We start from the raw sequence: 54,818 nt of genomic DNA on the forward strand, positions 1-54,818 counted from the left end.
GGGCCGCCTTAGAGCGAGTGCTCTGCCTAGATTTGAACGCCGTTAGCACCCGACAACGCGCAAATACCGACTAAAGATTCCGGCATCGTAAACTTAACGGCAACGAGGACAGACCATGACGCCGGCCGAGTTCGTCGGTCATGCTCGGGCGATTTTCGCCCACAGGTTCATCGCCGCTGAACGCAATTCGCGATGATGGCCGGAGGAGATGTCGTGGCGGGGGATGTGGAACAGGTTGGCGATAGGATCGTGGATGGAGACGAAACGCTGAAGATGTCGCCTCGACTTGAAGCGTTTCATAATCCGCTCTCGCCGCCGGATCGGCTGATGGGAATTCTCCGCCCGATTGTTCAAGCCCTTGTGCGAGCGATGCTCGACACCCGGCATGATCTCTCGCTTTGCGGAGTCGTAGGATCGAAGCTTGTCGGTGATCATCACCCGCGGCGATCGTCCCTGGCCCTTCAAGAGCTTGCGCATCAGACGCTTGGCCGCCTTGGCATTGCGGCGGCTTTGCACAAGAACCTCCAGGACGAAACCGTTCTGATCCACAGCGCGCCAGAGCCAGTGCTTCTTGCCACGGATCAAAACGACGGCCTCAACGAGATGCCACTTGTCGCCGAGCCGACCGGATGAGCGGCTGCGGATCTCGTTGGCGAAGGCACGTCCGAATTTCTCCGCCCAAAGCCGGACCGTTTGATGCGAGACAACGACCCCACGGGCAGCCAGCAAGTCCTCGACCATTCGCAGGCTGAGCGGAAACCGAAAATAGAGCCATACGGCGTGGGCGATGATCTCGGCGGGAAAGCGATGGCGGCGATATAGTGGATCAGGGCGTGTCATAGCCTGTCATCGCACATCGAGTTCCACATTCCATTAAGTTGACGATGCCGATCGGCATCTCCGACGAAACAGGGCAGTTTGGTCATGCCGATCCCCTGCCTTGCCGCAGCGATCTGCGCGTCGGCGTCCGGCGTCCTGAACGGAACCCCTGTGGCGCGAAACTCCCCTTTGTCGACCCAGTCCGGAACAGCCTGACCGCCGATGACGATGGGCCGGATTGGATCCGGCGCACCCGCACGCCACGCGGCCAGTCTATCGCGGGACATATAAACACCCGCGAGCAGATCCGGACCTTTCAGGCCATGAAGATTGAGCGGCAGGGTCTTGCGATCGGAGACCATCCGGATCACCACATCCGCCTCCCGGTTGGTCAGATTCACGACCTCGCCGGTCGATACGATCTCCATCTCGATGTCCGGATGCAGACGCGCAAAATCTGCGAGATCCGGCATGAGCAGGTGTGTCGCAAGGAACGGTGGCAGCGTCACCCGCAGAAGCCCGCGTACGCTCTGATCGCGCCCGAAGACGCGCGTCTCCAGTTGGTGCGACGAGGCTTCCATCTGGTTCGCGAACTCGAGAACCTCCTCGCCCGCAGCCGTCAGGCGGTAGCCCGAAGGCAGCTTTTCGAACATCTGCGCTGCGAGCCGCTCCTCGAGTTGAGCGACACGTCGCAGCACGGTCGAGTGGTTCACTCCGAGACGCTGCGCGGCAGCTCGTACTGAGCCGCCGCGCGCGACGGCGAGAAAATAGCGAACGTCATCCCAGTCGATCATGGTGCAATCCGGCACCACGGGGTGCGCCTCCAAAGCCCTAACTCATCGTACAGCAGTTCGGGCGGTCATGGTAACACAGGTCGACGGGCGCGTCCCAATTCCGAACGGCGGAACCTTATCGTCTCGCTTGGCGTTGCAGCCCTACTGGATCGATTTCGCACCACCGATGTGCGCACCTCCTCACTCAACGCCTGACCTCGGCGGACCCATATTGTGGGTCTCGGGGGCGTCCCCTCAATACCAAGGCGAAAGCCTGGAAGGATCCATGACATGACCAGACTGAATGGAAAGACCGCCGTCATCACGGGCGGCGCCACCGGCATCGGCCGCGCCGCAGCAAAGCGCTTCATCGAGGAGGGCGCCTTCGTCTTTATCTATGGCCGCCGGCAGCAGGCGCTCGACGCCGCTGTGGTCGAACTAGGACCCAACGCGCGCGCGGTGAAGGGCTCGGTCTCGGATGAGGCTGACCTTGATCGCCTCTATGCGGCGGTGAAGGCCGAGCGCGGAACGCTCGACATCGTCTTCGCCAATGCTGGGGCAGGAAGCCCGCTTCCTCTCGGCCAGATCACCGCCAAGCACATCGACGACACTTTCGACACCAACGTGAAGGGCACGATCTTCACGGTCCAGAAGGCGCTATCACTGATGGGCCCGGGCGGTTCGATCATCCTGACGGGATCGAGCGCCGGGACCACCGGCGCCCCGGCATTCACTGCCTACAGCGCCAGCAAGGCAGCCGTGCGCAATTTCGCACGGACCTGGGCGGAGGATCTGAAGGGTACCGGTATCCGGGTCAACGTGCTGTCGCCCGGCGCGACGGCGACCGAACTTGCGAAGGAAGCACTCGGTGAGGAGGGCCAGAAGGCCTACGGCGCAATGACGCCGCTCCAGCGCATGGCCGATCCGGCGGAGATCGCGGCCGCGGCCGCTTTTCTAGCGTCTGACGACAGCAGCTTCATGACCGCCAGCGAGGTCGCCGTCGACGGCGGGCTAGCCCAACTCTGACCCGGCGCGATCCCGCGCCTGGGCAACACAACGAAGGATAGAAAATCATGAAAAAACTTGAAGGCAAAGTCGCAGTCATCACGGGCGGAAGCAGCGGGATCGGCTTAGCCACAGCCAAGCGTTTCGTGGAGGAGGGTGCGCACGTCGTGATCATCGGGCGACGCGAGAAAGTCTTACAAGAGGCCGCGGCCCTTATCGGGAGAAACGTGACAACAGTCGTGGGCGACGTCTCGCGCCTGGAAGATCTGGACCGGCTCTATGACGTGGTGAAAGAAAAACACGGTCACATCGACATTCTCTTCGCAAACGCGGGCGCAGGGACAATCGCGCCGCTCGCGGCAGCGACTGAGGCCCATTTTGACCAGACCTTCGATGTGAACGTGAAGGGGTTGTTTTTTACGGTGCAGAAGGCTCTTCCCCTCTTCAAAGACGGCGGTTCTATCATTTTGAACTCTTCGGTCTCGAATGTGATGGGGCTGCCAGCGTTCAGCGCCTACGCAGCAAGCAAGGCGGCTGTTCGCAGCTTCTCACGGTCCTGGACCCAGGAGCTGAAGGATCGCAATATCCGCGTCAATACGATGAGCCCCGGCGCGATCGAGACTCCCGCCCTCGCGACAACGACCGGCCTCACCGCTGAGCAAGCCGAGGAGGCGGTCGCCCAGTTTGCGTCACAGATCCCAATGGGTCGCAGGGGCAAGCCAGAGGAAATCGCGGCTGCGCTCACGTTCCTCGCCTCCGATGAAAGCTCCTACATCACCGGTATAGACCTCGCCGTCGATGGCGGTTGGGCGCAGGTCTGAACCGGCATAAACACAGGATCGGAGAAGCATTATGAGCTACGCAATTATTGGCTTCGGCAAGATCGGCCACGCTCTTGCCAAGGCGTTTGCCCGCAAGGGCATTGAAGTGACCGTTGCTACCACGCGTGACCCGGAAAGTTTTGCAGCCGACGCGGCCGCGATCGGGCCCAAGGTCATTGCCAAAACGCTGGCGGAAGCTGTCAAGGCGGACGTCATCTTCTTGGCAGTCCGGTTCGAGGCACACGCCGATGTCGCAAAGGCGCTTCCCACCTGGCAGGGGAAGACGATCGTCGATGTCACCAACGCCTACGGCGTTCCCCGGAGGAGCTGGGAGGACAGCCGTCTTCCAAATTCGTCGCGCAAGCCTTCCGTCGTGCAAGGCTGGTCAAGGGTTTCAACCACTTGGGCGCTGCCGTTCTTGCCCAAGATCCAGCCCTGCATGGTGGCAGACGAGTCGTGTTCCTGGCGAGCGACGATGACGACGCCGCAGCGCAAATTGGTACACTCGCAGAAAATCTCGGTTTCGCGCCGATCAAGCTTGGCGGGCTGTCGGAAGGAGGGTTGCTGGTCCAGGCGCGCGGAAAGAGCTGGGGTCATCTGATCTTCAAGGATCTGGTCAAGTTCGACGGATAAAACGACAGCCCCACCGACAGGACCACGATGTACGGACCGGATCGAGCGCGATCCGATCCCAGCGAAATGGAGACATTCCCATGAGTATTGAAAAAAACATCCAGATCGTGAAGGACTTCTTCGCCGCGATAGGCCGCGGCGACAGACAGGCTCTGTTGGCGCTGGTTGCCGAAGACATCAAGTGGATCGTTCCGGGCGAGGACTGGCCGCTGGCCGGCACCTACCGGGGGCACGCGGGACTGGCAGATTTGCTGGACACGGCATCCAGGTCGATGGAAACCTCCACGGAACCCCAGGAGTTTGTCGCACAAGGAGACCGGGTTCTCGTCGTCGGCTTCGCCAGGGGGAAGGTCAAAGCAACGAACAAGCCGTTCGAGGACGACTGGATCTTCGCCATCACGGTCCGGGACGGCAGACTGACCAGAATCCAGGAATACATCGACACGCAAGCGTTGGCACGCGCCGCGCAGATGGACGCGTCCGGGGCCGTATAGCGCAGGCCTTCTGCAACCATCGGCTTTCGCCGAAGGTGAATGAGCCGCGGATCGCCGTCTCGCGTGCCGCGCGCTCGTCGAATACCCAACCGTAAAGGAGATTTCGATGTACGACCAATCCAAACTATCCGAGTTGATCCGGTTCGCACGCATTGATGCGGGTACCACCGTCATCGACGTTTATCCAGGCGACGGCGACTGGACGCGCTTGTTCTCCGACGTCGTTGGACCCGAAGGTCGAGTCACCAGCTTCGTGCCGGCCGAAGTCGCGCACTTCAAGAACGATCCGGTCGGCCTCATGCGAACGCTCGCGCAAGAGCCAGGCCGGGAAAACGTCGAAGCCGTCTCAGCGGACCTCGTGGCAATGCCGGAGATCACGCGGCCAGCGGATGTCCTGTGGCTGCACCTGTTCTACCACGATCTCCACACCGCGCTGATGCAGGCCAGGGGCGCGACGGCGGGCGACTTCAATCGAGCTGTCTACGAGCGGCTGAAGCCCGGTGGGTTCTACGTCATCGTCGATCACGCCGCCGCCGCCGGAGCCGGCACAGGTGATGCCCAGTCATTGCATCGCATCGACCCTGCCTCCGTGCGCGAGGAGGTGGAGGCTGCCGGCTTCGTACTGGATGCGGAAAGCACCCTGCTCGCGAACAGGAACGATCCACACGCGATCAAGGTCTTCGATCCCTTGATCAAGGGTGAGACCGATCGCTTCGCATACTGCTAGTTCACAGGGGACATCGGACATGTACACATTGAAGCCTGGTATAAAGAAAGACCCTGTTCGGCGTTGGGCTTTGCCTGACCGCATCTTCTTCGGAAATGGCGCGTGTGCCATTCTCGCCGGAGTGTTTTTGAAGGAGGCACCCCTTCCCGGATTTTATGCCGAGCGTATTATCCCTGGTGAAGGCTTTGCAGGAAACCATATCTTCGTAACTGACGGCGTCGTCGCCTTTGACTACCACGGCTACACACTGCGGAACCGACTGCTGACCTACCACACAAATGGTTGGGCGAACCGATCTGCAGAGGGATGGAATTGTTGTCTCGAAAGGGTCGGCTTTGATCTGCTCGACAGGCGCGATCTCAATGACAACAAGATGATTGGGCCAGATCAATATCTTCATGACCCGATAGCCCGTGCCAGGACGTATCTTCACCGGGTGAACCATGCTGATGCGAGCGCCCGCGCACGCGCCAAATTCGGCTCAGCGATTTAAGCAACAAAGCTGGATTTTTGGGCCGCGCTACATGGCGCTGAGTGTTGCGAAATCTGCAAAGCAACAATGCAACAAACCTGGTCAAATGACGGTTGCAACACCTCGTCCGCAACGAACTCCGCTGAGAGCCCTGACGATGGGGGAGTTTTATCCACTCACTCACCCAGCTTCATGGCCGAAACCGCACTCTTTGGAACTCAGAGACCACATTAAGGTTCGATCATGAATAACTCAATTGGACTACCAAACCCAAGCGCTTCGTATTGAGTTTGCATTAAGATGTAACCCGGATAATCTGCGGACAGACCAAGGATCCGGCCCCACGCTTATTTACAGCCCGTCTTATGTCACAGCGTCGAATTCGCTGGCTTCAAGCTCCATTCGAGAAAGATTATATGACTGTGCTGATCGCTCCGCGAGCAGCCAATCCCGGAAAATACTGATTTTGGGCTCCTGCACCACACCCAGGGGTGTGACCAAGTAGTAAGCTCCGAAACCGTGAAGAGCATAAGAAGACGGGCATATCAAACGTCCTCCAGCAATTGCATCATCCACAAGAGGTTCGCTGACAAGTGCTACTCCATCGCCACCTATGGCGGCCTGCACCGCCAGATAAGCGTGATCGAAATAAAGACCCTGTGTTGGACAGCCTGATTGAAGTGCGTTCTGAGCAATAAACCACTCAGGCCAACCTGGCTTCGAACCATCGTGGATCAGCGTTTGTTTCTCCAACTTGAAATCGGCTCTGCTTCTACCATTCAATAATTTTGGACTGCATACCATGAGTCGACGATCGTCGAAGAGTAGTTCAGCGGTTGTGCCCGGCCAATGACCTGTTCCGTAACGAATGGCCAGGTCGAAATCTTCTTTTTGAAATCTACAAACCGCGGGGCTGTCGATACCTTGACATCGAGCCACTCATGCATCTCCCGAAATCGCGGCAGCCTCGGTACCAACCAATTGGTTGCGAAGGAATGCATGGTCGAGAGAGACAGCGTTTCCCTGGCCGTCCCAGTCGTGAGTTGACGGGTTGTCGCCGAAACGCGATCGAATGCGTTCGTGACGCTGTTGAAATAGGCCGCACCAGCCTCTGTCAGTTTGAGCGGCCGGCTACTACGAACGAACAGCGGTATCTTCAGCCACTCCTCCAGCAAACGGATTTGGTGGCTGATCGCAGAGGTGGTGACGTTCAATTCTTCCGCGGCATTGCTGAAATTGCGGTATCGAGCAGCTGCCTCGAAGGCCCTCAGTGCGCTCAAAGATGGAAGAATTCGCTTGTGCGTCGCCTCAACCAATATTGAATCCAATTCAATGTCTCATTGAGCGTTATTACCTTTTGTATACCGCACTTTTGAACGAAAATGACATCGAATTAATGACAGCACAGGGCCGGCTCAGACCACAAGCACGCGGGTGGATGCAAATAATGAAATATCCATCCAAGCGTAACATCACTATTTGACGGAATTACCTCAAAGGCACCCCGATGAAAATTCATGTCTACGGAAAGCCGCAAACCATAGGACCGGAGCTGGATGATTACTTCCGGCCCGATCGCAGTGTTGTAATCTCCATTGATATGCACCTTAGCCATCTGGGCGATTCCGATGACTGCCCCTCACCTGCTCCAAGGGCTGCAGAAATCATAGAGCCCATTAATCAGTTTCATGCGCACGCGCGGGCATTAAACATTCCAATCATCCACGTTCGAACCGTCCTTAGACGAAAGGGTGTCGATGATGTAAACGGCATCAGCGCTTCGTGGCGTCGGACATGGCCTTTTTATGCTGGCGAAAATCCACACAGCGCCAATCATGCCGTCGAAGGTTCGAAATGGGTCGAATTCGTCACGAATGTGGACCCCGATGACCTTATCATCAACACAAAAAAGCGCCTGTCGATCTTCTATCCCACTGATCTGGATTTCCTTTTGCGGAACTTGCGAAAGGAAATCGTCGTTCTGAATGGCGGCTTCACGGATTGCTGCGTTTTGAACGCCGCATTTGATGCCAGCAACCACAACTATCGCGTCTTAGTTGCGAAGGATTTGGTGAAGGGTACGAACGACGAACTGGAAGGTGCGGCACTTACAATGATCTCGCTCAATCTCGGTCTCGTTGTCGATTCTTCCGATCTGCTGGAAAAATGGCACGGCGAAGGTGTTGATAGTTCTGCTAACCTCGAGAAGAGCGGTCTATGAAAAGCGCAATGACCTTCCCTGTCGAATGTCGCTACAACGTCGTCGGCGGGCAGCAGAATCCTGAGCAAGAGTATCGTGGCACTGTCGCGTTTTCACCTGATGGTGAAGCATGGCGGATAAGATGGGAACTGGAGACCAGTACCCAGAGACCAAAAATATTCCACGGAACTGGGTTTCCGGTGGGTGACGATTTCTATGCCAGTCGATACGAATTTGCGTCGGTTCCGGATGACGACGATTACCCCGGTGTTGTCGTCTACGACGTTCAAAATTTTGGCCGGTTGCCTGCGCAGTGGTATCATCCCACACTAAATGGAAAGAAAGGCGTTGGCCTATCAACGGACGGGCCCAGCGACACCCTGCCGGGCATTTACCGTGCGGAGTATCGATCCACATTGGAAGAGTTCGATCCTCTCCTGAAAGAAATTTTCGCGAGAAACGCACATCTTGAATTCGATTGGCGTAACTCTGAGGGCAGCATCTATATAGGCGTCGGCGAGAGGATTGGTGACCGTCTGGCTGCGGCATGGTCCAAGCCGAGGCAGAGTTTGGAAATGCTTCGCTACCCTCTTCTTCGTGAAGGGACGGCTGCAACGGCGGGCGCCTGGATGAAGTATGGCGCGCCTGTTCGCGGCCACGAGAGACTGACGGTGGCAGACTAGCAGGGTCGTCTCATCGCTCTCCACCTTGACGTGATGTCTTACGCTTGGGTTCGCGCTTAACACTCCTTCATCTCAGTTTTGCTGGCTCGCAGAAAGCTGAAATCAAGCTTTTGTGGAATACGGGTCTATGAACAAGTGGTACTTCTCCTATCCAATCATGGCGATCATAATTTGGACTGGGAGCCCAATCGCCGCAAAACTTTCAGTCAATACCGTTGATCCGGTTCATATTGCCTTCCTGCGGTGGCTCATTGCGTTCCTAATACTGACACCGTTCGTCTTGCCCTCGTTCTTGGCCGAACGGAGAAAAATCTATCCCAACCTCCCGCGCCTGGCCGTGCTGGGACTTCTCGGCATGGTCATCTATCAGTCCCTGGCGTACTTTGCCGCACCTTTCACCACAGCGACAAATATCGGTCTTTTGAACGCAACTATTCCGATATTTTCGATTATCGTCGAGACGGCAATTTTCCGGCGGTCGCCTTCACTGAAGGCTATCCTCGGATGCGTGATCGCTTTCTGCGGTGTTATCGTCTTGGTGTCGCGCGGGAACCTTTCCGGTTTGTATGGTCTTCATATCAATTTCGGCGATTTTCTAATCTTGCTGTCATGTCTTTCCTACGCAACATATAGTGTTCTGATAGGCAAGACCGCTCGCGATATCTCACCTTGGCACTCTCTGTATGCTCAGATCGGATTTGCAGTTGGCTTCCTGCTCCCCGGCTTCATGATGTCTGATGCGCTTCATCTCAATTTGAAAGGCGCATACATCATCCTTTATGTCGGTATACCTGCATCAATTCTGGCGCCATACTTCTGGATGCAGGGGGTCCGTCATCTCGGTTCATCCAGAACGAGCGCGTTCCTCAACGTTGTCCCGATAACGACCCTTCTGGCTGCAGTCGTCCTTCTTGGAGAGCCCTTGGCAGCGTTTCAGATCATTGGCGGTCTTCTCGCTCTCGCGGGTGTGATCCTTTCTCAATTGTAAGAGCGGACGGTACCATCGATTCCGTCTTCACTGTCGGAATGGTTCAAAAGCAGCGATGTGGTTGCTTGTATGAATTTAATTCAATTCATTGTTGAAAATTGCTGCCACGACTTCCCGTTTGAAACGGCTATCCTCCTCTCAATTGACTGGCAGGAGGACGAGTTTACTCGGTCCGAGATTGATCTCTGCAAACGACAGGAGCCGCAGCGATGACTTCACGTGAGCGCCAGTATGCATACGAAAAGGAAAACCAAATCAAAGCCGATTTCGACGACGTATACAACCGTGCGATGCCGGCAGCCTATTATCGGCGAATGAGAGACGTTTCCTATTCTATTCCAGAGCATGCCGTACCGTTTTTTGTCTCTCTCTTGGATAGGCGTAAACACTTGGGTCGCAACCGAGGCCCTTCCCGGGTCCTTGATATCGGCTGCTCATATGGGGTTCTTGCAGCCCTCTTGAAATATCAATTGTCGTTGGATTCTCTATACAGCCACTACGGCTCATATGACCATCAGTTGCTGTCGCGAGACCAGGCCCTCGATGTCGATCGGCGGTTCTTCCGAAACCAATTGCCACGACGAAACGTTCAGATGATCGGACTTGATAAAGCGGCCCAGGCTATTGAATATGCCACGCAGGCAGGTCTTCTGGATCAGGGCATTAGCTGTGACTACGAGGTGGTGAACGATCCCACGATGATGCCATCGATCGCTCCCGTCGACCTGATCATATCAACGGGTTGCGTGGGATATGTCGGACAAAAGACCTTCTCGAACCTTCTGTCGTCAGTCGGCGGCCCTCTCCCATGGGTGGCTTGCTTCGTTTTAAGAATGTTCGACTACACCCCGATATCGAAAACCCTGGAGGGATTCGGCTACCGGACAACACGTCTCGACGGCGTTAGCGTCAAGCAACGCCGCTTCGCCTCAGACGAGGAGAAGAATAACACGATTCGTCGCGTTCAGGCCTTGGGACAGAACCCCGCGGGCTGGGAAGACACCGGCTTTTTATACGCCGATCTCTTTGTTTCAATTCCCTCCGCCGAGGTTCTCGATGTTTCAGTGCCTCAGATTGCTGGGCTTGCTGCATCTGCTGCTTGATAGCGTCAATTGGGAGACGAGAAGATGCTTGATGATTCATCCGTAATCTTAAAAATGGACCGAGATGAAATAATAGGTTCACCCAGTTTCCATCAGATATCGAATCTTGGCGTTGTCCAATTCGAACACAGATATGATGCAGGCTTACTGAACTTCATCCTGCAGCGCGCGCTCAACCTCAAGGAAGAGTATGCCGAAAAAAAGCAGTTAAATCTGAAATATATTCGAGCAGCGCATCTGCTTATTCCGGAAATCCTTGAACTTGTCCATTTGCCAAGCCGGCTTGCGCGACTGAGCAGCCTTGCGGGTACGAGGATCGAACCTTACCCTCTGTCTGTCATTTCGACCATTGTCACCTTCTCTGGTCCAGAGAAATCGGATGGAGCGATAAGATGGCACGCTGATGGTGTGCCGGCAACGGAGCTCGTGCCATTGGCAATGGATCAGCTCGAAGGCGGCGAACTGGAATTGTACAAAGGTCCTTCGGAAGTCGGACTGGCCATGCAATCTCAAGGTTTGTCGATTCCATCGAGTAACATTGCCAAAGTCTCACATCGTTTAGGATACAGCGTTCTTGGCCAACTGATGCGGCTCATGCATCGCGTGAGCCCAATATCCAAAGGCTCGCGGATAACGCTAAACATGAACATTCGTTCTGCAGATCGTCCGTATGTCGATGACAACAGCATGTGTTATCTTGCTGCAGATAATCCCGACTTCGCGTGGACAGAAGCCTATATCGCAGATGTGCGTGGAAGACAGTTACCGGCGTACCTCGAACGTCAGTCACGGTAGGGACTGATGCTCCAACCCTCCGAAAATGAAACCGACTTTATGTTCTTGCCGACAGTGCCGGCAGACTTTGCAAAGAGCTCGGCACATATCGGCTTCGTTATTCTCGCCACCGACAGGGGCATCGAAAATGAGCTCCGTCACATCGTGCCGGATGGCGTTTCATTCCACACTTCGCGTGCCCCGCCCTATTCGGAGGTCAGTTCGTCAGAATCGTTGGCTGACATTCGCCGCGCGGCGTCTTTGATGCTTTCCAAGGAACCACTAGAGGCCATTGCGTATGCCTGTTCGTCAGGGAGCTTCATTCTGGATGAGAGGTTGCTAATTGGCGCGTTGAATTTCGAGCGGCCTGATGTGCTGGCGGTGACCGTGAAACAAGCCGTCATAGCCGCGATTGGGAATAATCATGTCAGCAAGATCTCTTTGCTGACGCCCTACGACAGAGGTCTTACCGCTTTGATTATCGCAAGTTTGAGAGCGTCAGGTATCACGACCGTGAAAGCTGGATTTCTGGAGCTGAAATCGGATGATGAGATCGCGTCTCTTTCACCACGGCGTATTTTGGAAAGCGCTTTGGCTCTGGACTGTCCTCAGAGTGAAGCCATCGTCATATTGTGTAATGCACTCCAGACATGGAGCGTCGTTCCTGAAATTGCGCACAAGGTTGGAAAACCAGTCATCGGGGGCACACAGTCGTTGGTCGAAATGTGCATCAGGTTTGTGCGGCGTAAAGAGAGCCTGTTGATTTCCACGCGGAGCTGAGCCGGGTGGAAATCAACAGGCAACACCAAGAGCGCTTGATGAAGGAAGTTTTTTCCTGATAGGCTTAGGCGCTACATGCGCTGGGCCTTTCACAATGCCGAAACTACAAAATCTTGCAGACGCACTCGGCTCGGCCGTAGCAGCCACATCAGAAGGGAAGAGTGTCCCCGACGGCGATGTCACCTTAACTTGAACTCGGATGCACGGGAGACGTTCTGCCTTGTGGATTGATCTCAGGCCATGGCTCCGGCCGCAGTTTTCCACTCTGCGATCGCCTGGATGCGATGAACGCAGATTTGGAATGCGGAGCGTTTTGAGCGGGGTGGGACGAAGAGGTTACGGACAGCGGAGAAGACAGAGACGAAGCGCTGAAGGCCTCCCAGTGATCGGAAGCCTTGCATCATCCGCTCCCGTTTTCGTAGCGGCACAAGAGAATTCTCAGCCCGGTTGTTCAGACCCTTGTGGGATCGGTGTTCTACGTGCGGCATGACCTGTCGCCGGGCTGCTCCATAGGAGCGCAACTTGTCAGTGATCATCCGCTTCGGTGCGATACCCTGCTTCTTCAGAAGGCGGGTCAACAATCGCCTGGCAGCCTTGGTGTTGCGGCGGTTCTGGACGATTTCGTCAAGCACATACCCGTCCTGATCGACGGCCCGCCATAGCCAGTGTTTCCTGCCGGCAATGGTGATGACGACCTCGTCCAGATGCCACACATCGTTCCTGCTGGGCTTCTTGCGGCAAAGGCGCCGCGCATAATCCGGGCCGAACTTCTTTCCCCAGCGGCGGATCGTTTCGTATGAGACAGCAATGCCGCGCTCCAGCAGCAATTCCTCGACAAGGCGCAGGCTCAGCGGAAACCGAAAGTAGAGCCAGACCGCGTGGGCGATGATCTGGGGTGGGAAGCGATGGCGCTTGTAGCTGACCGGCGAAGTGTTCATGAAGGTGCGTCTATCGCAGCCGCTCCTCACAAGGCGTTACCGTGACATGGCCCTCCAAAGACGTAGATTTTCCCGTCCAGCGCGACCGTGGCCGTATGGTGTGCAGGCTCCGGCATGTCCTTCACACGCGACCAGCTGTCGGATTTTTCGTCGTAGACAATGACGGAGCCGTTTCACAGTCATCATCGGCCTCGATTTCAGCTAAGGATTTCACTTTCGGCTTAGAATTGCAAAAGCCGTCAGGAGCCTTGGATAATCGCGAACGGCGTTGTCACGTTGTTTGAAATGTGGCCGCGTGAGGCCGACACTGCGGTTTTCAGGCAGGCCGTGCACTCACGGCTGTCGATATAACCATCCCGGAGGGCGATCACTTCGATCTCACCCAGTCCACATCGAACATAGTTCGTACCGGAAGCCAGTCTCTTCATTTTGTCCTCGTTGATCCACGATTGGTGCCTGTCACGTGTTGAATTCCATACGAAACTCACCCGGGGTCAAAAGGACATGAAACTTAACACCGCACCTATTCTCAAGGGCCTGCGGTAGGCGCTAGATCGGAACGCATCGATGGGAGTGCAGCCTTTCGCCCCGAAGTGGCTTTTGGGTAGCCAGCAACGCTCGATTGAGACTGACGAAGGGGTTGGGATTGTCCAAGCCCACGAAGACCATGTTAAGCGACCAGCCGATCGGCTCGTTGACCCGTCGCCCGCTGGCTACAACTGCCAACAGGCTATCCGGAATCTCCCGATTAAATTCCGCAAGAATGTCTCTTGGACGCACCACGCTGTACGATAGTGGCATATCGACGGCGTAAATGTGTGGCAGTGACAACATTCTGGTCATTGCACCGAAGACAAGCGCGAACGGAGCACTCCGAGACCGCCCGTGGCTCATGTCGACCGGGCCGCCGGAGATTGCACTGGAATCGGCAACGCGCCGCCTATCCCCGGTCGAGATCATCCAATGGAATGATCGAAAGCTGTCCGGGCTCGTTTGCGTTTGCGATATGAAGTCGTGAACGGCTCGCGCTTCATCTCTGAAGTCGGGTGGCATAGAGTTCATACCCAAGTGGCCAGTATTCGCAGCTTTTGCGATTTTCGATAGGAGCATCGCCTCACCCTCACAACAATCTATAATTTCCTTCAAGCATCAAAGGACCGCCATCCAACCGACTTTGCTTTCCATCATGCCATGCGAGCCTCGTCATTATAAGTTATAAGTTGTTTTGAAGCGGAATAGGAGAGAGGAGACAAGTCAAACGAAGACAAGTTTCAGAGCCCTTGGTCGATCGGCCAACGCGGGGCCTATCGGAAAGGCCGATGTTCGACCTCGTGGGTGACAAATGTTCGAAGGTATGTAGCAAACGCATCGCGCTGACGTCGCTGACCGACCGTGATCTTGGTAATCGCAACATTTGAAGTGCTCTATGGGCTCGCATCAAGGTCGTATGGACGACCGAGGGATTGCCGACGATCACGACGAAGATGACGTCCAGGCGGCGGCACCTTTCTTGAGCCTTCTCGGCATTCGATTGTCCGAGGCGAACGCCAAAACCTTCGAGCGGTGCCGAGAGTAACCTTCACATCGACTGACGAGAGCGAGGTCGCCGGCCAGTTTGCGCCTCAGGCTTATAGTTAGCGTTTTAGACGGCAGGGACAAATTCCCCTGCCGTGATAACAGCGATATCTCATCCACGGCGGTAGTATTACCTAGCCAACGAGAATGGAGGCTTGGTTCGCCACTTCAGTGATTTTTATTCGGTCCTTTTCCAGTGACGAAGCTGCAGGTTTTTACCTTGCAGCTCTGATTGTCGCTGGTCGGGACGCTGGAGCTGGTGATCGCTCCCTGTCCGAGGCAAGACATCGAATTCGATACGTAACGATTATACGTCAGAGCGGCTGGATTGCTTGACGGATACTTCAGGACAATCGAACCTTCGCTGGCGATTTTTTCGTGAATGGACGAACAAGTCAGCGACTTGGAATCATACATCGGTCCGGCCATCGCGTTTGTGGACATCATTGCAATTGCCGCGAGCATAATGATCTTCTTCATGGGCTTTCCTTTAATCAGTTCCGACACTTAGCTGTCACTTGCCGAGCGAGATTAAACGTCCGTTTGTCTCGCGCCGGCTTCCGCATCGCTCTTGCCAGTAGGTGCGGCCTAAACAAAATCTTGATTCGACCTCCGGCCGGAGAACAAAGCCCCGATATTCCCTCGGGGCTTTTATTCTCTGATTGAAGGTCAAGCCAAATCAGATAATATTAGAACGTGCGCTCAAAGCGAAGAATACCGGAAACGGTATCGTCCTTGGCATACTCATAGTGAACGTAGGTCAATTCCGGCTCCACCAGTAGGTTCTTGACCGGGTTGAACTTGACGTTCGTGGTTGCCTCGAAGATCTTCGAATCCGTGTAGGCGAGCTGTGCGTTCCACTTCAGCTTCGAGTTGATCGGAACGCCGACGCCGCCCCAGATCGCCCAATCGCCCCAGCCGCATTTCGAGCCATTCACAACGCCGGCAGGCGAGGTGCAGGCCGAGACCTTCTGGTTCGAACCGGCATATTGGTTGAGCTTGCTGCCGTCGGTGTTGTAGCCGCCCATCAGGAAGGCCGTCAGGACACCGAAGTCCGCGTCGATACGAGCCTTGACGGCGCCTTCTTCGACGATGGAGTCGTAACCGCCAACGACCTTGAAGCCGAACATGCCAGCTTTGTAGCCAAGACCGGCAACAACGTTCGGAGCGTAGTGGTCAGACTCCGATAGCTGCCAAGCGCCGCCGTAAGCGCTGGTGGTGGTTCCAGAGTTGCTGTCTTCCACCGAGACAACGCCAGTTAAACCGGTGCCGCTATCGTAGTTGTAGGTCAGCTGGTTGAGTTCGTACGGGCCGTCATAGACAACGTCGTCGTTGATGACGTCGCCGGCATATCCAACGAACTGGTTGTACTGCGAGTCCGTCTTACCGACAGTGAAGCCGGCAAGGTTGATGTAGGACCACAAGAGGTTGGTGCTGGTGGAACCGCCGTCGTTCCAGTCCCAGCGGACGATGGTTTCCGTCTTCAAGGGACCGTATTCGGTATCGGTCGCCGTGTTGACGCTCAGCTCGGCGCGGGTGTGCCACTTTGTGCCGAGGGTGCTGGTACGGTTATAGGGGTCGTACCACTGACCTTCGGTACGAACCTTGCCGCCGACCCTGAGACAGGTTTCCGTGCCGGGAAGGAAGAAATAGCCCGCGCCGTAAGCGTCGCAGATGCGAACGTATTCAAGCGGCTCTGGTTCCGCAGCAACAATAGCGTCAGCCGCGTGAGCACCGGAAACTGCCGCAAGCGCAGCAGCGGAGCCGAGGAGGAGGCTCTTGATGTTCATTGTAACTCCGTTCTTGATATAAAAGTGAGCAATGATCGAACTGAAAAGGCTCGTTCGACATTCAAGATTCTGTTTGTAAACCCCAGGCGCACCACTCTCTCAACGCAACCAGAATTGCATCTGCGGCCTTTCTTTTACAAGGACGCTTCGATATGTGACAACGCGTTACGGGCTTGTGTTGCGTAAACATCGCACCACTACAGAAGCCAGATGCTGTAGATGGGTCGGCGCTTTGGAGATCGGAACCAGAAGGGTGGCCGCAGCGGGGCATATGCTCGAGACGAAGGCATGGGCGCATCGGTCGTATCGACGCTCGCAGGAGCCAGATCATTGCGGCAACGAGATAGATGAAGCCTTTGAAGTGAATGGTTCTGCGGTCATAGCGTGTGGCGAAGTGGCGGAAGGGCACCACAATGTCGAGCACGCGGGCTCACATTCAATGCCAGATTCGATGATAAATAATTATAATTCCAAACCTTAGGACATACAGATGTCCATCGACCAGATGATATTTTTCGAGTTTTCATCGGCCACATCTGACGAGCCAAGAACCGAGGCATTTTCCCGTCCTATCAATGTTTTGCACTATTTTCTAAGACAGATTGTGGAATAAGGCCCAGCGACCTTCGGCATCGTTGTGACGACCTCTTTCTTTACGAAAGGCGAGAAGAAGGAAGGCCAGTCCATCTCGCGCCGCATCGCTCTGCACAACTATGATGCCCTGATAGCCATCAGACGTGCCCCTTGGGCTGCCCCTTCGTCGGGTATGCCTCATGGTCTAAGCAAGCCCGACACGTCGCTCCCCAATTTGCGCGAGAATCCCGGCGCAAGCGACATAAGCTGTCTTTGCGAGACAGCGAAGCTATCACCAATGCATTCTTGAGGCCGTAATCCGTTAAATGATAATATTCCGGCTCAATGCTCCACAGAGTCACTGAAGGATGTGCATCCGACGGATCATTCGTGCCCGGCAATTGGACCGGATGACAACTCAATCCAGCGCGGCACTTACGGCACAATCAGGCAACGATGGCCTCCATCGCTTCCTGGGCTCGCCGGTGGAGCTCTTACATCATTTCCCGGAAAATCTCGCTAAGCCCACTATGTGCAACCTCTCGGCTCGCGACTGTGATCGGCACCCATTTTATCTTGCGCATGCCTTTCTCGGGAAAACTCTCTGCTAATTCTTTGACGTGCAGAATATGGACAGCGACTCGATACTGAAATGGGGTTCCATCCTTGCGGTAAGTGAATGACCCTACGACCTTCCTTAGAGCCTTACCTTTAACGCCCGCCTCTTCAAACGCTTCCCGCTCCGCTGTGTCCCTGGACGTTTCGCCGGGCTCGACATGCCCTTTCGGGATGCCCCAGCGTCCGTTACGGTTGCTGCCGACTAGAAGAACCTCGGCCATGTCCTGGCCCTTCCGCTTGCGCAGGCAGATCGCGCCGGCCTGTTCAATCCGTTTGTTTTGTATTGTGATCTTGTCACGCTCGACGGAGGTGGCCACCCTGGAAACTTCGAGTTTCATCGTCATGTCCATGATCACTCAACTCACTCTGCTTTAGAAGAATGAACTTAGATGCCGAGACTTTCACGCCAAGATGGCGTTTTGGTCTTGTTTATGACAGTTTGATGACGAATGCTAACCGCCAACGCAAGGAAACATCTCATGAGCGAAAAACGCAAGAAAATCTACCATGCTCTCGTCGATGGCGCGACCGAAGGCCTATCAAACAAAGCGCTTTACGAATTTGTCGTCAAGAGGTGCCCGAAGACCTCGAGCAAGAAGATCGTCCGCGCGGCACTTCTTGCACTCACTGATCCCGACGTCACGGATCGAACCGTGCTGGACACCATATACGCGCTTGCCATTAAGCATCGGATGGACGAAATCGGTCAAGGCGACGTAAGCGATGAACAAGACGATACACCAGAGGTCGCCCCGTCGGTGAAGTCTTCAAGGAAGCGTGCTGCGTCGTCCGCGTCGCCAAGCGTTTCGCCGTAAGACCCATACGACCAACGCCTTGCTTTTGCCACCCTGAGGACATCCGACCTTTACATTGCCGTAGCGTTGGTGCACGGATCCTTCATCGGCGGTGACGTAGTTGGCTCGGGTGGAAACAACGCGGCTGACTGAACATGCCTTTCAAACACAACGCCTGCCGCCGTCATCGTATCGGCAAGATGAAATTCAAGGTCACGAACTGGCGGGAGTACGACACAGGCCTTCGTCGGCGCGGAAGTCTGACGCTGTGGGTGACGCCGGAGGCACTCTCGTCCTGGCAGGCGCCGAAGCGCACGACCCGCGGTGGCCAGCCGCGCTACTCCGATCTGGCGATCGAGACTGCCCTGACGCTGGGGCTGGTGTTCGACCTTCGGCTGCGTCAGACGGAAGGTTTCGTTACCTCGGTGCTGAAGTTGATTGGGCTGGATCTCGTCGTTCCCGATCACACGACCCTGAGCCGTCGTGCAAATAAACCGAGAGCGCCGAACAAGCGGCACTCTGATCGCTTCCCTCAGAAAGGGCCCGTCCACGTCCTGATCGATAGCACAGGGCTGCAGGTCTACGGCGCTGGCCAATGGCTGGAGGAAAAGCATGGTGTCAAATCCCGCAGGGGTTGGCGCAAACTGCACCTGGTGCTGGATGCCGACAGCGGCGACATCATTGCACATGTCATGACGGAACAAGGGGCCGGCGACGCCTCGCAGGTGGAGCCGCTGCTCGACCAGATTGACATGCCGATTGGTCAGTTCACGGCAGATGGCGCCTATGATGGCGATCCGACCTATGACACCATTACCAATCACAGTCCTGACGCGGCGGTGATCATTCCGCCACGCGCCAATGCGGTGGAACGGAAGGACGCCGATCTCCCCAGTCAACGAGCCCATCATATAGCCGCGATTAACGCCGACGGCCGGATGAAGTGGCAGGCCGCGACCAGCTACGGGAAACGATCTCTGGTCGAGACGGCGATCGGTCGCTACAAATCGATCATCGGACGGCGGCTGCGGGCACGTGCATTCGCAGCCCAGCAGACGGAAGTCGCCCTCGGCTGCTCTGTCCTCAATCGCATGCTGGCCTGCGCACGCCCGAAATCCGTCCGCTGTAAGATCGTCGCCGTCTAGCCACCGCATCAAAGACGGAATTCTGCTCTTTCAATGACCCGTGCACCAACGCCCTCCAGCAGGGCACTCTTCGCGAAAGAACCATAAGCTTTCTTCGGCAATTTTTGCATCCTCTGCCATTCTATCGAAATCTTCGATCTGTCTCGCCGTAGATGAACTAGCCGCAGCCCTTCCGAGCACCATTTCGCGGCGGTCAGCAGGCAAGGCTTGCCCCAAAAGTGAAATCTGCTCAATCGCTGAGCTTTCGAACAACACGCCGTCCCTCGAAAGTTTTATTTTACTACGTGCAAGAAGCTCTTCAACTATCCCCAAAAAAACCTCACGAGCTTCAGAAAAGCTTTTATAGTCATCACGAACAAACAGCCACAGGCCGTTAAAAGCCCAGAATTCTGATAGTTCGACAATTTCTTCCCATTGCTTCTTCATCGTTCGACAGAACCCATCCAGAGCATAGTGAATCGGCGTGATTGGGCGGGCATAGTCGCCTTGTAGGGCTCTAAGTTTTATCGCAAGTGCTTATGAAACATTGACGCGAAAAGTAGAAGAGCGGAGAAAGCAGCCACAGCCGAGGCCACCCGGATAACTGCTTGGAAATCGTAGGCTTGCGCTATAATGCCGGTCGCGGGGCCTGCAAGAATACCGCTGACACTCAGAACATTCCAGTAAAGCGCCGTGGCCTGCGCCGGGCGATCGCCGGAGAAAGATTGCAGGAAACTGATACCGATGCTGGCATAGAGACCATAATACAGCCCCTCCAAGGCAGCGCCCGCCAGCATCTGTGGATAGGTCTGCACATAGGACAGCAGCAGGATCGTCACGGTTGCCAACAGCGCCACCACGACAAGTGGCCCTTTCAGACCGAAGCGGGAGATGATCATTGGCGTGGTGAAGATCGCGAAGACCTCCACGAAGGTCTTCATGCTGAAGGCCGTGCCTGGCGCATAGCCCGGCAGCCCAACTTCCCGTACGTAGAACAGTGGCAGTGCGCTGAATGTTAGCGAGTGCGCCGAGGACAGACAGAAAACGAACGCGGCCGCCAACCACAGGCCGATGGGCTTTTGGGCAGAAGATGTGTGCACTGATCCGGTCTTGGGGCGAAGCGTCATATCGCTCGGGATAATCATCCACCACATCAACGCCCAACAGAGTGCCAGTGCCAAGGCGAGCTTGAAGACGGCAGCTTCACCGAAGCGCTCCGAGAACAGGAACGCCACCGCCGGGCCTATCATCCAGGCGGTTGAGGTAGTGGCACGCAGGTAGGCGTTAGACCGGCCACGCGTGATCTGGCCGCGCTCTGCCACGACCGCCCCGAGACTGAACATGGTGGATACGGCACTACTGCTCAGGCCGAATCCGAGCACGCCAAAGCTCAAAACGATCCAGAAGGACGGTGAAATCGACAAGGCAGTCGCGGCAAGAAGATAACCCGCCAGCGCTACCCCAATCAGCGGAAAAGGCGCAATTCCCGCATCCAGCCAGCGACCAAAAGTGCGGGTGCAGATTATGCCGAGAACGGTAACGCCACCCGCATAGAGGCTAATTGTCCACGGCGCGCGCCCCAGACCCTCCACAATGTAGTAAGCCATGAACGGCACGATCATTGAACTGCAGGTCGTGCCCATGAACAACACAAGCAAGAAGGGGTAAAGTGAGAGGGACCGGCTGCTCATTGTCGCAGTCATAGAGATGCCTTTCGAGATGCTGTCGTGGATCTTTCCGCAACGTGCAAATTCAGGTCGATAAGCACGAACTATGACAGCCGTGTAACGGGCTCGTGGTGAAACGATGAAGTAGATACTTGGGGTCAGGACAAGATTAGTGCGAAATCGTACGTTTAGCCGAGAAAGCGATGCTTGGGATCGATATTCGATCCCAAAACTGGATCCTAAATAGCATTTCGCCCTAAAACTTCATATGCAGCACAGGCGGCAAACTACGGAAAATATGCACAAATTCGGTTAGCGTGCGATTTCGCACTAATCTTGTTCCGCCTCCAAAAACAGCCGCTTAGCGAGCGACCGATGCGCGGGCAACGCTGTGAATGTCGGCGCGATCGATACCGAGGTCCTGCAGTTCGCGCGAGCTCATGCGGCCGAGTTCGGTAACGATCTGACGATACTTGCGCCAAGTGTTGAAAGAGCGTGCTACGTTCATGCTGATCCCCTTTCGTGAGGTCTCTTGACGCCAGCGGAGCGATAACGCGGGTCGTTGCCTGTTCTTGATCATCACCAACTCACCTACGCTATCAATCGCTCCATAGCGCCGTGAACTCATTCGCCTGAGCGGGATATCCCCTCTGTCGTGGATCAAGAGGAAGGGTTTGATCCGCGACGCAAGGGTCGTCTATTCGGGTGACGTGGAGGGGTTGTGCGAACAAGAACCAGCCTTGGTATTCGGCGAATGGCTTTCGAAGCCATCGCCCCCTGGTGATCTTATACAAGCGGTCAAGACAACGATACATGGTCGGCCCGGCCGCCGCCCATCTATATGAATGTCTTGAAGACGGGGCTACGTCACCCTAATCGTCTAACTCAACCGGAACCAATTGCCGCCCCCGCGATTGTAGTTTTACGGGTCTTGTCAAGAAGATCCGATAACATGAGGAAACACAATGGGAACGATTTTAATAATTGTGATTTTGGTTGTGCTGCTCGGCGGCGGTGGCGGCTACTATGCACACGGCCGGTACGGCGGCCGGGGTCTCGGCGGAGTACTTGGCCTTGTGCTGATCGTTCTTGTTGTTTTGTGGCTGCTCGGCGGTCTCCACGGCTTTGCCACTGGTCCCGTTTGACAAAGGATGTCGAGTTTCGCGTGATTTTCACCCTGATTTTCATTCGGAAAAATGGGTCGAAAGGATGCGGAACTTAATACCGAGGAGTCTTGTGACATGAGCACTTTGACAGGATCGTGCCTATGCGGACGAGTACGAATTGCGGTTCGAGGACAACCCAAACGCATCGGCATCTGCCACTGCACCGATTGCAGGCGCGAAAGCGGATCTGCCTTCACCTTCTTCGCTGTTTGGCCATCTGACCACTTCGAGCACAAGGGCGAAACCGGAGAATTTTCCGGACGTCGGTTCTGTCCCGAGTGCGGATCAAGACTGTTCTCGACAAACGAAACTGAAACCGAGATCAAGCTTGGGATTCTGACCGAGGCGCCAACCTCTCTTGTTCCCACCTACGAGCTCTGGATCAAGCGCCGCGAGCCCTGGCTACTCCCGATCAAAGGCGCGGAGCAACATGAGGAGGATCGGCCATGAGCGACCGTCCGACATGGGGTGTCGCCCGGTCCGCGCTACTCAAGAAGTGCGCGCACACTAATTCCGATCCCGTCTACGGGCAACGGGTCGCCTGGGAGCCATTGCCGCGTTACCGGACAACATCATCCTCACGGGTGACTTCGGATCATGGGCAAATTGGTGCCGCCTTGCCAGGGAAGACCGGTTGACCACGGGGACCGAGAAGCCGGGCCTGCAGATCAAATTGGCCCGCACCGAGCGATTGCAGTTCATCGCCTTCTCAGCTGCTTTTCTGCTCAGCATGTTCTTCAGAAGTTATTATGGGGTCCTCGGGCCGCAAATCGCGGCAGACCTTCGGTTATCCCCTCAGGCCTATGGCGTCGCCGCCGCCGCGTTCTTCATCTCGTTTGGTATTTTGCAAGTGCCGGTCGGTCTTGCATTCGACCGGTTCGGCGTAAGAGAGGTGATGACCGCACTGAGCGCCGCCGCCGCGGTCGGGATCCTGATTATCGCGACTTGTACATCCCCCGCGCAGCTTTTCGTCGGGCAAGCCGTTCTTGGGGCCGGATGCGCGCCGATCTTCATGGGAATAGTCTACCACTACGGCAGCGTGTACGACGGCAAGAAGTCTGCAGCGAGGATCGCGACTGTCAGTGCCGTCGGTTCGCTGGGCGCACTGATATCCGCATCGCCCCTGCTGTGGGTGGCGCAATGTGCCGGGTGGCGCGGCGCCTCGGTAGGCGCCGCTGCCGCGACGGCAGTGATCACACTTGCATTATGGCGCACAGTGCCGCACCGAATCGGGGTTTCAGTGAAACCACACGCCGGTGACGAGGACGGCTTCCCAAAGCTCCTCTATCTTCTTCCGATATTGCTCACGATTTCACTAGGTGGCACTTTCCGTAACGCATGGGCCGCACCCTATCTCTCCGACGTCTTCAAGCTGGACGCCGGATCCATGGGTCTGTGGCTAACCGTTATCAGTTTTGTCGGAATTGGTTCTTCGTTCGGCCTTCCGTTGCTTATCAAGCGCGTGAACAACCGCTTGATCGTCATCGTTTCAATTGCGCTTGGTTCGCTGGCATCATTCGGGATGGCGGTCTTTCCCGCGGCGAGCGTGATAGGTGCCGTCTCCTTGATGGCACTGCTCTACTCACTAGGGAACCTCCATCCTCTGCTCATGTCGGAGGCGCAGAGGGTCATTTCACCGGGCCGACAGGGCTTATATCTTGGCATGCTGAACATGGTCGTCTTTCTCGGGGTAGCGGCGTCGTCTTCGATATTTGGCTGGATTGCCGGGGCACTTGAAGCGCCCGAAAGTTACCGGCTGATCCTGATTATAAGTGGAGCGGCGATGGCAATAGGAGTTCTGATCTATATGGGCAAAAGGACATGGAGAGAACGCGAGAGCGGGGCCGTGTCGGCGCAAAAGAATATAGATTCGTGAAAGACCGTTCGTTTAAAAAACGGAGACAGCAAGCGACATGGCTCGCTGTCAGTTAGGCGATCGTTTGGAGGAAATGCTTGTCGTGGTAGCGGAGACGGGATCACTGGCGGGAAAGCTCGTCTCCAGACCTTCCTCGAGTTCCTCTTCAAGAACGTCCGTATCCTTGCTGGATCGGGCGCTGGGAACAGGCTCCACCCCCTTGCTTCCCGCATCGAAATTGCCGTTGCTCAAGGCGTCGTAGCGGTTGATGCTGCCATCTTTTTCTTGCTCGCCGCCAAAAGCGGTAAGCTGAACCATAAGTGCCTTGGCGTGGGTGATCGCCTCTGCGTCGTCCAGCGAATGGTCGGTGGTGCTGAAGGTCACCGATATGAATTCGGCCCCCTCACCAACGAACTCCACAGTCGTCGATCCATCTTTCAGCGCAACGCGTGTATCGGTAACCAACATGTCATCTCTCCTAGATTGTCCAGGAGAACTCACGAGGATGGCATCGGTTCCTCTCTGCGGTCGAATGGCGAAAGCGTCTGCGGATTCGGTGGGAATAGCTGCGAGATGTCTTACAACTCAATCCACACCGGAGCATGGTCGCTCGTGTGGTCCCAGCCTCTGACGAACTTGTCGACCCTGGCCTGCTTCAAATCTGCGGCAAGTGCCGGGCTCAGCAAAAAATGGTCGATCCGCAATCCGGCGTCACGAGCAAAGGCATTTCGGAAATACTTCCAGAATGTGTAGATTCGCTCATTCGGATGGAGGTGCCGCATCGCATCTGTCCAGCCTTGTTCGACGAGCGCTGCGTAGCCTGACTTCACTTCCGGCCGAAAGAGCGCGTCATCGCGCCACCGTTCAGGTTTGTAGACGTCGAGGTCCGTTGGCATGACATTAAAGTCGCCAACCAGTGCGACGGGAACCTCAAGTTCAGCCACCCCGTTCCAGGACTTCTGGCCATGCCAGATCGCGCCATAGCCGGCTCGCTCGAGCTCTCGACGCGGAAACTTGTTATCCGGAGATTTGAGTTCCTGCAGGCACACGACATCTGGCTGCGCCTCCGCAAGCCAGCGCAATAGCACGTCAAGGCGGCCGTTGATGCCATTGACATTGTAGGTGGCAAGTTTCATCGAACTGGATCTGCGCTTGCGATCGCCTTTATCGCCTGGACCAGATTTGCCGACATTCCTGGCATCGTGATGTGCATTGGCCGAGAGGGACCACGAGACATCGGCGCTCTCCTGCCGCCCTCATCGCGACACACATAGCGTTTGTCGGTACTGGTAGCGATCGGTTCGTGCTCGCCCATCGCAAGACTCCTTCGAGGTTGTTCTACTCACAAAACGCGCGCGCCGGCGAAAAGATGCATGAGAATCAAGGTCCCGATCGCGGCCCGCAACGCGAGCGGCCTCTTTCTCACTAAGTCATTGAAAAATGATTCCTTTCGACTTGGAACGATTCGCCAGCTCATTCGGTTAGATCGCAGTGGTTGTTCAGGAGTGTCGGCATCATGGTTGCCCCAAGAGCGAATTGGAAAGGCTTCATCAAGTTCGGAGAGGTCTCCTGTCCAGTGGCGCTATACACGGCAGCATCCTCTTCCGAGCGGATTGCATTCAACACGCTCAATCGTAAAACCGGAAACCGGGTCAAACGCGAGTTTCTCGATAGCGAGACCGGCGATCCGGTTGAGCGCGACGACCAGGTCAAAGGCTATGAGGTCGAGAATGGCCAGTTCATCGTCCTTGAACCCGAGGAAGTCGCGGCAGCCGTCCCCGAGAGTGATAAGACGCTGAAAATCGACGCCTACATCCCCTGCTCGCAGATCGACACGACTTATTTCGACAAGCCCTACTATTTGGCGCCGGACAAGGCGGGGACGGAAGCCTTCGTGCTTCTGCGCGACGGCATGAAACAGGAAAAGGTTGCGGCCATTGCCCGGACCATTTTGTTCCGGCGGATGCGCACCGTCCTCATTCGCCCGCACGGCAAAGGCATGATCGCCAACACGCTCAACTTCGATTACGAGGTCCGATCATCCGAGACGGCTTTCGATGACATGCCCGACCTAAAGATCGAAGGCGAAATGCTGGAACTCGCGCAACATATCATCGGCACCAAGAAGGGCAGCTTTGACGCAAGCACATTTGACGATCGCTATGAAGCTGCCGTGGCCGAGCTGGTGAAAGCCAAGATCGAGGGCCGTCCACTGCCGAAGAAGAAGGCACCAGTTGCCTCGAAGCCCGCCGACCTTCTGCAGGCTCTGCGCGAAAGCGCCGGCCGGGCAGCGAAAGGGGCCAAACCCAAACACGCCGCAGCGCCCACACGCCGGGCCGGCTGATCAGAGGAGGTTGCCATGGCAGTTCGTCCTTACTGGAAAGGCTATCTCAAGCTCTCGCTGGTCACCTGTCCGGTCCAGATGATGCCGGCGACCTCTGAGAACGAGAAGGTCCGTTTCCATACCCTCAATCGCCAGACCCAAAACCGCGTCGTCAGCCAATATGTGGATTCGGTCACTGGCAAAGCGGTGAAAGAAAAGGACGAAGTCAAAGGCTATCAGCGTGGTGAGGACGAATACGTCATTCTCGAGGATGACGAACTTGAGAATGTCGCGCTGGACAGCACCAAGACGATCGACATCTCCACCTTTACGCCGCGCGACAGCATCGAATGGATCTGGCTCGATACGCCCTACTACCTTTCCCCGAACGATCCGGTCGGCCAGGAAGCCTTCTCCGTCATCCGTGACGCGATGGAAGCCCAGAACATGGTCGGCATCTCCCGGCTGGTCATCACTCGTCGCGAACGCGCCGTGATGCTGGAGCCACGCGGCAAGGGCATCGTTCTCTGGACTTTGCGATATGGCGACGAGGTCCGGGATGAAGACACCTATTTCGAGGGTATTGGCGATGAACAGGCGGATTCCGACATGATACAGCTCATCCAGCAACTGATCAAAAAGCAGACCCGGGACTGGACGCCCAAAATGCTCATCGACCCGGTGCAAGACCGGTTGCTTGACATCATTGCCATGAAAAAGAAGGCGCTGAAGAAGCCGTCCAAAAGCAAGGCCAAGGCTCCCGCATCACCGGCGCCCAACAATGTCATCAACATCATGGACGCTTTGAAGAAGTCGCTGGCCGCAGAAACCCGGTCCCGCAAATAGGCGGAAACCAAACCACGGCTTCAGGACGACCATGTTGCGAAATCTCAGCCACGCCAGCGCCGTGATCCGGCTCGGCCCAATCTTCCGTCGATCGGATGGCCGCACCGTATCGAGCTATGTCCGGTGCTCCTGAAAACAACTGGACCCACAGGACCTATCTCCAGCAATGCGTGGCACGATCTAAGCGATATCGGCCTCGTTTTCTTCCTTGCGCTGTTGGGCGCGTCGTTTTGATCTGGCCTTTTGCCGCGCGGTACGCAATTCCTCCAGGGTCGGTAGCCACCAGCCTCGTGCCAATTCTTCCTCTCCAGGAGGCGTTCGTGCCGGCCAGGTCGTCACCAACTCCTCGAGCGAACCGGCTCGCCACGACGCCCAGACATGTTCCTCATCTTGGCCTGCAGGAAAATAGAACGCGCCGACGGTCCCGGGATCGGCCAACTCGCCGTTTGTACCGGTGAAGAAAACGACGCCCGAATGCGTGCCGATCGCACGCTCGAACAAAGGAATATTATCAACAGGCACCGGATATCGTTTCAGCCGGCGCTCCCGCAGTTTCGCCTTCGATACCTCCTCTTCATCCGTGCCCTTTATTGCCTCACGGCGCGCTTTCCTCACCACGGGTTCATTGCGCTCGGCTGCCGCCGCGATCGCCGGCCATCGTCGGCGCAGTTCATTGTATGATCGGTACGGCACCGTCCACAGCCGATGATCGGGATCCCATCGCGCAAACGGGATTTCTCGGATTTCGGTCACGACATTGCGCGAATAGGGCGTCCGGATTTGAAAGGCCAAAGGTGCTGCTTCGAGATAGCGGCTGTCGATCGGATCGAATGCGAAGGCGTCCTTCCCCTTTTCGTCGGCAAAGGCGTCGGCCTGCGCTTCCATTTCGGCGAGCCAGCGTCCGATGCGCCTCTCGGCTGTCCGGCCGGGCACGAACCAGGCCTTCAAACTGTCGCTCCAGCGTGCACGGGGGAAAGACTCCCGAAAACGCTGCACGGTGATGCGATCGTGAGGCAGGTCGGTCGTTGCGCCAACACGCGCTTCAGTTGGAGAGGTGTCGTTCGGTTCCTTTTCCATGGTCCGATAACGCGGCAATGCAGTCAATGTTCTTCTGCTCGTCGCGCTCAACCGATCAAACAGCCCGCTTTGACTTTCCGAGACGTTTGATGGCCTGTTCAAGCGACCGCTGGCTATCGCAGTAATCCTGCCATGCCGAGCTTTTCGCAAGAAGCGCAGGGACGGTGCGAACCGTAAATCTCTTCGGATCGAGACCGGCTTTGACTTGCGTCCATGTCAACGGCATCGACACGGTGGCGCCGGGCCGCGCCCGCGGAGACAACGGAGCGACCGCCGTCGCCATACGAGCGTTGCGCAAATAGTCGAGGAAGATTCGGCCCTGACGCTGGCTCTTGGCCATCTTGATCAGATAGAGGTCCGGATTGTCGCGGGCCATTTGCTCGCAGACATCGTGGGCAAAGCCCTTCGCGATATCCCAGTCGAGTTTTTTGCCCTTCGGCACGGCAAGAGGCGTCACCACATGCAGCCCCTTGCCTCCCGTCGTCTTGCAGAAGCTCACCAGGCCCAGCTCTTCCAGCCGGTCTCGGATCTCACGGGCGGCCTCGATAACCGTCGAGAATTCGACATAGGGTCCAGGATCGAGGTCGAACACCAGACGGCCCGGCACTTCCGGCTGACCAGGCTCACAGTTCCATGGATGCAGCTCGACGCCACCGATCTGGACGATGGCGGCCAGACCTTCGATGCGGTCAATCTGCAGATAGGGCTTCTTGTCGCCGAAGACCGTGACCAGTTCCAGGAGGCTCGATGTCCCCGGCATGGCATGGCGCTGGAAGAACTGTTCTCCCGCGATTCCATCGGGAGTTCGTATGATCGAACAAGGGCGTCCCTTGATGTGTTCAATCAACCAGGAACCTACGGCCTCGTGATAGCGCGCCAGATCAACCTTGGTCACCGGCTCCCCATCGCCGGCATCCGGCCACAGCGGCTTGTCGGGACTGGTGATCATCACGCCCATCACCTCCGCCTTTCCGCCCTTGCGGAAACGCTTTGTCCCCGGTTGATCCGTCTCTGGATCCGGCACATCGTCTTTCGACGGTGACGCCGGCTTGTCTGCCTCGACCTCGGCGGCGGGCTTGTCTTCCCGCAAACCTTTGAATGCGGCTTGGCGAACCTGGCCATCGGCCGTCCAGCCGGCAAACTCGATCTCGGCGACGAGCTCGGGCTTGAGCCAGACGATCTCAGAGCTCTTCTTCGGCGCCCCTATTCCCGTGAACGGGGACTTGGACGTCTCCATGTCCTGAAGCTTTGGGAGCAGCGTCTCGACGGTCTTGGCGCCGTAGCCCGTGCCGACGCGCCCGACATAGACAAAGTGATCGCCGCGATTGACGCCCACGAGCAAGGATCGGAACTTTCCGTTGGCTTTTGCATAGGCGCCAATGACGACCTCATGCCCTGCCCTGCATTTCGATTTCGCCCAGGTCTCCGTGCGGCCGGATTGATAGGGCGCGTCGCTTTGCTTGGAGACAATCCCTTCCAACGATAAACGACAGGCAGACCTGAGAACAGCGTCACCACCGGTTTCAAAATGCTCGACGAAGCGTAGATGCGGATCTTCGCCCGCATCCGACAAAAGTGTCGTCAGCCTGTCCTTTCGTTCTTTAAGCGGGAGTTCGCGTAGATCCTCCTCGCCGACGAACAGGAGGTCGAAGGCAAAGTACACCAGATCGTCTGTCTTTCCTTCTGACAGCGCCGCCTGCAGCGCCGCAAAATCCGGGGCCCCGCTTTCGTCGAGGGCGCAAACCTCACCATCGATGATGACATCGGGAAGAGCGGAGGCTGACTTGGCGATCGCCAGGAATTTGGCTGTCCAATCCAGACCCTTGCGAGTTTTCAGTATGACTTCGCCATTCTCGACCCGCATCTGAATACGATAACCGTCAAACTTGATCTCGTGGATCCAACCGTCGGCATTGGGCGGGCGCGCTAAAGTTTCGCAGAGCTGCGGCGGAATGAAATCCGGCGTAGCGGATTTCGGCTGCTTGACGGCCGCGGGCTTTTTCTTGTTCTCCCCTCCCGCTTTGCGTTTCTCGGCGGCGACACCCTCATTGCTGTTCCACACCGCATCTGCCTCAACGTCGCCATTCTGCAGCATGAATGGCTTCGGCTTCTTGCCTTTTCCGGAGGCGATCGCCGCCATCGTCCTGCCGGACGCCACCGACGTATCGTTTTCGTCGAGGACGGACGCTCCGTTCTCCTCGACCGAAAAGTCGTCGCGATGCTTGATCAGCAGCCAATTGGTTCGCTTACCGCCATCCCGGTCGTGACGCATACGCACGAGCACGAAGCTGCCGCGTAGCCGCTGGCCCTCCAGCGTGAATTTGAAATCGCCCTTGGCGAGAGCCTCTTCCGGCGTCCTCTTGCCTTCCGGCTCCCAATAGCCGCGATCCCACAACATCACCGTGCCGCCGCCGTATTGGCCTTTCGGGATCGTACCTTCGAAATCCCCGTAGTCCAGCGGGTGATCTTCCACCTCCACCGCCAGCCGCTTGTCGTGCGGATCGAGAGAAGGCCCCTTGGTCACCGCCCAGGACTTGAAGACGCCGTCGAGCTCAAGCCTGAGGTCATAGTGCAGGCGGGTGGCGTCATGCTTCTGAATGACAAACCGCCGGCGGTTCGATGGCTTGACCTCAGCCTCGCCGCTCGGTTCGCCCGTTTTCTTGAAATCGCGTTTGGCACGATAGTTCGAAAGATTGCCGGCCATGAAGTCCCGATCCTTCCAATCTGACAAGGAACGGAGTCAGCCTTCTGCCGGCTCTGCTTCGTCCGCCATTGGCTATCTCCTGCAATCAGGATCTAACGCCTTTGGCGGCCAGTAGTTTCCCAGCGTGGATGATCTGGTCGATCGAAACCGGTGATATCGTCATAAGGACTGCTATGTTCCCTATTTGTTTCGGGTGAGCCCTCAAAATGGGATGCCGAGTCCGCAGCTTTTTTTGCTGAAGCCGAATGCCTTTCGCAAGCTACGATCCACGGCAGCTGCTGGCATAAACCTGCGCAAACGACTTAGAAGTGTCGCTTGCCCGCTGACCGGCTGACGCAGTCCGTATGGGCTTTCGATCACTGCTCGAATTTTTTCCGCTACTACCTGCGGAGATGACACTGATTTGATCCTGCACCGAAAAACCACGCACTGCGGACTCCTTTGGCATTGGCATGATCTCAATTCGCCAGTGCGAGGGTTGGTGGGAACATAACTCGCACGAAGCTGTTAAACTCTGAATTGGCAACCAATGCATGGAGCAAGACGATGAAGAACGCGGCACAGGAACTGGTAAAGGAGTATCAGCGGCTCGGCGGACGCAGGGAGGTGGTTATCGACGACAACGAGCTTTCGACGCGCACATGGGAGCCGGATACGCCGGAAGCCGATGCCTTCTGGCGAGAAAAAATTGAAAAGTTGAGTCCTGAACGCCGCAACGAAGTGGAATCCTTTCTTCCCTCCATTAATGCCAAATAGCCGGATTCTGCACTAGTTGTGGGTTATCGCGGCCTCAGTTCGGCCTGCGTCTTCAGGCGTTGGCTGAACTCCAAATGATCGATACAGCGAGAATTGTTCCGGCATACCCGCGTTGTGCCCACGCACGATACCTTCGTCACCCAATCGAGCGGACGGCATACTTTATTTTGGGACGCCGTGTGCTGGACCTTCCTCCTTCACGTCACGCGGTGTGGGCGTGGGGATCACCCCATGCTCCGGGTCCGTCACGTCCTGTCCTTTCGAACCATCTGCCCCCGTTGCAAGCTCCCCTTTACGGGTCTCACGTCTGGCGTCTCTCACACTCTTTGCCTCATCGATGAGGGAGGTGAGTTCCTCTTCCGAGAAGTTGGACAGATCAAAGGTCTTGGTCATGATGGTCTCCTGGATAATTCGCTTCTTCTAGTTCTGTGGCCCGTCGCGGTTAGGGCGGGCTGGCGTGCTTTTGGTACCCTGCTGATTGTTTTCCGTTCCGGCTCCTCAAGCGTCGCCGTGTCGGCATGATCACGCTCGAGAGAAGGACCTGTGTTGGGCAACGGATGCTGTCTATCGAGCATGGAAGGCTCGCTGCAATTTAAGAGCTGTTCCATGGTCAACTAACCGTCGCTCTGTTTGTTCCCATTGCTTTGACCAAAGCATTAAGGGAACTCCTGCCCGCAACCATCGTTAAGTTATAGAGTCACAGTGACGGAGGATCGTCATGAACACCGGAAGCAAAACCGACGTCTATGCCCTCAGTGCTTTTTTTGCAGATGAGAATGATGCCGAGGATGCCCGCCAAGGCGCTAATGGACGCCGGCATACCCGAGGATGCCATCACCATGACACCAGGCAACCGACCGGACGTCCCGCCAATCGATCATCTTGGCTTCCTCGATGCCCTAACGGGGATTTTCTTCCATGAGGAGCAGCGCGCCGCCTATGCGGAGGCGCTTCAGCGCGGCGGAACGCTGGTCATTGTTCAGATAGCGAACGAGGCGCAACACGAGACCGCATTGAACATTCTCGCCGAGAAAGGTCAGATTGACACCGACGAACGAAAACGGAATGGCTGACAGCCACCGGATGGCACTGATCTTGGGCAGTTTGACAGTCCATCAATCTGGGAAATCCAGTCCTTTCAATTTCGCTCCTTTATCTGGATGATAGCCTCGGAGACGACCGTATTTTCGGAAAAAAGAACCTGCAGATGGATTGGAACCAAGCCTTTCAATCGACCACTTAATGATCTATATTTTGGTCTGAATAGGAGCGCTTGCATGAAGCTGTCAGAACAAGTCAAGCCGATCAGCTATCTTAAGGCGCATGCGCCAGAGATCATCCGAACGCTGAAGGACAATCCGCAGCCGGTCATCATTACGCTCCATGGAGAGGCGAAGGCTGTCCTTCAGGACCTCGCCCAATACGAGGAAACGCAGGAGACGATGGCGCTCCTGAAGGTGCTGGCGCTAACCAACCGGCAGGTCGAGGAAGGCAAGCTTCGTCCCGCTGTCGAATCCTTCGCACGCATCCGCAAGCGTCTGGCGGATAGCCAATCCTGATGTCGTATCGTGTTCTTTTCGCCGAGGACGCCGAACGAGACATCGAAGACCTCTATCGCTTCATCGCCGGCCGCGACGACGTCGAGACCGCCAACCGGATTCTTGCGGAAATCGAAAATGCATGTACCGGCCTTGAAGAATCCCCGGGGCGTGGAAACATTCCGAAGGAATTGCTCGGTCTCGGAATCTCCGAATACAGAGAGTTGCATCACAAACCGTGGCGACTGATCTATCGGGTCATGGGCGCTGATGTTGTCGTTTATTGCGTCGTCGATGGCCGCCGCGACATGCAGGCGTTTCTTGAGCGACGGCTCATCCGGTAGAGTCTGACCCAACGATGACGCCGGTGTTGTCATGCCAATCGACACTTGTCAGCGATGTCGCCACGATGATGACCAAATTGAATGATGTTCCGTTCTGGTCCGACTATGAGGACTTTGCGGATGGAATGGATTAATCGCTACATCGATCGACCGTTGCTCGATGGCGCAGCCAATGGGTTGCGAGCCTGGCATATTCGTTCCGGACAGCATCCCGAACGGCTAGAGCCGACCTGGCATCTCGCTATGCTCTCGCTTCTTTTGATTGCCGCTACACATTTTCTTAGCGGCTCTGGGCTTGTCCTCTGCGCTTCATCTCTCGCCATGCTCGCGCTTCCTTCAGTTTGGAAATTGGTTTCCTTGCTGAGGACGACCAATACCTATGGCCGACGAGAATATGCGCTCCATAGGACGCGCGCCCTCACAAAACGGGAAGCAGAATGGTCCGTGAGAATGACCGTCCTATTCGTGTCCGCGAGCCTTCCATTTTTCGCAAATACAGACGATTCTGCAGGGATGTTTTTCTTATTGGGAGCAAGTCTTTGGTTTGTCCTCACTATCCCTGTAAAATTTTATCTTCAGGCCGCCGAACCACCAGCACCCGATGAGGACGATAGATCATTTCAACGCGCCGTTGGGTTTGGGTGACGTACAAGTACCTGCCTTGGGACGTGATCATTGTCGACATTCATTCGTTGGCTGCCTTGAGGGGTCGCCAACTTCGTAGCCAAACATAGAATATCAAATACAGCACGGTTATGAACGTTCTGGAACCAATTTTGATCAGTTCCGTTATCTCTGCACACATCGAAGAGGAGATCACGATGCTTTACTACGCTCTGGTGTTTTTTGTTGTGGCACTGGTTGCCGGGGTCCTCGGATTTGGGGGCATCGCAGGCGCTTCTGCTTCGATCGCACAAATTCTGTTCTTCATCTTCTTGGTTCTGTTTGTCGTCTCGCTGGTTATGCGGGTCGTGCGGCGACCGTAAGGACAACTAGCGCCTTTCACAGCAACCCGGCTGAAAGGCCGGGTTTTAGGTGCCAGGCCTAAGGAACAAGTCGCAGGCTGCGTAGTTCCAACCCTATGAGACAGAAAGGCACGATCCGGATGGATGTGACGGCAGACTTCGTCTATTGCCGCCTCCACGGCTCAAAAGAGCTGTATGTCAGCGGTTATGACGACAAGGCTTTGGATATCTGGGCGCAGAGGATCAATGACTGGTCGCATGACCGCGAGCCGGTGAACGCCAATCGCGTCCTTGAACCGCTGAAACCATCCCGTAGCGGGCGCAACGTCTATGTCTATTTCGACAATGACGTGAAGGTCCGGGCGCCGGCGGACGCGCGTGCACTTGCCGATCGGCTGGGTTTGGCGGTCCCAGCGATGGAGGCGTCTCCAGGAAAAGAGAAAGCCCGGCCACGCCGCCGGATTGTCGAGGAGGCTCGCCGGTCTACAGAAGCGGCTTGCCGCCGGTGACGGCAATCGTGGCACCGGAGACATAGCTCGACAGGGGATCGGCGAGCATGACATAGGTCGTTGCAAGCTCGGCGGGCTGGCCCGGCCGCTTCATCGGCACCTGCTTTCCGAAATTCACGACCGCCTCCTCGGAGACGGGGGAGGGAATGAGCGGCGTCCAGATCGGACCGGGTGCTACCGCATTGGCGCGAATACCCTTCTGCGCGAGCAATTGCGCCCGACCGGCTGTGAAATTCTGGATAGCACCCTTGGTGGTGGCATAGGCAAGCAATGTCGGGTTCGGATTATCCGCATTAATCGAAGCGGTGTTGATGATGGCACTTCCCGGCTTCATGTGCTGAACGGCGGCCTTGGTCAGGTAGAACATGGCGTGAATGTTGACCTTGAAGGTCAACTCCCATTCCTGGTCGCTGATATCGCCGATGTCGTGAAAGCTCGCCTGATGAGCAGCATTATTGACGAGAATGTCGATACCGCCGAGTTCCGCGACCGCCTTGTCGATAATGGCTCGACAATGCCGCGGGTCCGGCCGGGCAGCCCCAATATCGACGACATTGGGCGACCCCTGGCGATGATACAACGCCAACTGGATAGTGGGCTTTGACGAGAAGACCGACGGCTGTCGTGGAACAAATTGGCAGCGGAGATGTTCTTTATTCGGATTTTCAACAGCCAGCCGCCATAGGAGGACATCATGGCAAATTCGAAAACCCTGAATGACCTTTTCGTTGATACACTGAAGGATATTTACTACGCCGAGAAGCAGATTCTCAAGGCGTTGCCGAAGATGGCGCGCGCCGCCCAGTCGGAAGAAGGCAAGGCAGGCTTCCTGCACCACCGCGACGAAACTCAGGGGCAGGTTGAGCGTTTGGAACAGGTGTTCGAGATTCTCGGCAAACCGGCACGTGGCAAGACCTGTGAAGCCATCCAGGGGATCATCGCGGAAGCAGACGAAATTACAGACGAATTCAAGGGGTCGGCTGCGCTCGACGCCGGCCTGATTTCATCGGCGCAGGCTGTCGAACATTACGAAATCGCGCGCTATGGCACGCTGATTGCCTGGGCCAAGCAACTTGGCCTGAAAGAAGCTGTGCCGCTTCTCGAGCAGACCCTGAAGGAAGAAGTCGCGACCGACCGGAAGCTGACGCGGCTTGCCGAAACGGCAGCCAATGCCAAAGCGCAGAAAGCGGCATGATCGGCATGTCTTTTAGAATGGCCGCCCGTCGGGTGGCCATTCTTTGACTGCCCTCGCGTACGGTTTTACCGGAACCAACAGTGGTAGGTCGTTCTTCAACCAGTGCGTCAGTAGCACCCTGGAGCGATGATGCCCAACAATTGGAAGCAGCAATGAAGACCTTGATCCTGGCGAGCGCCGTCCTGTTGATGCCAGCCATGGCAGAGGCTCAATCGCCCCCGCTCGAAACCACATGCCAGATCGTTGCCAAGAATTTCCTTCTGACCGATCATCTCAACGTCGGCATCATCCAATCCTTTCCCGAATTGAAGCCGCCCGGAGCTCGTTTGACCTATTCTACCAGGACGGGAGCCAGCAAGTCCGATATGAGCGACAGCTTCGAATGCGAATTCGACAAGGCCGACCCACCTTTCCATCTCACACGATTCTGCGTTTCCGAGGTCTGCTATTCTGCCAGCGATGCGGATGCCGACCGGAAGCGGCGCTTCGACGAAATGCGCACCCTGCTCGATCGCATGAATAAATGATTGGATGCAGCGGCCACGACTAGGCAACGAGACGATCTGCCTTCACCATAAGGCGAACCGACAGACCTTCGCTTTTCCATTCTCGAGAGATCTCACCACTGAGTTGACTGCCGACCGTCGCCTTGGCAAGGATACTGCCAAAACCATCGCCGTCGGTTTGCCGGTCGACCGGTGGTCCGCCGCTCTCGGTCCACGTCAGGATAAAGTTCGCCCCCTCCTCGAGGCACACAATATCGATGCGTCCGTCTGGGTTGGAAAGAGCTCCATATTTCGCTGCGTTGGTTGCAAATTCATGCAACAGCAATGCAAAGCTCGTAACCGCGCTGCCGCCAATAGCAATATCGGGACCCGTAACGATGGCCCGCGATTGCCGGTTGTCGATGCTGACATCGTAGGGCGCGACAATCGTTCGGATCAGGGCATGTAGCGTGGTCGTCTGCTCGCTTCGAGAGGCTGCCTCAGACGTGCGAGGGACCGTCAAGGCATGCGCTGACGCCAATGCGTTCAATCGGGCTGAAACAGCGGATGCGAGCTCGCCTGGTGTCGTTGCAGTTCGCGCGCTTAAAGACACAACACTGCTTGCGATGCTGAACAGATTTTTGACCCGGTGGTCCATCTCCCTGATCAGCAGATGTTGTTGCTCTTCAGCCCGCCGGCGCTCGGTGATATCGCGCGCGATTTTGGATGCACCAATGACGCGGCCCTCGCGACTTTTGATCGGCGAGACCGATAATGATATTTCGACGAGACCACCATCCTTTCGGCGCCGGATCGTTTCGTAATGGTCGATGCGTTCGCCACGGCGGATGCGAGCCAGGATTTCCGGTTCCTCGTTCTGTCGATCCAGGGGAATAAGCATGCGACCAGACTGGCCAATCGCTTCCTCCGCCGTGTAACCGAATAGACGCTCGGCGCCCCGGTTCCAGCTGACGATTTTGCCGTTCAAGTCTTTAGCAAGGATCGCATCGTCGGACGACGCAACGATTGCCGCGAACCGTTGGGCCGCCTCCTCCGCAACCGTGCGATCGGTCAGATCGACGAGCATGTTGACTGCGCCTTTAAGGTTCCCGGCGGTGTCAAAAATCGGAGTCGGAAATGCGAGGAACGCAACGCGTGTGCCATCCGGGCGCTCGGCAATCGCTTCAAGTCCCCTGACCGCACATTTCTCTTTCAACGCGATTGCCATGGCGCATTCGTCGTGCGGCAGAGGCGTCCCATCGGGCCAGTAGAGTTTCCAGGAGCCGCAAAATTCGCTCTCTCCAAGCTTGGGGCTGACACCCCACATCGCAATTGCCGCTTTGTTGCAGAACGTGATCCGGCCGATTGCATCGGTCGTGTAGACAGCCTCCGGCAATGCTTCGAGAACGTCTTGAAGTGCCAACGGTTGGTGAAGCAAATTTGGTTGCGGCTCTTTTGTCGCGGAAACGTCGACATAGTCGGCGGCCATGTTATTCTCGTTGGTGGACAGATGGTTCATCGCGCGTCTCGCCACATCGGCAGTCAGTAGGCCCCCTTAGCGGGCCGAGGGTTAGGGGCAGTCTGTTTACAATTAACGTATAATCACGCGTTATCGCGGATGGAAATACTAAGACGGCAGGATGCAGATTGGTAGATATAAAAATACCAATGTGGCTAGTATAAGCGCTCCTTTTTTCGACGGACGGAATCGTTTTTGGGGATGGAGTACGCGCTTACGCAAATACGGTTGCCTCGACACCATCACTTTGAGTTGCCGCGCCTGGTCGATGCCGTGGCGCCGGTAAAACCACGCTCCCTGGCCCAGATGACGGCGGCGGCTCGCCGGTTCACGCCGATCTTGGCGTAAAGCGATGCGACGTGATTGCGGATGGTGTTCCTGGACAGACGAAGCGTCTCGCTCATCTCCACGTCGCTTTGCCCGCGACAGATCAGAGCCAGAATCTCCTTCTCACGATCGCTGAGGTCGAGCAACTGGGCAGAGGGCGCCTTGCCACTCGACACCTGCCGCAATGTCGCGAGACGATCAACGACCGAGCGGCTGAACCAGGAGGTATCGGCCATAACACTTTCGATGGCCTCGACCAGTTCTTCCTCGCTGCGCTTGCGTTCGGTGATATCCTGTAGCGACCAGATCACGCATTGCTGATCGTTGATCTCGACGCGCTCGGCGGAGACGAGACAATCCGCTATCCCGCCATCCTTTTGCTTCATCCGCATCGCCTCACCGCGAACCACTGTAGCATCGGTAAGCTTCTTTTCCACGGCGCGCCTGGCGGCAATATTGTCCCACAGGTGCAACTCGCTTGCCGTCTTTCCAATGACCTCCTCACCGCCGTAGCCCGTGAGCTGCACGAAAGCATCATTGACTTCTGTGAAAACGAAATCGTCGAGACGTGAGATCGCTGCGGCCGCAGGCGAGAGCCTGAACGACTTCGAGAACCGTTCCTCGCTCTGGCGAAGTGCGTTCTGCGCCTTTCGCCGCGCATCGAGATCGGCGAATGTGAACAACATGCATGGCTCTTCGCCCACCGCGATCGGTTCGCCGGCAACGATCACGAGGCGGTCGCTACCGTCGGGCAGAGGAAGCAGAGCCTCCCGCTGCCGGATCAGCCTGCCTTCCATAAGTTTCGAAAGGGCATCTTCGCCCGTGTCACAGTTGTCGAAGAGACCGAGCTGATTGACGGTCTTTCCAATGACCTTTTCCCTGGCATAGTTCGTCATCTCTACGAAACCAGGGTTGACGCGGATGAAACGCAGATCGTCAAGGCGGCAAATCAAGCCAGGCGCGGGATTGGCATTGAAGGCGCGCTCAAAGCGCTCTTCAGCCTCAAACAGCGGCGTCTCGTCCCGGATCACGAGCGCAAGGACGTCTGGTCGAGCGCTGGCGTCAACGATGATCAAACTGCGAATTGTGTGAACCCAGACAAGTTCCGGGTCGGAGGCTGGCGATATGTTGACCGTCACCTCGTCAACCGTCTCCCCGTCGAGCAGGCGCTCTATGGGATATTGACCTTCGTCAAGGAGATGGTTGTTGCGGTAGCGGAGCGTAAAGGCTTTTCGGTAGCCGGCGACATCGCCGCCAAGCTCCTCGATTGCGGAAACCCTGTGCATTTGAAGCGCGGAACTGTTTGCCCAGGAGATTCCGCCTTTGGGATCAATCAGAATGACGCCGTCACTTAAGCTGCCGACGAGTTCCAGTAGTACATTCCGGTTCATATCTGGCGGTTGCGGTTCATCGGTCATGCAAATCCTCACATCACTTCTCTTGGATCTAATAGGGACACGTTGGGATAAGAGAGTTGTATTGAGATTTGTTCCGACGAAGCCGACATAAGGGAGTGAAACTCGGCATTGCAACCACTCATGCACGATGCCAGTAAGTGAGGGTCAGGACCTTGCTGACCTGCCACTGCGAATTTCCTCCAGAATGGATTAGAGTCCGGCCTATTAAGGGACGGACGAATGAAGAAGCAGAGATTTACGGAAGAGCAGATTATCGGTGTGCTGAAGGAGCAGGAGGCTGGCGCGAAGGCGGCCGACCTCTGCCGCAAGCACGGGATTTCAGAAGCAACGTTTTATAACTGGAAGGCCAAATACGGCGGCATGGAAGTCTCCGAGGCGAAGCGGCTGAAAGCGCTTGAGGATGAGAATACCAGGCTAAAGAAGTTGCTGGCCGAGCAGATGCTGGATGCGGCCGCACTCCGCGAGCTTCTTGCAAAAAAATGGTAAGGCCTGCCGCCAAGCGTGAAGCCGTCACGCATCTGAAGGCCGTCATGGGTCTTTCGGAACGGCGGGCCTGCCAGATCGTATCCGCCGACCGCAAGACGATCCGCTATCGGTCCAGTCGACCACCGGAAGCAGTATTGCGGGCAAAGCTGCGTGACCTTGCCAATGAGCGACGACGTTTTGGCTATCGGCGGCTGTTTATCCTTCTTCGCCGAGATGGAGAGCCTTCCGGGGTCAATCGCATCTACCGGCTCTATCGCGAGGAAGGTCTTTCCGTTCGAAACCGGAAAGCCAGGCGGCGTGCTGTCGGCACGCGTGCGCCGATCCTCGTCGAAGCAAAGGTCAATGCCCGCTGGTCGCTGGATTTCGTCCACGACCAGTTCGCCTGTGGCAGACGCTTTCGCGTGCTCAATGTTGTCGATGACGTGACGCGCGAATGCCTTGCAGCAATCCCCGACACCTCGATCTCCGGCCGTCGTGTCGCACGCGAACTGACGACATTGATAGAACGGCGAGGCAGGCCCGGAATGATTGTCTCCGACAACGGGACCGAACTCACCTCGAATGCCATCCTCGCTTGGTCGAAGGATCACAAAGTCGAGTGGCACTACATCGCGCCGGGACGACCGATGCAGAACGGCTACGTCGAGAGCTTCAACGGCCGCATGCGCGACGAGTTGCTCGACGAGAGCTTGTTCTTCGGCCTCGACCACGCCCGCAGCGCCATCGCTGAATGGGTGGACGATTACAATCATTTCCGGCCGCACTCATCGCTCGCATACCAGACCCCGGCAGACTATGCCGCGATCATCGCCGCAGCCGGATGAAACTTCAGCGGCAGGTCAGCCACTTTCTTCACAAAACGGAATATATTTCAATCACCTCACCCTCATCTCGGCGGGGTCATTCTTGGATGCTTTTCCACACTCGGAGAAGGTTGTGCAGCGGTTGATGAAACAGGAGAGCCTGGTCGTTGCCAAACCAAAGCGGCGCCGGTACGGTTCCTATCTTGGGGAGATCAGTCCGGCGCCTGAGAACCTCATTAATCGCGACTTCCAGGCCGCGGCCCCGAACGAGAAGTGGCTGACCGACATCACCGAGTTCCAGATCCCGGCCGGCAAGGTATACCTGTAGCCCATCATCGACTGCTTCGGAGGCCTGGTCATCAGTTGGTCCATCGGAGCGCATCCAGACGCTGAGCTCGTCAACACGATGCTGGATGCGGCCATCCAGACGGTGGTCGATACGGACGACCGGCCCGTCGTCCACTCCGATCGTGGCGCTCACTATCGTTGGCCAGGCTGGCTCTCGCGGATTGCAGATGCAGAATCTCACTCGCTCGATGCCTCGCAAGGGGTGCTCACCTGACAACGCGGCATGCGAAGGCTTCTTTGGACGGCTGAAAACGGAGCTGTTCTATCCCCGGGACTGGAAGACCACAACCATTGAGCAATTCATTGACGTCGTTGATTGGGGGTGCGGATAAAAAGTTGGACTGCTTCATATGCTAATGCCGAGGCTCTTACGATACTCGACGGGGCTTAGCGATCCCAGCGATATCTTGATGCGCTTTTCATTGTACCAGCGGATGTAATCATCTACCTCAGCGACGAACTGTTCGATTGTGATGGTCTTCCAATCTCGTGGATAAAATAGTTCCGTTTTCAATCGGCCGAAGAAGCCTTCGCATGCGGCGTTATCTTGTGAGCAGCCCTTTCGGGACATCGAGCGAACCAGTTTCGCTTCGCTGATCCGCGTTAGCCAGCCTGGCCAGCGATAATGGGCTCCGCGATCGGAATGGACGATTGGCCGTTCCTCGCCGTCGGTCACGGTCTCAATAGCTGCATCCAGCATAGTATTGACCAGCCCCGCGTCTGGTTGCGTTCCAATCGACCAACTGATGACCATTCCGTCGAAGCAATCGATGATGGGCGAGAGATACACCTTCCCGGCTGGGATCTGGAACTCGGTGATGTCTGTCAGCCATTTCTCGTTCGGCGCTTTCGCATGGAAGTCGCGATTGATCAGGTTCTCGGGTGCCGGACTTATTTCTCCCAAGTATGATCCGAAACGCCGTCGGCGCGGTCTGGCCACGACCAGGTGCTCCTGCTTCATCAAGCGCTGGACAACCTTTTCCGAGATGATCACGCTCTTCCTGGCCAGTGACGCCTGTAGTCTGCGGTAGCCGTAACAACGACGGTTCGCTTCAAAGATTTCCGCAAGGCTGTGCCGGACGGCGGCATACTTGTCTGCCAGACACATGCGCGTGCGATGATAAAAGTAGGAGCTTCGCGCAATTTGCAGCTGTGCGAGCAGTTCTGGCAAGCGATAGGTATCTTTAAGGGCGTCAACCAGCTGTGTCTTTTCCCGATTACTCAGGATCTGCAGATCGACGCCCAGTTCTTTTTTTAGGAGTTCATTGGCCTTCTTCAGGAGGTCATGCTCGAGTTGCAACTGGCGAACATCACGTTGGAGGGCTTCAAGCTGTCGCTCGAGTTCCTCGCGTTCCGGCGCCTGCGGGGTGGTTTTGCGGCGTTTCATGGATGAAGGAGCCTCATGACCGAGTAGCTGGTCTTTCCAGTTGTACAACGTCGGCCTACAGACGCCCAGCCGGTCAGCCACCTGTTGGGCGCTTTCATTTCCACTACATAGTCCGATGACACCAGCTTGCTTCACCGCTGCGGGATAGGCAGGGCGCCACGATCGACCGACCATCGATGTTCGTGTCTCCGGAAAGGCCTCCCGTACCCATGCGGTCAGAGTTCCTCGACCAGGATAGCCGAGCGCCCTCATCGTCGCAGAGATGCAACGATCATGGGTGCGGTAATGCTCAAGTGCCGCCTGCTTCTGACTCTCGGAATACTTTGGCGCTCGAGCTACCGGCTGAATACGCAGGTCGAGATGCTGTACGTACTCGCGGTACCAACCCCTCAGCGCATTCTTTGTGGGGTAACCCAACTGGCGAATGGTCCCGTTAAGTCGCTTGCCAAGCCTGATATAAAGCTCAACGGCTCGAAGTCTGTCTGCGTAGGAATACATGAACTACCTCCTGGTGGTCCAAGTTTTCGTCCGCACCCCCAGTGGCGCAAATCGAGCTGAAACTCAACACACAACAGACGGAGGTCGCCATCGGCTGCGCCGTCCTCAACCGAATGCTGGCATGCGCACGCCCGAAGTCCGTCCGGCGCAACGCAGCCACCGCATAAACAGCGGTATCAAAGAATGAAGTCCGAAAACTCTCGGATCCCTGCACCAACGCTGCTCGAGACTGGATATGGAGAGCGTTGCCGAACGTATCGGCTTCTCCTCGGCGCGCCAGTTCCGACGCGCGTGGAGCCGTCTGCACGACACGCCGCCGGGCCGCGCTCGAACGGACCTGTAAATGCCTTGGAGGACAGCCTCAGGCTCAATATCTCCTGTCGTGTAAATGTTTTGAAGGGTTGGTAGTAGCTGAGTGCCGTTTCAATCTGCCTGCACAGCCCGGAATTTGCGTACCCTGGCATGCGATCCGCAGGTCTTGTCGGAGCACCACCGCCGGTGACCACCACGAGACTGGTCCAGAAAAAGCCAGCCGCAATTTGGACCTTGGCACGCTCGCACAGGGCGGCGTTCGTCTTGCGACGTTAGCAGCTCGGCGGCTGACTGAGCGACACGGTTGCAAATCGTATCCAAGTCTTTGGCGTCCGCACGGCGCCACTCGATATTTCCGGCAACGCGGCTCAGTGTTTGTTGCGACAGTGAACGTCGGGCCATGTCGGCAACGAGATCGAGATCGTCCTGGCTGATCGGGCTTTCATCAACTTCAGACAGGAACATGCGGCATAGCGCCTCCCGCAATTTCTTGGCCCTACCTAGTTCGTCCGCAGCTGCAGAGGCCGATTTGCCAGCCTTGAAGAGCAAGATGTCGCGCTCCCAGTTGTCGATCAGATCGAGGCGCCGAGCCCAAGCCACGAGGTCGTCGTAGCTATTCAGGAAATCCGGACCCCAACGCACCCCGCGGCTGTCGACGGTGTTGACGAAGTCGAGCGCCGGATGGCCACCAAGAAGGCTGATATCGTTGATCGTCTTTTGCATGTTCATCGCTTCAATATCGTTCTGTGGAACGATTTGGACAAGAGTGAGTTGTAACGATATAAATATATATTACCCGTTACATGAATCGGAAACCACATGCTCGCCGGCGTCAACAAAAATCAGCTACGCTTCCTGATGTTATGCGCAATCTGGGGAAGCACCTGGATCGGAACCAAGGCAGGCATCGATGCCGTGCCGCCTCTCCTGTTTGCCGGCACACGATTTACTGCTGCTGGCGTGTTGCTCCTTCTTTACGCCTCGACAAGAGACGAAAGAGCTAAGTTCAAGATCCAAGACGGCTTTCGTTTCGCCGCCGTCAGCACCCTGATGATCACGCTGTGCTATGGCCCGCTGTTTTGGGGCATGCAATATATCGATTCGGGGACTGCTGCCGTTCTGGAAATGTCGCTCACCCCGATCGCGCTCCTCGTTTTCGCGCTCCTTCTCAACGAGGAAAAGTTGGATGTGCGAAGGATTCTTGCGATCGCTCTGGGGGTCTCCGGACTGATCGTCCTGTTCTGGCCGACCTCTCCAAATACGAGTTCGCCTACGCCCGAAGCGTTCTCTCGAGCGAGCCTCTGGGGTGGCCTGGCAGTCGCGTCCGCGGCGTTCACTTACGGCTACGGCTCAGTGCTTGCCCGTCCACTCCTGCGAACCTATCCGGCCTTGTTCGTCGCAGGCGTGACGACACTCGTCGGCGGCATTGTGCTCCTGATCGCCGCCATGGCTTTTGAGCCGGGGGCTATTTCCGCTCTCTCCGGCAATTGGGGCACGGTCGCCTGGCTGGGTTGGTTCTTCCTTGTAATCTTTGGCTCGCTGATCGGCTACACGACCTACATGCGCCTGCTGCGGGACATTGGCGCATCCCGCGCCGGCAGTTATGCTTTCGTATCGCCCGTGATCGCCGTCGCCCTGGGCGCTGCTTTCTTCGCAGAACAGGTCACCGTGACGGATGTGATTGGCATCATCGTCATGCTGAGTGGCGCCTATCTTGCCATGTCAGGTGTGCCGACGATCCAACCGGCCACCGTCGAAACCTGAACGCGATTCCGAGTCGGAGAGGAGAGTTGTACTATGGAATCCGGCTGGCGACACCCGATCAGGACGACGTCCTGATCGGGCACTAACTGGCGATCTGTTTGGTCCCGACGGTCACCCTTTCGTCGCTCAACACCGAAGAGAACGGGCAAGAACCACAGCTCGATCTGGGGCTTTGATGTAGCCGGGCCAAAAAACGAAAAAGCCTGCCGCGGGAGGAGGTGCGGCAGGCTTTTCGAAAAGAACCGAACAGCAGCTGGGAGGAGGAGTGCTGCCGTTCCCGCAGGCGACCTTGGGAGGAGGATAAGGCGCCCGCATCATCAAAGCTCTGCGGGAGGAGGTGCATCGCTTCGATGAACACCAGAATATCCATTCCATCCGCACATTAAATAGACTTTGTTGCAGTGCAGCCATGCCAGAAGCGCATGGCCTCCATCTGAGGGCAAAAATCTCCAGCACAGCACCTCGCGTCGGCCCAGACACAGAAACGCCCGCGTCATCAGCGGGCGTATAGTCATTCGGGTTGGCTTGGAACAGTCGCTCAGCGAGCGACCGATGCGCGGGCAACGCTGTGAATGTCGGCGCGGTTTCGCCCCGGCCTTTTTTATTGCGTCTATCACGGAAGAGCACCGGGCCATTCGTTCGATGGCTCTTCCGCCTCTGTCCCTGGACGATCGTCTGCGGGATCGGGATCACGGTCGTGCGCGGCCCGCAAATTGCCGATTTCCGCTATGATTAAATCGAAGACGTCCTCGTGCTTCGCACCGCTGACGACAATGGTGTCGACGAAGTCTTCGAGCTTCAACCGCAACCCTTCTCTCCAAGTCTCCGTCACGTGCGACCCTCCGTCTGCAGTCGGACGCCGCTGCGGAGCAGTCCCCACGTGGGGCAATGGTCCGCCTTCTGCCGAATGGCGGCCGGCCCCTCGTCCGGTTCGGGATCGGGAAGCGGCTCTCCGCCTGGGATACGGTCCGGATCCGGCTGTGGATGATCAAGAGGCGGCACGGATGGCGGCGGCACGATTGGCTCGAATGGGACTGACATATGATGTTCCTCCTCGCCTAAGAAACGTCGTGCTGTTGCACAAGTTCCGCACGTTCAGGAAGGCCTCGGCGATACTGCGGGCTGGTCCATAATCGAGGATCGATCAGACTATCCTCTGGATTTTCGACGGGGCACCGAGCAGGTTCAATGAACTTTCATTTCTGACGATCATTGAAAAATGCGGCGGAACCCTGCTGCATGCGTCTGCCAACAGAGACCTCACGACGGATGCCCCGCGCCGGCTTCTCCGATCGGGTTACCCGCGTTCGGCCTTCGTCGAACGCACCGGTACGAAAAACCAATCCAGTCGCAATGCGAAAGAAAAAATACCGACATGCCACAACTGACAGAGGCCTGGACGCTGTCACCGAGGCGATGCTCGGGTTATCCCTCTGCTGCTTGAAAGGATACAAGCCGACGGGACTGTGCCAGAGCTCGCACAGGAATTGTTCATGAGCCAGGCCGAGGAATACGCTCAACTGGAGAAGAAGATTGCGGATGTCGAGGCCAAGGTAAAGGCATGGCAGCGTAACGACGAACGCAGCATACGTCTCAACACCATTCCCGGCATTAGCCCAATCGGTTCGGCTCTTTTGATAATGAAGACACCCGCTCCGGAGCTCTTCAAATCTGGTCGCCAGTTCGCAGCTTGGATAGGGTTGACGCCAAAAGATCACTCGACCGGCGGCAAGCTGCGGCTCGGTGGTATCACGCGAGCCGGCGATGAAGCTCTGCGGGCCGTCTTGGTGGCTGGAGCAACCGCTGTCATTCATCACGCGCGGCGATCTGGCAAGGCTTCTCGATGGTTGGCGAAACTGCTCAAGCGCAAGCCGCCTAAACTGGCAGCTGTCGCACTCGCTAACAAGATGGCGCGCATGGCTTGGAAGCTCATGGTCTCTGGAGAGACATACAGCGCACAATCAGGACCAGCTTTGACGGGATGCGCCGCATGAAGATTGGGAAGCAAGAACCGGGACATCCTGATCTTCACCACGTGTTGGTAATACTACAACTTGCAAGATAATAGCAGATGGTGTGATCGATCGATCCGGGACACAGGACACCCCGGGAATCCCATTGGCCCCTCAAGGCCGCCTTGATGTTTGGGACCTGTGTTGCGGAAACCATCTTGGCCAGCGTTCATGTGCGAACGCAACAACAGGCCGGACATATGGACGCAAGCGATCAGATCAAATTATCTCAAACTATCTTGCGAGTCGGGGGCCGTCCACATATGGGATTTGAACCAACGCCCAGGCTATTTCAAAGCATGGACACCGGATCGAACTAGTACCTGCGGCGGTTGATCGGCTGGCGCGATCCGGAGACGGCGCCGCTCTAGTCCCACGGATGCGTCATGTCCAAGATTGACATCTATTGCCATAAACGATGAGTCGCCCCATACTGTTTAAGTAATGAAAGGACCGCTATGCCAAACGTCGCGCTTGGAAAACACTACGAGGAATTCGTCAAGAAACAGCTGGAATCTGGCCGCTACAGCAACGCCAGTGAAGTGGTCCGGGCCGCGCTGCGGCTGTTGGAGGACAGCGATGCAGCCCGCGAACGCTGGCTGAACGAGGAAATCCCAGGTCGCTATGATCAGCTGATGGCAGATCCCAAGATCGGGATCCCGTCCGAAACCGTCCGCGCCCGCTTTGAGGCCAAGCGCCGAACTGCGACGAACGCCAGATAGGCATGGCATATCGCATCATCTATCACCCGCAGGCGGAAGCAGAACTCGACACTCTCTATGCCGATATAGCCATGCAGGCAGGCGACCGCATTGCCGGCGATTACGTTGACGGCGTGATCACCTTCATCGAGGGCCTGGAGACGTTTCCGGAGCGAGGTACGGTTCGGGAGAGCCGGACTTCCGGCCTACGCATCATTGGCTACCGGCACAGCGTCAGCGTGGCGTTCGCGGTGCGCGGCGATGATGTGTTAATCCTCGGCGTGTTCGCACGTGGCCGCGACATCAACGAAGAAATTCTTGAAGAACGGAACCAATAAGCGCTCGTCAGGAGCCTTTTATCCTAGGGTGGCGAGGCAAGGGGTTGGTGCGGCCGCAGGCGAGGCTCGGGCCCCTTGCCGAAGTGAGGGTGCGGGCCGCTTCCCTGGTCAGTCATCTTGTGACGGTCCTCATAAGTAGGCAGGCTCTTTCGCTTTCCCCAATCCGCGATCAGGTGTTGGTTTCCACGCAGAACTGAGCCGGTTAGGCGCATAAGGGGGTGCGGACGAAAACTTGGACCACCAGGAGGTAGTTCATGTATTCCTACGCAGACAGACTTCGAGCCGTTGAGCTTTATATCAGGCTTGGCAAGCGACTTAACGGGACCATTCGCCAGTTGGGTTACCCCACAAAGAATGCGCTGAGGGGTTGGTACCGCGAGTACGTACAGCATCTCGACCTGCGTATTCAGCCGGTAGCTCGAGCGCCAAAGTATTCCGAGAGTCAGAAGCAGGCGGCACTTGAGCATTACCGCACCCATGATCGTTGCATCTCTGCGACGATGAGGGCGCTCGGCTATCCTGGTCGAGGAACTCTGACCGCATGGGTACGGGAGGCCTTTCCGGAGACACGAACATCGATGGTCGGTCGATCGTGGCGCCCTGCCTATCCCGCAGCGGTGAAGCAAGCTGGTGTCATCGGACTATGTAGTGGAAATGAAAGCGCCCAACAGGTGGCTGACCGGCTGGGCGTCTGTAGGCCGACGTTGTACAACTGGAAAGACCAGCTACTCGGTCATGAGGCTCCTTCATCCATGAAACGCCGCAAAACCACCCCGCAGGCGCCGGAACGCGAGGAACTCGAGCGACAGCTTGAAGCCCTCCAACGTGATGTTCGCCAGTTGCAACTCGAGCATGACCTCCTGAAGAAGGCCAATGAACTCCTAAAAAAAGAACTGGGCGTCGATCTGCAGATCCTGAGTAATCGGGAAAAGACACAGCTGGTTGACGCCCTTAAAGATACCTATCGCTTGCCAGAACTGCTCGCACAGCTGCAAATTGCGCGAAGCTCCTACTTTTATCATCGCACGCGCATGTGTCTGGCAGACAAGTATGCCGCCGTCCGGCACAGCCTTGCGGAAATCTTTGAAGCGAACCGTCGTTGTTACGGCTACCGCAGACTACAGGCGTCACTGGCCAGGAAGAGCGTGATCATCTCGGAAAAGGTTGTCCAGCGCTTGATGAAGCAGGAGCACCTGGTCGTGGCCAGACCGCGCCGACGGCGTTTCGGATCATACTTGGGAGAAATAAGTCCGGCACCCGAGAACCTGATCAATCGCGACTTCCATGCGAAAGCGCCGAACGAGAAATGGCTGACAGACATCACCGAGTTCCAGATCCCAGCCGGGAAGGTGTATCTCTCGCCCATCATCGATTGCTTCGACGGAATGGTCATCAGTTGGTCGATTGGAACGCAACCAGACGCGGGGCTGGTCAATACTATGCTGGATGCAGCTATTGAGACCGTGACCGACGGCGAGGAACGGCCAATCGTCCATTCCGATCGCGGAGCCCATTATCGCTGGCCAGGCTGGCTAACGCGGATCAGCGAAGCGAAACTGGTTCGCTCGATGTCCCGAAAGGGCTGCTCACAAGATAACGCCGCATGCGAAGGCTTCTTCGGCCGATTGAAAACGGAACTATTTTATCCACGAGATTGGAAGACCATCACAATCGAACAGTTCGTCGCTGAGGTAGATGATTACATCCGCTGGTACAATGAAAAGCGCATCAAGATATCGCTGGGATCGCTAAGCCCCGTCGAGTATCGTAAGAGCCTCGGCATTAGCATATGAAGCAGTCCAACTTTTTATCCGCACCCCCTAATTTCCATTGAGAATTGAGCCATGTGAACCTTCCCCCAACGCGGAGAGCGACGGGGGCAACGGAGTGATCCACATGGGACTTTTAAACATCATCCGTCGGATGGCGCTTCGCGAGAAGCAGTCGATCCGGGAGATCAGCCGGCGCACTGGGCTGTCACGCAACACGATCGCGAAGTATTTGAGTGCCGGCACGATCGAGCCGACGTTTACGGTACCGGAGCGACCGAGCAAGCTTGATCCTTTTGCCGACAAGCTCTCTGGCTGGCTGAAGACCGAGGCCGGGAGGTCGCGCAAGCAGCGCCGAACGTTGAAGCAGCTTCATGCCGATCTGATAGCTCTTGGCTTTACCGGCTCCTATGGTCGGGTCGCCGCGTTCGCCCGTGACTGGCGGACTGAGCAGCAGACAGCGGGCCGCGGCATATTCGTTCCTCTGTCTTTCCGCCCAGGCGAAGCATTCCAATTCGATTGGAGTGAAGATTATGCCGTGATAGGCGGCGAGCGCACGAAGCTGCAGGTTGCTCACATCAAACTATCACACAGCCGGGCGTTTCTGATCAGGGCCTACCTGCTGCAGACGCACGAGATGCTCTTCGACGCTCACTGGCACGGGTTCCGCGTGTTCGGTGGCGTGCCTGGTCGCGGCATTTACGACAACATGAAGACCGCGGTCGATCGTGTCGGCCGTGGCAAAGAACGGCAGGTCAATATCCGTTTCCTCGCGATGACGAACCACTACGTCTTTGCGCCTGAGTTTTGCAATCCTGCCGCGGGTTGGGAAAAGGGTCAGGTCGAGAAGAATGTCCAGGATGCCCGACCGCGACTGTGGCAACAGATGCCGGACTTTCCGGATCTGTCAGCGTTGAATACCCGCTTCATCGCAAAGGGCATCGAGGAGAAAGCCTGCAATGCGGCACTCATCAAGCTAAACCAGATCGGAACGGTGACAGAGACGATCAGCGCCATCCAGCTCTGCCGAAAGGCGGGGTGGAACTACGTCATCTCGCACCGATCGGGTGAGACCGAAGACAGCTTCATCGCCGATTTCGCGGTTGCCATGGGTGGCGGACAGATCAAGACAGGCTCTGCTTCCCGTTCGGACCGGATCGCGAAATACAATCGGCTTCTGGAGATCGAGGCTGAGCTGGGCGCTGCTGCCCAGTTCGGGGCGTGACGGGAGAGGATGTCATGAGAATTCTGGCTGTGCTGACTAAAGGCGATACGGTCGTCGGAACCCTGGATGCTGCCGTCTTGGCGGCAGCATCCGTGGCCTGCTCATCGATCGAAGCGTTGAATGTCATGGTAGACCCGATGCATCTGGTCTCTGCCCCTGAGGAAATCGATATGCAGGAACTTCGCGTGCATGACGAAGGCTCTGCGCAACAGCGCGCGGAGGCTATCGAAACTGCTTTTGGCGACTGGAATACGGTTCTGCGACCAGGAGCACCTCCGATCGCGTTGCGCACGATCACCGGTGCGGAGGCGGAAACCGTCATGCAGGAGACGACCGAGGATATCGGGCTCGTAGTCCTGTCGCATAACAGGAACATGGATGGCGCCGATGCCTTCCACACCGCGCTGTTTACGGCCCGCCGGCCAGTTCTGCTGGTTCCGCCGGGCTGGCGATCGGGAGACCGCAAGCGGTTTTCGCATATCGCCGTCGGCCTCACTGACAGCGAACTGACCCGCCGCGCAATCCAATCGGTCGGAAAATGGTTGGCAGCCGCAGAACGTGTCACCGCACTTTGTGTCACAGACGAAAGTGATGCAGAAGCCGCGCTACGCGCCGTGATGCAAGGCTCCGGCGTCAAACCCAACGTCAAGATTCTAGCGCGTTCCAACGAAACGACTGGCGCGCAGCTTGTGCATGAAGCGGACACGTTGAAAGCGGACGTTCTGGTCACAGGAGCGTTCAGCCACAGCGAGTGGTCGGAATGGCTCACGGGCCATGAGACTCGGGAGATCTTGGCAGCGGCCGATCTGCCGCTGTTTTTGATTCACTAGAAAATCGCAGCGTCGCCCAGAACCAAGCTTTTCGAACGAGACCCCCTGATGGAGCACGACATGAACGGAAAACTTGCACTCGTTCGTCACGGCCAGAGCGAAGGCAATGCACGCAACGTCTTCACGGGGTGGAGTGACCTGCCACTAATAGCGGTGGGTATCAAGGAAGCCCATGCTGTCGCACAGCAGCTGACCGTTCTGGGTTTCACATTCGATCTCGTTTATTGCTCCGCTCTCCAAAGAGCCCAGGAGACGGCGGCAATTATCGTGCAAGACCTCGGGCTACATGTGGATGCCGTCCTCGATGTCTCGCTGAACGAGAGAGACTACGGTGAACTGACCGGCATGAACAAGCAGCAAGCGGCAGAACGCTTCGGCGCGGATCAGATTGCTCTGTGGCGTCGCTCTTACCTGGATCGCCCGCCAGGCGGGGAAAGCCTGAAAGACTGCCGTGACCGGGTGGACCCGTTCTTCGATCGCACGATCAAGCCTCAGCTCGACGCCGGGCGAAATGTGCTCGTCGTCGCACACGGCAACAGCCTGCGGGCGCTTGTGATGAGCATCGAAAATCTATCTCCTGAAGAGATTCAGAAGTTCGAGATCGCCACAGGCGAGATTGTCATTCCCTATCGCGAGCAGTGACGCGAACGGGCGTTCCGAGCCGCCTGCCCGCGCCGAGCCAGCAACACAAGACCCATGTTGACCCCGCGCACCAACCTGCGATGACGTCGCTCGGGTAGTGAACACCGAGATAGAGACGGCATAGTCCGATGGCTATAGTCAGGAAGATCGCAGAGGCAAAAAGGAAGATCTGCCTTCTCCGATCCTTCTCGATGCTGGCCAGAATGGTGGCGATCGTGAGGTATGTAACCGCCGACATCATCGCATGACCGCTCGGATAGCTGAGATCGTAGACGTTCTGTAGATGCGGCACGGTTGTCGGCCTGGGTCGAGCAACCCCGAGCTTCAGAATGCTACTGATCACCTGGCCTCCAAGCACCGAAAACAGCAGAAAGGCCGCCGCTATGCGTTGCCTTGCCACCATCATATAAAGCGTTGCGAGGATGGTGATGATTGCAAGCACAGTGAGCCCGCCGAGACTGTTGACGTCGCGGACGGCATGAAGGAGCCACGAAGGCCCAAGTGGCACGCTGAGGTCGTCCTTGCTGCGCAAACCGAGTAGGACAAGTTCGTCGAACGCTTGGGTCTCGGTCTCCAGCATTTCGCTGGTCAACCGCTCCAGTAAAAGCCACCCACCGCAGACCAGAACAACCAATGGCAGCCTGTACTTGCGCTGGAAGCGGGCAAGCGACGCCCAAAGTCGTACCACGGACATGCTTTGAGTTTCCTCTATCCTGGCCTTCATACCGTGGTCGCAAAGGCAAGCAGTGCGCTGCCGAACAAGATGCGATACCACGCAAACACCACGAAGCTGTGCGTTCGGATGAAGCTCAATAGCCATTTGACCGCGACGAACGCGACGACCATGGACGTCACGAATGCGACGCCGAGCAGGCCCCAGCGCTCATCCATGAAACCAATTTTCGACTGATCGTAGACTTCGTATACGCTCGCCGCGTACATCGTTGGAATGCCGACGAGGAAGGCGAATTCCGTCGCCGCTGCCCTATCGGTTGTACCTGCAAACATAGCCCCGAAAATAGTCGCCGCCGAGCGCGATGTCCCCGGGAAAATTCCTGCAATGACCTGCGCCACGCCTACCAGCACCGCGGCGGTCCATGTGATCTGTTCCTGCGGCTTCTTCCTACTCGCCCACCATTCAGCGGCCAGTATCCAAACTCCCCCCAAAATGAGAGCATAGGCGACAGGCGCAAGTGTCGTTGGAAGAGATACCCGCTTTCTTCGCTGCCAGACCGAGAATGACAGTGATACCAAACGCGATGGCGAGCCTTAAGGCGTAAGAGCGGTTCTCCGGCCTCTGCAGGTTCATCAGCATTGAACCCAAC

58 protein-coding genes and 8 pseudogenes (1 of these 66 running past the window's edge) are annotated in these 54,818 nt (G+C 56.7%); 38 read left to right on the plus strand and 28 right to left on the minus strand.

Annotation, left to right across the window (positions count from 1 at the left end; translation table 11 throughout):
- Positions 1–138: 138 nt before the first annotated feature.
- Both HB780_RS00005 and HB780_RS00010 read right to left on the minus strand, forming a co-directional pair.
- On the minus strand, positions 139–840 hold the full coding sequence (locus tag HB780_RS00005) for an IS6 family transposase (protein ID WP_183686120.1): 702 nt from the start codon (positions 838–840) through the stop codon (positions 139–141).
- A 50-nt stretch (positions 841–890) separates the two neighbouring features.
- Positions 891–1,613 (minus strand): annotated as a pseudogene (locus HB780_RS00010) (LysR family transcriptional regulator); the annotation flags it as partial.
- A gap of 270 nt (positions 1,614–1,883) precedes the next feature.
- On the opposite strand from HB780_RS00010, the gene HB780_RS00015 reads away from it, so the two are divergent.
- From HB780_RS00015 to HB780_RS00040, 6 genes and pseudogenes are all read left to right on the plus strand, one after another.
- Positions 1,884–2,618 (plus strand): SDR family NAD(P)-dependent oxidoreductase, encoded by a 735-nt coding sequence (locus HB780_RS00015; protein WP_183686122.1) that lies wholly within the window; start codon positions 1,884–1,886, stop codon positions 2,616–2,618.
- 47 nt (positions 2,619–2,665) lie between these two features.
- Positions 2,666–3,418: an SDR family NAD(P)-dependent oxidoreductase gene (locus HB780_RS00020; protein ID WP_183686124.1), complete on the plus strand. Its 753-nt coding sequence runs from the start codon at positions 2,666–2,668 to the stop codon at positions 3,416–3,418.
- A gap of 31 nt (positions 3,419–3,449) precedes the next feature.
- Positions 3,450–4,051: pseudogene (locus HB780_RS00025) on the plus strand (NADPH-dependent F420 reductase).
- An 80-nt stretch (positions 4,052–4,131) separates the two neighbouring features.
- The gene (locus tag HB780_RS00030) at positions 4,132–4,545 is read left to right on the plus strand and encodes a nuclear transport factor 2 family protein (protein WP_183686126.1); all 414 of its coding nucleotides are present in this window, start codon (positions 4,132–4,134) and stop codon (positions 4,543–4,545) included.
- Between the two features lie 106 nt (positions 4,546–4,651).
- Positions 4,652–5,272, plus strand: a complete 621-nt coding sequence (locus HB780_RS00035) for a class I SAM-dependent methyltransferase (RefSeq protein WP_183686128.1) — start codon at positions 4,652–4,654, stop codon at positions 5,270–5,272.
- Positions 5,273–5,291: 19 nt separating this feature from the next.
- Positions 5,292–5,765, plus strand: coding sequence for a hypothetical protein (locus tag HB780_RS00040; RefSeq protein ID WP_183686130.1), 474 nt, complete (start codon positions 5,292–5,294; stop codon positions 5,763–5,765).
- A gap of 342 nt (positions 5,766–6,107) precedes the next feature.
- On the opposite strand, the gene HB780_RS00045 is transcribed toward HB780_RS00040, so the two are convergent.
- Complete coding sequence (locus tag HB780_RS00045) at positions 6,108–6,620, minus strand: LysR substrate-binding domain-containing protein (protein ID WP_286202839.1); 513 nt, start codon at positions 6,618–6,620, stop codon at positions 6,108–6,110.
- On the minus strand, positions 6,524–7,060 hold the full coding sequence (locus HB780_RS00050) for a LysR family transcriptional regulator (RefSeq protein ID WP_183686132.1): 537 nt from the start codon (positions 7,058–7,060) through the stop codon (positions 6,524–6,526). Before HB780_RS00050 ends, HB780_RS00045 begins: the two co-directional genes overlap by 97 nt.
- 191 nt (positions 7,061–7,251) lie before the next feature.
- Here HB780_RS00050 and HB780_RS00055 point away from each other — a divergent pair, with 191 nt between their 5' ends.
- From HB780_RS00055 to HB780_RS00080, 6 genes are all read left to right on the plus strand, one after another.
- Complete coding sequence (locus HB780_RS00055; protein WP_183686134.1) at positions 7,252–7,965, plus strand: cysteine hydrolase family protein; 714 nt, start codon at positions 7,252–7,254, stop codon at positions 7,963–7,965.
- Positions 7,962–8,627 (plus strand): hypothetical protein, encoded by a 666-nt coding sequence (locus HB780_RS00060; RefSeq protein ID WP_183686136.1) that lies wholly within the window; start codon positions 7,962–7,964, stop codon positions 8,625–8,627. Before HB780_RS00055 ends, HB780_RS00060 begins: the two co-directional genes overlap by 4 nt.
- Before the next feature lie 127 nt (positions 8,628–8,754).
- Positions 8,755–9,615 (plus strand): DMT family transporter, encoded by an 861-nt coding sequence (locus HB780_RS00065; protein WP_183686138.1) that lies wholly within the window; start codon positions 8,755–8,757, stop codon positions 9,613–9,615.
- A 209-nt stretch (positions 9,616–9,824) separates the two neighbouring features.
- Complete coding sequence (locus tag HB780_RS00070) at positions 9,825–10,718, plus strand: class I SAM-dependent methyltransferase (protein WP_183686140.1); 894 nt, start codon at positions 9,825–9,827, stop codon at positions 10,716–10,718.
- 24 nt (positions 10,719–10,742) lie between these two features.
- Complete coding sequence (locus HB780_RS00075) at positions 10,743–11,513, plus strand: hypothetical protein (protein WP_183686142.1); 771 nt, start codon at positions 10,743–10,745, stop codon at positions 11,511–11,513.
- A 6-nt stretch (positions 11,514–11,519) separates the two neighbouring features.
- On the plus strand, positions 11,520–12,272 hold the full coding sequence (locus HB780_RS00080) for a maleate cis-trans isomerase family protein (protein ID WP_183686144.1): 753 nt from the start codon (positions 11,520–11,522) through the stop codon (positions 12,270–12,272).
- A gap of 233 nt (positions 12,273–12,505) precedes the next feature.
- Here the strand turns inward: HB780_RS00080 and HB780_RS00085 are convergent, their stop codons facing one another.
- The 5 genes from HB780_RS00085 to HB780_RS00110 all read right to left on the minus strand — a co-directional run bounded on the left by HB780_RS00085 (position 12,506) and on the right by HB780_RS00110 (position 18,116).
- Positions 12,506–13,210: an IS6 family transposase gene (locus HB780_RS00085; protein ID WP_183686146.1), complete on the minus strand. Its 705-nt coding sequence runs from the start codon at positions 13,208–13,210 to the stop codon at positions 12,506–12,508.
- 239 nt (positions 13,211–13,449) lie between these two features.
- Positions 13,450–13,638, minus strand: a complete 189-nt coding sequence (locus HB780_RS00095; RefSeq protein ID WP_183686150.1) for a hypothetical protein — start codon at positions 13,636–13,638, stop codon at positions 13,450–13,452.
- 1,315 nt (positions 13,639–14,953) lie between these two features.
- A complete protein-coding gene (locus tag HB780_RS00100) occupies positions 14,954–15,265 on the minus strand; it encodes a hypothetical protein (RefSeq protein WP_183686151.1) in 312 nt (103 codons plus the stop codon).
- Positions 15,266–15,474: 209 nt separating this feature from the next.
- Positions 15,475–16,575: a porin gene (locus tag HB780_RS00105; RefSeq protein ID WP_183686153.1), complete on the minus strand. Its 1,101-nt coding sequence runs from the start codon at positions 16,573–16,575 to the stop codon at positions 15,475–15,477.
- A gap of 1,067 nt (positions 16,576–17,642) precedes the next feature.
- The gene (locus HB780_RS00110; RefSeq protein WP_286202821.1) at positions 17,643–18,116 is read right to left on the minus strand and encodes an NUDIX hydrolase; all 474 of its coding nucleotides are present in this window, start codon (positions 18,114–18,116) and stop codon (positions 17,643–17,645) included.
- Between the two features lie 129 nt (positions 18,117–18,245).
- Between HB780_RS00110 and HB780_RS00115 the strand changes: the two genes are divergently transcribed.
- Positions 18,246–18,581, plus strand: a complete 336-nt coding sequence (locus HB780_RS00115) for a hypothetical protein (RefSeq protein ID WP_183686155.1) — start codon at positions 18,246–18,248, stop codon at positions 18,579–18,581.
- 134 nt (positions 18,582–18,715) lie between these two features.
- Positions 18,716–19,705, plus strand: coding sequence for an IS5 family transposase (locus HB780_RS00120; protein WP_183686157.1), 990 nt, complete (start codon positions 18,716–18,718; stop codon positions 19,703–19,705).
- A 30-nt stretch (positions 19,706–19,735) separates the two neighbouring features.
- On the opposite strand, the gene HB780_RS00125 is transcribed toward HB780_RS00120, so the two are convergent.
- The 3 genes from HB780_RS00125 to HB780_RS00135 form a co-directional block, all read right to left on the minus strand.
- Complete coding sequence (locus HB780_RS00125) at positions 19,736–20,131, minus strand: hypothetical protein (RefSeq protein WP_183686159.1); 396 nt, start codon at positions 20,129–20,131, stop codon at positions 19,736–19,738.
- 77 nt (positions 20,132–20,208) lie between these two features.
- Entirely contained in the window at positions 20,209–21,375 is a 1,167-nt protein-coding gene (locus tag HB780_RS00130; protein ID WP_183686161.1) for an MFS transporter, read from the minus strand.
- A 337-nt stretch (positions 21,376–21,712) separates the two neighbouring features.
- The gene (locus HB780_RS00135; RefSeq protein ID WP_183686163.1) at positions 21,713–21,859 is read right to left on the minus strand and encodes a DUF1127 domain-containing protein; all 147 of its coding nucleotides are present in this window, start codon (positions 21,857–21,859) and stop codon (positions 21,713–21,715) included.
- Positions 21,860–22,316: 457 nt separating this feature from the next.
- Here HB780_RS00135 and HB780_RS00140 point away from each other — a divergent pair, with 457 nt between their 5' ends.
- The 3 genes from HB780_RS00140 to HB780_RS00150 all read left to right on the plus strand — a co-directional run bounded on the left by HB780_RS00140 (position 22,317) and on the right by HB780_RS00150 (position 24,393).
- On the plus strand, positions 22,317–22,496 hold the full coding sequence (locus HB780_RS00140; RefSeq protein ID WP_183686165.1) for a DUF3309 family protein: 180 nt from the start codon (positions 22,317–22,319) through the stop codon (positions 22,494–22,496).
- Positions 22,497–22,592: 96 nt separating this feature from the next.
- The gene (locus tag HB780_RS00145) at positions 22,593–22,967 is read left to right on the plus strand and encodes a GFA family protein (RefSeq protein WP_183686167.1); all 375 of its coding nucleotides are present in this window, start codon (positions 22,593–22,595) and stop codon (positions 22,965–22,967) included.
- A 184-nt stretch (positions 22,968–23,151) separates the two neighbouring features.
- A complete protein-coding gene (locus HB780_RS00150; protein ID WP_183686169.1) occupies positions 23,152–24,393 on the plus strand; it encodes an MFS transporter in 1,242 nt (413 codons plus the stop codon).
- Between the two features lie 48 nt (positions 24,394–24,441).
- Here HB780_RS00150 and HB780_RS00155 read toward each other — a convergent pair whose 3' ends face one another.
- Together HB780_RS00155 and HB780_RS00160 are read right to left on the minus strand one after the other, a co-directional pair.
- Positions 24,442–24,840: a hypothetical protein gene (locus tag HB780_RS00155; RefSeq protein WP_183686171.1), complete on the minus strand. Its 399-nt coding sequence runs from the start codon at positions 24,838–24,840 to the stop codon at positions 24,442–24,444.
- A 110-nt stretch (positions 24,841–24,950) separates the two neighbouring features.
- Entirely contained in the window at positions 24,951–25,508 is a 558-nt protein-coding gene (locus tag HB780_RS00160) for an exodeoxyribonuclease III (protein ID WP_183686172.1), read from the minus strand.
- 380 nt (positions 25,509–25,888) lie between these two features.
- On the opposite strand from HB780_RS00160, the gene HB780_RS00165 reads away from it, so the two are divergent.
- Positions 25,889–26,716 (plus strand): non-homologous end joining protein Ku, encoded by an 828-nt coding sequence (locus HB780_RS00165; RefSeq protein WP_183686174.1) that lies wholly within the window; start codon positions 25,889–25,891, stop codon positions 26,714–26,716.
- Positions 26,717–26,731: 15 nt separating this feature from the next.
- Positions 26,732–27,541 (plus strand): non-homologous end joining protein Ku, encoded by an 810-nt coding sequence (locus HB780_RS00170; protein WP_183686176.1) that lies wholly within the window; start codon positions 26,732–26,734, stop codon positions 27,539–27,541.
- Positions 27,542–27,721: 180 nt separating this feature from the next.
- Here HB780_RS00170 and HB780_RS00175 read toward each other — a convergent pair whose 3' ends face one another.
- The 3 genes and pseudogenes from HB780_RS00175 to HB780_RS32680 form a co-directional block, all read right to left on the minus strand.
- Positions 27,722–28,618: a hypothetical protein gene (locus HB780_RS00175; RefSeq protein ID WP_183686399.1), complete on the minus strand. Its 897-nt coding sequence runs from the start codon at positions 28,616–28,618 to the stop codon at positions 27,722–27,724.
- Positions 28,619–28,673: 55 nt separating this feature from the next.
- Positions 28,674–31,322 carry a DNA ligase D gene (ligD, locus tag HB780_RS00180; protein ID WP_183686178.1) on the minus strand — a complete coding sequence of 883 codons (2,649 nt, stop codon included), beginning with the start codon at positions 31,320–31,322 and terminating at the stop codon, positions 28,674–28,676.
- A gap of 201 nt (positions 31,323–31,523) precedes the next feature.
- Positions 31,524–31,739, minus strand: a pseudogene (locus HB780_RS32680) (oxidoreductase); the annotation flags it as partial.
- Positions 31,740–31,868: 129 nt separating this feature from the next.
- Here HB780_RS32680 and HB780_RS00185 point away from each other — a divergent pair.
- The gene (locus tag HB780_RS00185; RefSeq protein ID WP_183686179.1) at positions 31,869–32,078 is read left to right on the plus strand and encodes a hypothetical protein; all 210 of its coding nucleotides are present in this window, start codon (positions 31,869–31,871) and stop codon (positions 32,076–32,078) included.
- Between the two features lie 162 nt (positions 32,079–32,240).
- Here HB780_RS00185 and HB780_RS00190 read toward each other — a convergent pair whose 3' ends face one another.
- Positions 32,241–32,471 (minus strand): hypothetical protein, encoded by a 231-nt coding sequence (locus HB780_RS00190; protein ID WP_183686180.1) that lies wholly within the window; start codon positions 32,469–32,471, stop codon positions 32,241–32,243.
- A gap of 395 nt (positions 32,472–32,866) precedes the next feature.
- Between HB780_RS00190 and HB780_RS00195 the strand changes: the two genes are divergently transcribed.
- The 6 genes and pseudogenes from HB780_RS00195 to HB780_RS00220 form a co-directional block, all read left to right on the plus strand.
- Positions 32,867–33,151 (plus strand): hypothetical protein, encoded by a 285-nt coding sequence (locus tag HB780_RS00195; RefSeq protein ID WP_183686182.1) that lies wholly within the window; start codon positions 32,867–32,869, stop codon positions 33,149–33,151.
- A 204-nt stretch (positions 33,152–33,355) separates the two neighbouring features.
- Complete coding sequence (locus HB780_RS00200; protein WP_183686183.1) at positions 33,356–33,637, plus strand: type II toxin-antitoxin system Phd/YefM family antitoxin; 282 nt, start codon at positions 33,356–33,358, stop codon at positions 33,635–33,637.
- Positions 33,637–33,960 (plus strand): type II toxin-antitoxin system RelE/ParE family toxin, encoded by a 324-nt coding sequence (locus HB780_RS00205; RefSeq protein ID WP_183686185.1) that lies wholly within the window; start codon positions 33,637–33,639, stop codon positions 33,958–33,960. Before HB780_RS00200 ends, HB780_RS00205 begins: the two co-directional genes overlap by 1 nt.
- Positions 33,961–34,080: 120 nt before the next feature.
- Positions 34,081–34,605, plus strand: a complete 525-nt coding sequence (locus HB780_RS00210; RefSeq protein ID WP_183686187.1) for a hypothetical protein — start codon at positions 34,081–34,083, stop codon at positions 34,603–34,605.
- A 176-nt stretch (positions 34,606–34,781) separates the two neighbouring features.
- Positions 34,782–34,946 carry a DUF1328 domain-containing protein gene (locus tag HB780_RS00215; RefSeq protein WP_183686189.1) on the plus strand — a complete coding sequence of 55 codons (165 nt, stop codon included), beginning with the start codon at positions 34,782–34,784 and terminating at the stop codon, positions 34,944–34,946.
- 104 nt (positions 34,947–35,050) lie between these two features.
- Positions 35,051–35,434, plus strand: a pseudogene (locus HB780_RS00220) (DUF72 domain-containing protein); the annotation flags it as partial.
- On the opposite strand, the pseudogene HB780_RS00225 reads toward HB780_RS00220, so the two are convergent.
- Positions 35,409–35,960 (minus strand): annotated as a pseudogene (locus HB780_RS00225) (SDR family oxidoreductase); the annotation flags it as partial. The pseudogenes HB780_RS00220 and HB780_RS00225 overlap by 26 nt on opposite strands.
- 168 nt (positions 35,961–36,128) lie before the next feature.
- On the opposite strand from HB780_RS00225, the gene HB780_RS00230 reads away from it, so the two are divergent.
- A complete protein-coding gene (locus tag HB780_RS00230) occupies positions 36,129–36,629 on the plus strand; it encodes a YciE/YciF ferroxidase family protein (RefSeq protein ID WP_183686193.1) in 501 nt (166 codons plus the stop codon).
- Positions 36,630–36,781: 152 nt separating this feature from the next.
- A complete protein-coding gene (locus tag HB780_RS00235; RefSeq protein ID WP_183686195.1) occupies positions 36,782–37,156 on the plus strand; it encodes a hypothetical protein in 375 nt (124 codons plus the stop codon).
- A gap of 19 nt (positions 37,157–37,175) precedes the next feature.
- Here HB780_RS00235 and HB780_RS00240 read toward each other — a convergent pair whose 3' ends face one another.
- Both HB780_RS00240 and HB780_RS00245 read right to left on the minus strand, forming a co-directional pair.
- Positions 37,176–38,633 (minus strand): PAS domain S-box protein, encoded by a 1,458-nt coding sequence (locus HB780_RS00240; protein ID WP_183686196.1) that lies wholly within the window; start codon positions 38,631–38,633, stop codon positions 37,176–37,178.
- Between the two features lie 242 nt (positions 38,634–38,875).
- Complete coding sequence (locus HB780_RS00245; protein WP_183686198.1) at positions 38,876–40,378, minus strand: helix-turn-helix transcriptional regulator; 1,503 nt, start codon at positions 40,376–40,378, stop codon at positions 38,876–38,878.
- Positions 40,379–40,597: 219 nt separating this feature from the next.
- Here HB780_RS00245 and HB780_RS00250 point away from each other — a divergent pair.
- A protein-coding gene (locus HB780_RS00250) for an IS3 family transposase (protein WP_183686200.1) occupies positions 40,598–41,688 on the plus strand; the annotation gives its coding sequence in 2 pieces (ribosomal slippage) (positions 40,598–40,850 and positions 40,850–41,688; 1,092 coding nt in all).
- A 100-nt stretch (positions 41,689–41,788) separates the two neighbouring features.
- A pseudogene (locus HB780_RS00255) lies at positions 41,789–42,332 on the plus strand (IS3 family transposase); the annotation flags it as partial.
- A 29-nt stretch (positions 42,333–42,361) separates the two neighbouring features.
- Here the strand turns inward: HB780_RS00255 and HB780_RS00260 are convergent.
- Both HB780_RS00260 and HB780_RS00265 read right to left on the minus strand, forming a co-directional pair.
- Positions 42,362–43,900: an IS3 family transposase gene (locus HB780_RS00260; protein ID WP_183686203.1), complete on the minus strand. Its 1,539-nt coding sequence runs from the start codon at positions 43,898–43,900 to the stop codon at positions 42,362–42,364.
- Between the two features lie 423 nt (positions 43,901–44,323).
- Positions 44,324–44,935 carry a CGNR zinc finger domain-containing protein gene (locus tag HB780_RS00265; protein WP_286202822.1) on the minus strand — a complete coding sequence of 204 codons (612 nt, stop codon included), beginning with the start codon at positions 44,933–44,935 and terminating at the stop codon, positions 44,324–44,326.
- Positions 44,936–45,031: 96 nt separating this feature from the next.
- On the opposite strand from HB780_RS00265, the gene HB780_RS00270 reads away from it, so the two are divergent.
- Complete coding sequence (locus HB780_RS00270) at positions 45,032–45,976, plus strand: DMT family transporter (RefSeq protein WP_183686075.1); 945 nt, start codon at positions 45,032–45,034, stop codon at positions 45,974–45,976.
- A gap of 82 nt (positions 45,977–46,058) precedes the next feature.
- Here the strand turns inward: HB780_RS00270 and HB780_RS00275 are convergent, their stop codons facing one another.
- From HB780_RS00275 to HB780_RS00285, 3 genes are all read right to left on the minus strand, one after another.
- Positions 46,059–46,346, minus strand: coding sequence for a hypothetical protein (locus HB780_RS00275; protein ID WP_183686441.1), 288 nt, complete (start codon positions 46,344–46,346; stop codon positions 46,059–46,061).
- Positions 46,347–46,589: 243 nt separating this feature from the next.
- Positions 46,590–46,808, minus strand: a complete 219-nt coding sequence (locus HB780_RS00280; RefSeq protein ID WP_183686207.1) for a hypothetical protein — start codon at positions 46,806–46,808, stop codon at positions 46,590–46,592.
- Complete coding sequence (locus HB780_RS00285) at positions 46,805–47,017, minus strand: hypothetical protein (protein WP_183686209.1); 213 nt, start codon at positions 47,015–47,017, stop codon at positions 46,805–46,807. Before HB780_RS00285 ends, HB780_RS00280 begins: the two co-directional genes overlap by 4 nt.
- Positions 47,018–47,388: 371 nt before the next feature.
- Between HB780_RS00285 and HB780_RS00290 the strand changes: the two are divergent.
- From HB780_RS00290 to HB780_RS00320, 7 genes and pseudogenes are all read left to right on the plus strand, one after another.
- A pseudogene (locus HB780_RS00290) lies at positions 47,389–47,970 on the plus strand (IS110 family transposase); the annotation flags it as partial.
- A 476-nt stretch (positions 47,971–48,446) separates the two neighbouring features.
- Positions 48,447–48,710, plus strand: coding sequence for a type II toxin-antitoxin system ParD family antitoxin (locus HB780_RS00295; RefSeq protein WP_183686210.1), 264 nt, complete (start codon positions 48,447–48,449; stop codon positions 48,708–48,710).
- Between the two features lie 2 nt (positions 48,711–48,712).
- On the plus strand, positions 48,713–49,027 hold the full coding sequence (locus HB780_RS00300) for a type II toxin-antitoxin system RelE/ParE family toxin (protein WP_183686212.1): 315 nt from the start codon (positions 48,713–48,715) through the stop codon (positions 49,025–49,027).
- A gap of 254 nt (positions 49,028–49,281) precedes the next feature.
- Positions 49,282–50,820, plus strand: coding sequence for an IS3 family transposase (locus tag HB780_RS00305; protein WP_183686203.1), 1,539 nt, complete (start codon positions 49,282–49,284; stop codon positions 50,818–50,820).
- A gap of 103 nt (positions 50,821–50,923) precedes the next feature.
- Positions 50,924–52,021, plus strand: a complete 1,098-nt coding sequence (gene istA, locus HB780_RS00310; protein ID WP_183686214.1) for an IS21 family transposase — start codon at positions 50,924–50,926, stop codon at positions 52,019–52,021.
- Between the two features lie 14 nt (positions 52,022–52,035).
- Complete coding sequence (locus HB780_RS00315; protein WP_183686216.1) at positions 52,036–52,851, plus strand: universal stress protein; 816 nt, start codon at positions 52,036–52,038, stop codon at positions 52,849–52,851.
- A gap of 48 nt (positions 52,852–52,899) precedes the next feature.
- Complete coding sequence (locus HB780_RS00320; RefSeq protein ID WP_286202823.1) at positions 52,900–53,493, plus strand: 2,3-bisphosphoglycerate-dependent phosphoglycerate mutase; 594 nt, start codon at positions 52,900–52,902, stop codon at positions 53,491–53,493.
- Here HB780_RS00320 and HB780_RS00325 read toward each other — a convergent pair.
- The gene (locus HB780_RS00325; RefSeq protein ID WP_183686218.1) at positions 53,471–54,187 is read right to left on the minus strand and encodes a phosphatase PAP2 family protein; all 717 of its coding nucleotides are present in this window, start codon (positions 54,185–54,187) and stop codon (positions 53,471–53,473) included. The genes HB780_RS00320 and HB780_RS00325 overlap by 23 nt on opposite strands.
- Positions 54,188–54,213: 26 nt before the next feature.
- Positions 54,214–54,818, minus strand: a pseudogene (locus tag HB780_RS00330) (undecaprenyl-diphosphate phosphatase) (it continues 182 nt past the right edge of the window).

Source organism: Rhizobium lusitanum, assembly GCF_014189535.1.
Classification (GTDB): Bacteria; Pseudomonadota; Alphaproteobacteria; order Rhizobiales; family Rhizobiaceae; genus Rhizobium; species Rhizobium lusitanum_C.

Excerpts from the sequence above, each read along its gene's own strand:
- HB780_RS00085 (WP_183686146.1), bottom strand. The coding sequence starts at position 13,210 with ATGAACACTTCGCCGGTCAGCTACAAGCGCCATCGCTTCCCACCCCAG.
- HB780_RS00110 (WP_286202821.1), bottom strand. The coding sequence starts at position 18,116 with ATGGACATGACGATGAAACTCGAAGTTTCCAGGGTGGCCACCTCCGTC.
- HB780_RS00060 (WP_183686136.1), top strand. The coding sequence starts at position 7,962 with ATGAAAAGCGCAATGACCTTCCCTGTCGAATGTCGCTACAACGTCGTC.
- HB780_RS00165 (WP_183686174.1), top strand. The coding sequence starts at position 25,889 with ATGGTTGCCCCAAGAGCGAATTGGAAAGGCTTCATCAAGTTCGGAGAG.
- HB780_RS00005 (WP_183686120.1), bottom strand. The coding sequence starts at position 840 with ATGACACGCCCTGATCCACTATATCGCCGCCATCGCTTTCCCGCCGAG.
- HB780_RS00325 (WP_183686218.1), bottom strand. The coding sequence starts at position 54,187 with ATGTCCGTGGTACGACTTTGGGCGTCGCTTGCCCGCTTCCAGCGCAAG.
- istA (WP_183686214.1), top strand. The coding sequence starts at position 50,924 with ATGGGACTTTTAAACATCATCCGTCGGATGGCGCTTCGCGAGAAGCAG.
- HB780_RS00120 (WP_183686157.1), top strand. The coding sequence starts at position 18,716 with ATGCCTTTCAAACACAACGCCTGCCGCCGTCATCGTATCGGCAAGATG.
- HB780_RS00190 (WP_183686180.1), bottom strand. The coding sequence starts at position 32,471 with ATGACCAAGACCTTTGATCTGTCCAACTTCTCGGAAGAGGAACTCACC.
- HB780_RS00015 (WP_183686122.1), top strand. The coding sequence starts at position 1,884 with ATGACCAGACTGAATGGAAAGACCGCCGTCATCACGGGCGGCGCCACC.
- HB780_RS00105 (WP_183686153.1), bottom strand. The coding sequence starts at position 16,575 with ATGAACATCAAGAGCCTCCTCCTCGGCTCCGCTGCTGCGCTTGCGGCA.
- HB780_RS00075 (WP_183686142.1), top strand. The coding sequence starts at position 10,743 with ATGCTTGATGATTCATCCGTAATCTTAAAAATGGACCGAGATGAAATA.
- HB780_RS00315 (WP_183686216.1), top strand. The coding sequence starts at position 52,036 with ATGAGAATTCTGGCTGTGCTGACTAAAGGCGATACGGTCGTCGGAACC.
- HB780_RS00155 (WP_183686171.1), bottom strand. The coding sequence starts at position 24,840 with ATGTTGGTTACCGATACACGCGTTGCGCTGAAAGATGGATCGACGACT.
- HB780_RS00230 (WP_183686193.1), top strand. The coding sequence starts at position 36,129 with ATGGCAAATTCGAAAACCCTGAATGACCTTTTCGTTGATACACTGAAG.
- HB780_RS00175 (WP_183686399.1), bottom strand. The coding sequence starts at position 28,618 with ATGGAAAAGGAACCGAACGACACCTCTCCAACTGAAGCGCGTGTTGGC.
- HB780_RS00305 (WP_183686203.1), top strand. The coding sequence starts at position 49,282 with ATGTATTCCTACGCAGACAGACTTCGAGCCGTTGAGCTTTATATCAGG.
- HB780_RS00170 (WP_183686176.1), top strand. The coding sequence starts at position 26,732 with ATGGCAGTTCGTCCTTACTGGAAAGGCTATCTCAAGCTCTCGCTGGTC.
- HB780_RS00160 (WP_183686172.1), bottom strand. The coding sequence starts at position 25,508 with ATGAAACTTGCCACCTACAATGTCAATGGCATCAACGGCCGCCTTGAC.
- HB780_RS00285 (WP_183686209.1), bottom strand. The coding sequence starts at position 47,017 with ATGTCAGTCCCATTCGAGCCAATCGTGCCGCCGCCATCCGTGCCGCCT.
- HB780_RS00295 (WP_183686210.1), top strand. The coding sequence starts at position 48,447 with ATGCCAAACGTCGCGCTTGGAAAACACTACGAGGAATTCGTCAAGAAA.
- HB780_RS00055 (WP_183686134.1), top strand. The coding sequence starts at position 7,252 with ATGAAAATTCATGTCTACGGAAAGCCGCAAACCATAGGACCGGAGCTG.
- HB780_RS00265 (WP_286202822.1), bottom strand. The coding sequence starts at position 44,935 with ATGCAAAAGACGATCAACGATATCAGCCTTCTTGGTGGCCATCCGGCG.
- HB780_RS00235 (WP_183686195.1), top strand. The coding sequence starts at position 36,782 with ATGAAGACCTTGATCCTGGCGAGCGCCGTCCTGTTGATGCCAGCCATG.
- HB780_RS00145 (WP_183686167.1), top strand. The coding sequence starts at position 22,593 with ATGAGCACTTTGACAGGATCGTGCCTATGCGGACGAGTACGAATTGCG.
- HB780_RS00195 (WP_183686182.1), top strand. The coding sequence starts at position 32,867 with ATGCCCGCCAAGGCGCTAATGGACGCCGGCATACCCGAGGATGCCATC.
- HB780_RS00035 (WP_183686128.1), top strand. The coding sequence starts at position 4,652 with ATGTACGACCAATCCAAACTATCCGAGTTGATCCGGTTCGCACGCATT.
- HB780_RS00260 (WP_183686203.1), bottom strand. The coding sequence starts at position 43,900 with ATGTATTCCTACGCAGACAGACTTCGAGCCGTTGAGCTTTATATCAGG.
- HB780_RS00070 (WP_183686140.1), top strand. The coding sequence starts at position 9,825 with ATGACTTCACGTGAGCGCCAGTATGCATACGAAAAGGAAAACCAAATC.
- HB780_RS00210 (WP_183686187.1), top strand. The coding sequence starts at position 34,081 with ATGGAATGGATTAATCGCTACATCGATCGACCGTTGCTCGATGGCGCA.
- HB780_RS00270 (WP_183686075.1), top strand. The coding sequence starts at position 45,032 with ATGCTCGCCGGCGTCAACAAAAATCAGCTACGCTTCCTGATGTTATGC.
- HB780_RS00095 (WP_183686150.1), bottom strand. The coding sequence starts at position 13,638 with ATGAAGAGACTGGCTTCCGGTACGAACTATGTTCGATGTGGACTGGGT.
- HB780_RS00320 (WP_286202823.1), top strand. The coding sequence starts at position 52,900 with ATGGAGCACGACATGAACGGAAAACTTGCACTCGTTCGTCACGGCCAG.
- HB780_RS00140 (WP_183686165.1), top strand. The coding sequence starts at position 22,317 with ATGGGAACGATTTTAATAATTGTGATTTTGGTTGTGCTGCTCGGCGGC.
- HB780_RS00040 (WP_183686130.1), top strand. The coding sequence starts at position 5,292 with ATGTACACATTGAAGCCTGGTATAAAGAAAGACCCTGTTCGGCGTTGG.
- HB780_RS00275 (WP_183686441.1), bottom strand. The coding sequence starts at position 46,346 with ATGGATATTCTGGTGTTCATCGAAGCGATGCACCTCCTCCCGCAGAGC.
- HB780_RS00115 (WP_183686155.1), top strand. The coding sequence starts at position 18,246 with ATGAGCGAAAAACGCAAGAAAATCTACCATGCTCTCGTCGATGGCGCG.
- HB780_RS00245 (WP_183686198.1), bottom strand. The coding sequence starts at position 40,378 with ATGACCGATGAACCGCAACCGCCAGATATGAACCGGAATGTACTACTG.
- HB780_RS00100 (WP_183686151.1), bottom strand. The coding sequence starts at position 15,265 with ATGAAGAAGATCATTATGCTCGCGGCAATTGCAATGATGTCCACAAAC.
- HB780_RS00065 (WP_183686138.1), top strand. The coding sequence starts at position 8,755 with ATGAACAAGTGGTACTTCTCCTATCCAATCATGGCGATCATAATTTGG.
- ligD (WP_183686178.1), bottom strand. The coding sequence starts at position 31,322 with ATGGCCGGCAATCTTTCGAACTATCGTGCCAAACGCGATTTCAAGAAA.
- HB780_RS00185 (WP_183686179.1), top strand. The coding sequence starts at position 31,869 with ATGAAGAACGCGGCACAGGAACTGGTAAAGGAGTATCAGCGGCTCGGC.
- HB780_RS00300 (WP_183686212.1), top strand. The coding sequence starts at position 48,713 with ATGGCATATCGCATCATCTATCACCCGCAGGCGGAAGCAGAACTCGAC.
- HB780_RS00030 (WP_183686126.1), top strand. The coding sequence starts at position 4,132 with ATGAGTATTGAAAAAAACATCCAGATCGTGAAGGACTTCTTCGCCGCG.
- HB780_RS00130 (WP_183686161.1), bottom strand. The coding sequence starts at position 21,375 with ATGAGCAGCCGGTCCCTCTCACTTTACCCCTTCTTGCTTGTGTTGTTC.
- HB780_RS00240 (WP_183686196.1), bottom strand. The coding sequence starts at position 38,633 with ATGAACCATCTGTCCACCAACGAGAATAACATGGCCGCCGACTATGTC.
- HB780_RS00205 (WP_183686185.1), top strand. The coding sequence starts at position 33,637 with ATGTCGTATCGTGTTCTTTTCGCCGAGGACGCCGAACGAGACATCGAA.
- HB780_RS00135 (WP_183686163.1), bottom strand. The coding sequence starts at position 21,859 with ATGAACGTAGCACGCTCTTTCAACACTTGGCGCAAGTATCGTCAGATC.
- HB780_RS00215 (WP_183686189.1), top strand. The coding sequence starts at position 34,782 with ATGCTTTACTACGCTCTGGTGTTTTTTGTTGTGGCACTGGTTGCCGGG.
- HB780_RS00080 (WP_183686144.1), top strand. The coding sequence starts at position 11,520 with ATGCTCCAACCCTCCGAAAATGAAACCGACTTTATGTTCTTGCCGACA.
- HB780_RS00200 (WP_183686183.1), top strand. The coding sequence starts at position 33,356 with ATGAAGCTGTCAGAACAAGTCAAGCCGATCAGCTATCTTAAGGCGCAT.
- HB780_RS00125 (WP_183686159.1), bottom strand. The coding sequence starts at position 20,131 with ATGAAGAAGCAATGGGAAGAAATTGTCGAACTATCAGAATTCTGGGCT.
- HB780_RS00020 (WP_183686124.1), top strand. The coding sequence starts at position 2,666 with ATGAAAAAACTTGAAGGCAAAGTCGCAGTCATCACGGGCGGAAGCAGC.